The organism is Streptomyces sp. NPDC057617, assembly GCF_042800555.1.
Classification (GTDB): Bacteria; Actinomycetota; Actinomycetes; order Streptomycetales; family Streptomycetaceae; genus Streptomyces.
The window spans coordinates 999,519-1,056,949 of sequence record NZ_JBHVGV010000001.1 but is presented as its reverse complement, the minus strand read 5'-3'; the positions used below and the strand labels follow the sequence as shown (position 1 = coordinate 1,056,949).

The 57,431-nt window shown below is 70.0% G+C and carries 49 protein-coding genes (1 of these 49 only partly in view); 13 read left to right on the top strand and 36 right to left on the bottom strand.

From position 1 onward, the window contains the following. Positions 1–126 precede the first annotated feature (126 nt). Positions 127–1,866, top strand: coding sequence for an alpha-keto acid decarboxylase family protein (locus ACFU9P_RS04615; protein WP_384077758.1), 1,740 nt, complete (start codon positions 127–129; stop codon positions 1,864–1,866). A 62-nt stretch (positions 1,867–1,928) separates the two neighbouring features. On the opposite strand, the gene ACFU9P_RS04610 is transcribed toward ACFU9P_RS04615, so the two are convergent. From ACFU9P_RS04610 to ACFU9P_RS04590, 5 genes are all read right to left on the bottom strand, one after another. After that, positions 1,929–2,684: a methyltransferase domain-containing protein gene (locus ACFU9P_RS04610; RefSeq protein ID WP_376377081.1), complete on the bottom strand. Its 756-nt coding sequence runs from the start codon at positions 2,682–2,684 to the stop codon at positions 1,929–1,931. A 79-nt stretch (positions 2,685–2,763) separates the two neighbouring features. Further along, positions 2,764–3,987 (bottom strand): aminotransferase class V-fold PLP-dependent enzyme, encoded by a 1,224-nt coding sequence (locus ACFU9P_RS04605; RefSeq protein WP_384077757.1) that lies wholly within the window; start codon positions 3,985–3,987, stop codon positions 2,764–2,766. Between the two features lie 5 nt (positions 3,988–3,992). After that, positions 3,993–5,333, bottom strand: a complete 1,341-nt coding sequence (locus tag ACFU9P_RS04600; protein WP_384077756.1) for a pyridoxal-phosphate dependent enzyme — start codon at positions 5,331–5,333, stop codon at positions 3,993–3,995. Continuing rightward, positions 5,330–6,805: a Y4yA family PLP-dependent enzyme gene (locus ACFU9P_RS04595; protein ID WP_384077755.1), complete on the bottom strand. Its 1,476-nt coding sequence runs from the start codon at positions 6,803–6,805 to the stop codon at positions 5,330–5,332. Before ACFU9P_RS04595 ends, ACFU9P_RS04600 begins: the two co-directional genes overlap by 4 nt. Positions 6,806–6,950: 145 nt before the next feature. Then, positions 6,951–7,703 carry an SDR family NAD(P)-dependent oxidoreductase gene (locus ACFU9P_RS04590; RefSeq protein ID WP_376377072.1) on the bottom strand — a complete coding sequence of 251 codons (753 nt, stop codon included), beginning with the start codon at positions 7,701–7,703 and terminating at the stop codon, positions 6,951–6,953. A 113-nt stretch (positions 7,704–7,816) separates the two neighbouring features. On the opposite strand from ACFU9P_RS04590, the gene ACFU9P_RS04585 reads away from it, so the two are divergent. Further along, positions 7,817–9,286 (top strand): MFS transporter, encoded by a 1,470-nt coding sequence (locus ACFU9P_RS04585; RefSeq protein WP_384077754.1) that lies wholly within the window; start codon positions 7,817–7,819, stop codon positions 9,284–9,286. On the opposite strand, the gene ACFU9P_RS04580 is transcribed toward ACFU9P_RS04585, so the two are convergent. Further along, the gene (locus ACFU9P_RS04580; protein WP_384077753.1) at positions 9,283–10,752 is read right to left on the bottom strand and encodes an ATP-binding protein; all 1,470 of its coding nucleotides are present in this window, start codon (positions 10,750–10,752) and stop codon (positions 9,283–9,285) included. The genes ACFU9P_RS04585 and ACFU9P_RS04580 overlap by 4 nt on opposite strands. Then, positions 10,752–11,486 carry a response regulator transcription factor gene (locus ACFU9P_RS04575; RefSeq protein WP_376377065.1) on the bottom strand — a complete coding sequence of 245 codons (735 nt, stop codon included), beginning with the start codon at positions 11,484–11,486 and terminating at the stop codon, positions 10,752–10,754. Before ACFU9P_RS04575 ends, ACFU9P_RS04580 begins: the two co-directional genes overlap by 1 nt. Positions 11,487–11,672: 186 nt before the next feature. Here ACFU9P_RS04575 and ACFU9P_RS04570 point away from each other — a divergent pair, with 186 nt between their 5' ends. The 3 genes from ACFU9P_RS04570 (at position 11,673) to ACFU9P_RS04560 (ending at position 14,412) form a co-directional block, all read left to right on the top strand. Then, a complete protein-coding gene (locus ACFU9P_RS04570; RefSeq protein WP_384077752.1) occupies positions 11,673–13,046 on the top strand; it encodes a ferric reductase-like transmembrane domain-containing protein in 1,374 nt (457 codons plus the stop codon). 84 nt (positions 13,047–13,130) lie between these two features. Beyond that, a complete protein-coding gene (locus ACFU9P_RS04565) occupies positions 13,131–13,574 on the top strand; it encodes an FMN-binding protein (protein WP_384077926.1) in 444 nt (147 codons plus the stop codon). Between the two features lie 76 nt (positions 13,575–13,650). Continuing rightward, a complete protein-coding gene (locus tag ACFU9P_RS04560; protein ID WP_376377115.1) occupies positions 13,651–14,412 on the top strand; it encodes an FAD:protein FMN transferase in 762 nt (253 codons plus the stop codon). 4 nt (positions 14,413–14,416) lie between these two features. Here the strand turns inward: ACFU9P_RS04560 and ACFU9P_RS04555 are convergent, their stop codons facing one another. The 4 genes from ACFU9P_RS04555 to ACFU9P_RS04540 form a co-directional block, all read right to left on the bottom strand. Next, the gene (locus ACFU9P_RS04555) at positions 14,417–16,399 is read right to left on the bottom strand and encodes a heavy metal translocating P-type ATPase (protein WP_384077751.1); all 1,983 of its coding nucleotides are present in this window, start codon (positions 16,397–16,399) and stop codon (positions 14,417–14,419) included. A gap of 104 nt (positions 16,400–16,503) precedes the next feature. Continuing rightward, complete coding sequence (locus ACFU9P_RS04550; RefSeq protein WP_376377056.1) at positions 16,504–17,718, bottom strand: cytochrome P450; 1,215 nt, start codon at positions 17,716–17,718, stop codon at positions 16,504–16,506. A gap of 78 nt (positions 17,719–17,796) precedes the next feature. Continuing rightward, positions 17,797–19,161 (bottom strand): NAD(P)/FAD-dependent oxidoreductase, encoded by a 1,365-nt coding sequence (locus ACFU9P_RS04545; protein WP_384077750.1) that lies wholly within the window; start codon positions 19,159–19,161, stop codon positions 17,797–17,799. Continuing rightward, positions 19,151–19,378 (bottom strand): ferredoxin, encoded by a 228-nt coding sequence (locus ACFU9P_RS04540; RefSeq protein ID WP_376377052.1) that lies wholly within the window; start codon positions 19,376–19,378, stop codon positions 19,151–19,153. The genes ACFU9P_RS04545 and ACFU9P_RS04540 overlap by 11 nt, the downstream gene beginning before the upstream one ends. A gap of 144 nt (positions 19,379–19,522) precedes the next feature. On the opposite strand from ACFU9P_RS04540, the gene ACFU9P_RS04535 reads away from it, so the two are divergent. Then, positions 19,523–19,714 (top strand): hypothetical protein, encoded by a 192-nt coding sequence (locus ACFU9P_RS04535; protein ID WP_376377050.1) that lies wholly within the window; start codon positions 19,523–19,525, stop codon positions 19,712–19,714. A 19-nt stretch (positions 19,715–19,733) separates the two neighbouring features. Here the strand turns inward: ACFU9P_RS04535 and ACFU9P_RS04530 are convergent, their stop codons facing one another. The 6 genes from ACFU9P_RS04530 to ACFU9P_RS04505 form a co-directional block, all read right to left on the bottom strand. Further along, positions 19,734–20,867: a hypothetical protein gene (locus ACFU9P_RS04530; protein WP_384077749.1), complete on the bottom strand. Its 1,134-nt coding sequence runs from the start codon at positions 20,865–20,867 to the stop codon at positions 19,734–19,736. A gap of 19 nt (positions 20,868–20,886) precedes the next feature. Then, complete coding sequence (locus tag ACFU9P_RS04525) at positions 20,887–21,948, bottom strand: cupin domain-containing protein (protein ID WP_384077748.1); 1,062 nt, start codon at positions 21,946–21,948, stop codon at positions 20,887–20,889. Between the two features lie 56 nt (positions 21,949–22,004). Beyond that, positions 22,005–23,162 (bottom strand): ABC transporter substrate-binding protein, encoded by a 1,158-nt coding sequence (locus ACFU9P_RS04520; protein WP_384077747.1) that lies wholly within the window; start codon positions 23,160–23,162, stop codon positions 22,005–22,007. Between the two features lie 172 nt (positions 23,163–23,334). Further along, positions 23,335–24,207, bottom strand: coding sequence for a fumarylacetoacetate hydrolase family protein (locus ACFU9P_RS04515; RefSeq protein ID WP_384077746.1), 873 nt, complete (start codon positions 24,205–24,207; stop codon positions 23,335–23,337). Next, positions 24,204–25,307 (bottom strand): cupin domain-containing protein, encoded by a 1,104-nt coding sequence (locus ACFU9P_RS04510; protein WP_384077745.1) that lies wholly within the window; start codon positions 25,305–25,307, stop codon positions 24,204–24,206. The genes ACFU9P_RS04515 and ACFU9P_RS04510 overlap by 4 nt, the downstream gene beginning before the upstream one ends. A gap of 75 nt (positions 25,308–25,382) precedes the next feature. After that, positions 25,383–26,651, bottom strand: a complete 1,269-nt coding sequence (locus ACFU9P_RS04505) for an FAD-dependent oxidoreductase (RefSeq protein ID WP_376377038.1) — start codon at positions 26,649–26,651, stop codon at positions 25,383–25,385. Between the two features lie 57 nt (positions 26,652–26,708). Here ACFU9P_RS04505 and ACFU9P_RS04500 point away from each other — a divergent pair, with 57 nt between their 5' ends. Then, positions 26,709–27,518, top strand: coding sequence for an IclR family transcriptional regulator (locus tag ACFU9P_RS04500; RefSeq protein ID WP_376377036.1), 810 nt, complete (start codon positions 26,709–26,711; stop codon positions 27,516–27,518). Between the two features lie 14 nt (positions 27,519–27,532). Here the strand turns inward: ACFU9P_RS04500 and ACFU9P_RS04495 are convergent, their stop codons facing one another. From ACFU9P_RS04495 to ACFU9P_RS04470, 6 genes are read right to left on the bottom strand one after another with little or no spacing between them, the layout of a single operon-like run. Then, positions 27,533–29,125, bottom strand: coding sequence for an ethanolamine ammonia-lyase reactivating factor EutA (locus tag ACFU9P_RS04495; RefSeq protein ID WP_384077744.1), 1,593 nt, complete (start codon positions 29,123–29,125; stop codon positions 27,533–27,535). Positions 29,126–29,129: 4 nt separating this feature from the next. Further along, on the bottom strand, positions 29,130–29,846 hold the full coding sequence (locus tag ACFU9P_RS04490; protein WP_384077743.1) for a class II aldolase/adducin family protein: 717 nt from the start codon (positions 29,844–29,846) through the stop codon (positions 29,130–29,132). Between the two features lie 38 nt (positions 29,847–29,884). Further along, positions 29,885–31,042 (bottom strand): Rieske 2Fe-2S domain-containing protein, encoded by a 1,158-nt coding sequence (locus tag ACFU9P_RS04485; RefSeq protein WP_384077742.1) that lies wholly within the window; start codon positions 31,040–31,042, stop codon positions 29,885–29,887. Beyond that, on the bottom strand, positions 31,032–31,370 hold the full coding sequence (locus ACFU9P_RS04480) for a hypothetical protein (RefSeq protein WP_384077741.1): 339 nt from the start codon (positions 31,368–31,370) through the stop codon (positions 31,032–31,034). Before ACFU9P_RS04480 ends, ACFU9P_RS04485 begins: the two co-directional genes overlap by 11 nt. Positions 31,371–31,372: 2 nt before the next feature. After that, positions 31,373–32,461 carry an ethanolamine ammonia lyase-activating protein gene (locus ACFU9P_RS04475; RefSeq protein ID WP_384077740.1) on the bottom strand — a complete coding sequence of 363 codons (1,089 nt, stop codon included), beginning with the start codon at positions 32,459–32,461 and terminating at the stop codon, positions 31,373–31,375. 60 nt (positions 32,462–32,521) lie between these two features. Beyond that, positions 32,522–33,481 carry an ABC transporter substrate-binding protein gene (locus ACFU9P_RS04470; RefSeq protein WP_376377022.1) on the bottom strand — a complete coding sequence of 320 codons (960 nt, stop codon included), beginning with the start codon at positions 33,479–33,481 and terminating at the stop codon, positions 32,522–32,524. Here ACFU9P_RS04470 and ACFU9P_RS04465 point away from each other — a divergent pair. Then, positions 33,480–33,656, top strand: coding sequence for a hypothetical protein (locus ACFU9P_RS04465; protein WP_157877339.1), 177 nt, complete (start codon positions 33,480–33,482; stop codon positions 33,654–33,656). The two genes, ACFU9P_RS04470 and ACFU9P_RS04465, sit on opposite strands and share 2 nt — an antisense overlap. On the opposite strand, the gene ACFU9P_RS04460 is transcribed toward ACFU9P_RS04465, so the two are convergent. From ACFU9P_RS04460 to ACFU9P_RS04400, 13 genes are all read right to left on the bottom strand, one after another. Beyond that, the gene (locus ACFU9P_RS04460; protein WP_384077739.1) at positions 33,637–35,520 is read right to left on the bottom strand and encodes an ABC transporter permease; all 1,884 of its coding nucleotides are present in this window, start codon (positions 35,518–35,520) and stop codon (positions 33,637–33,639) included. The two genes, ACFU9P_RS04465 and ACFU9P_RS04460, sit on opposite strands and share 20 nt — an antisense overlap. Next, on the bottom strand, positions 35,517–36,692 hold the full coding sequence (locus ACFU9P_RS04455) for an ABC transporter ATP-binding protein (RefSeq protein WP_384077738.1): 1,176 nt from the start codon (positions 36,690–36,692) through the stop codon (positions 35,517–35,519). The genes ACFU9P_RS04460 and ACFU9P_RS04455 overlap by 4 nt, the downstream gene beginning before the upstream one ends. A 136-nt stretch (positions 36,693–36,828) precedes the next feature. Beyond that, positions 36,829–37,800, bottom strand: coding sequence for a PDR/VanB family oxidoreductase (locus ACFU9P_RS04450; protein ID WP_384077737.1), 972 nt, complete (start codon positions 37,798–37,800; stop codon positions 36,829–36,831). A gap of 6 nt (positions 37,801–37,806) precedes the next feature. Continuing rightward, a complete protein-coding gene (locus ACFU9P_RS04445; protein ID WP_384077736.1) occupies positions 37,807–38,481 on the bottom strand; it encodes a 4-carboxy-4-hydroxy-2-oxoadipate aldolase/oxaloacetate decarboxylase in 675 nt (224 codons plus the stop codon). Next, the gene (locus ACFU9P_RS04440; RefSeq protein ID WP_384077735.1) at positions 38,478–39,158 is read right to left on the bottom strand and encodes an RraA family protein; all 681 of its coding nucleotides are present in this window, start codon (positions 39,156–39,158) and stop codon (positions 38,478–38,480) included. Before ACFU9P_RS04440 ends, ACFU9P_RS04445 begins: the two co-directional genes overlap by 4 nt. Next, complete coding sequence (locus ACFU9P_RS04435) at positions 39,155–39,850, bottom strand: RraA family protein (RefSeq protein ID WP_384077734.1); 696 nt, start codon at positions 39,848–39,850, stop codon at positions 39,155–39,157. The genes ACFU9P_RS04440 and ACFU9P_RS04435 overlap by 4 nt, the downstream gene beginning before the upstream one ends. Next, positions 39,847–40,899 (bottom strand): hypothetical protein, encoded by a 1,053-nt coding sequence (locus tag ACFU9P_RS04430; RefSeq protein WP_384077733.1) that lies wholly within the window; start codon positions 40,897–40,899, stop codon positions 39,847–39,849. The genes ACFU9P_RS04435 and ACFU9P_RS04430 overlap by 4 nt, the downstream gene beginning before the upstream one ends. A 6-nt stretch (positions 40,900–40,905) precedes the next feature. After that, positions 40,906–41,904: an amidohydrolase family protein gene (locus tag ACFU9P_RS04425; RefSeq protein ID WP_384077925.1), complete on the bottom strand. Its 999-nt coding sequence runs from the start codon at positions 41,902–41,904 to the stop codon at positions 40,906–40,908. 389 nt (positions 41,905–42,293) lie between these two features. Next, a complete protein-coding gene (locus ACFU9P_RS04420; RefSeq protein ID WP_384077732.1) occupies positions 42,294–45,131 on the bottom strand; it encodes a discoidin domain-containing protein in 2,838 nt (945 codons plus the stop codon). A gap of 159 nt (positions 45,132–45,290) precedes the next feature. Then, positions 45,291–47,969 carry a LamG domain-containing protein gene (locus tag ACFU9P_RS04415; protein ID WP_384077731.1) on the bottom strand — a complete coding sequence of 893 codons (2,679 nt, stop codon included), beginning with the start codon at positions 47,967–47,969 and terminating at the stop codon, positions 45,291–45,293. Next, positions 47,966–48,910: a carbohydrate ABC transporter permease gene (locus ACFU9P_RS04410; protein WP_384077730.1), complete on the bottom strand. Its 945-nt coding sequence runs from the start codon at positions 48,908–48,910 to the stop codon at positions 47,966–47,968. Before ACFU9P_RS04410 ends, ACFU9P_RS04415 begins: the two co-directional genes overlap by 4 nt. Next, complete coding sequence (locus ACFU9P_RS04405) at positions 48,907–49,797, bottom strand: carbohydrate ABC transporter permease (RefSeq protein WP_376376999.1); 891 nt, start codon at positions 49,795–49,797, stop codon at positions 48,907–48,909. The genes ACFU9P_RS04410 and ACFU9P_RS04405 overlap by 4 nt, the downstream gene beginning before the upstream one ends. Positions 49,798–49,952: 155 nt before the next feature. Beyond that, entirely contained in the window at positions 49,953–51,230 is a 1,278-nt protein-coding gene (locus ACFU9P_RS04400) for an ABC transporter substrate-binding protein (protein ID WP_384077729.1), read from the bottom strand. Positions 51,231–51,826: 596 nt separating this feature from the next. Between ACFU9P_RS04400 and ACFU9P_RS04395 the strand changes: the two genes are divergently transcribed. From ACFU9P_RS04395 to ACFU9P_RS04375, 5 genes are all read left to right on the top strand, one after another. Beyond that, the gene (locus tag ACFU9P_RS04395) at positions 51,827–52,492 is read left to right on the top strand and encodes a GntR family transcriptional regulator (protein ID WP_376376996.1); all 666 of its coding nucleotides are present in this window, start codon (positions 51,827–51,829) and stop codon (positions 52,490–52,492) included. A 144-nt stretch (positions 52,493–52,636) separates the two neighbouring features. Continuing rightward, positions 52,637–53,575, top strand: a complete 939-nt coding sequence (locus ACFU9P_RS04390; RefSeq protein WP_384077728.1) for a hypothetical protein — start codon at positions 52,637–52,639, stop codon at positions 53,573–53,575. Positions 53,576–53,713: 138 nt separating this feature from the next. Beyond that, positions 53,714–54,922: an esterase-like activity of phytase family protein gene (locus tag ACFU9P_RS04385; RefSeq protein ID WP_384077727.1), complete on the top strand. Its 1,209-nt coding sequence runs from the start codon at positions 53,714–53,716 to the stop codon at positions 54,920–54,922. 398 nt (positions 54,923–55,320) lie between these two features. Then, complete coding sequence (locus tag ACFU9P_RS04380; RefSeq protein ID WP_384077726.1) at positions 55,321–56,742, top strand: M14 family zinc carboxypeptidase; 1,422 nt, start codon at positions 55,321–55,323, stop codon at positions 56,740–56,742. Positions 56,743–56,789: 47 nt separating this feature from the next. Beyond that, positions 56,790–57,431, top strand: the 5' portion of a protein-coding gene (locus tag ACFU9P_RS04375; RefSeq protein WP_384077725.1) for a HesA/MoeB/ThiF family protein. It continues 459 nt past the right edge of the window; only the first 642 of its 1,101 coding nucleotides appear in the window; its start codon is at positions 56,790–56,792; the stop codon falls past the right edge of the window.

Below are 57,431 nucleotides of genomic sequence, written 5' to 3'. Positions count from 1 at the left end.
CTCACCTTGGGGAATCCCCAGGAAACCGGCGGGCGAATTCTCACTTCCGCTCTTACCCGGGGAGGCCGGATTCCCGGACGGTGGATGGGGAGCAGTACTCGTGCCGTATTCGGGAGTGAAACCCCCATGACACCTCGTGACATCACGATCACCGAATACCTTCTCGACCGCCTCGTGTCTCTCGGAGTGGACCGGCTTTTCGGTGTTCCCGGTGATTACAATCTCGCCGCTCTCGACAAGGTGATGGAGCACCCGCGTATCGAGTGGGTGGGAAACGCCAATGAACTCGGAGCCGCCTACGCCGCCGACGGCTATGCCCGCGTCCGGGGAGTCGGTGCGCTGCTGACGACCTTCGGGGTGGGGGAGCTGAGCGCCATCAACGGGGTGGCGGGCAGCTATGCCGAGTACGTGCCCGTGGTCCACCTCGTCATCGGTCCCTCCACGGCCACGGAGCGCGCCGGGGCGCTCGTCCATCACACCGCGGGGGACGGCGACTTCGGACGCTTCGCGCGCGCCCAGCGCAGTGTCAGCGCCACCATGGCGACCATCACCCCCGACAACGCCGCCGAGGAGATCGACCGCGTTCTGCTGACGGCCCTTCGCGAACGGCGGCCGGTCTGTCTGCGCATGGCCTCTGACGTGGCGCTTCTCCCCGTACCCGCGCCGCCAGGACCGCTGCCCGCGGAGGGGCGTTCCTTCCCGGTCGACGTCCGGTCCCTGGAGCGTTTCACCGAGGACGCGCGGCGGAAGCTGGCCGGCGCGCACAGCGCCGCCGTGCTGGCCGATTTCCTGGTCGACCGGTTCGGCGCGCGGGACGAGCTGGCGGCGCTTCTGGACTCCAGCGGCGTGCCGTTCGCCACGCTCGCCATGGGCAAGACCGTCGCCGACGAGACCCGCCCGGCCTGGCTCGGGGTGTACGCGGGTGCCTTCGGCGATCCCCGTACCCGCCATGTGATCGAGGACGCGGATGTGCTGATCCGCGCGGGCGTGCGGCTCACGGACACGACCAGCGGCGGCTTCAGCCACGGCTTCGATCCCGGCCGGGGCATCGACCTCCAGCCGGAGTCCGCCTTCGTCGACGGTACGGAGTACCCGGGGGTGCCCCTCGCCGCCGCGCTCACCGCGCTGAGCGGGCTGCCGGCCGAGAAGCTCCGTACCGATGCCTTCACCGGCACGTTCGGAGGCGCACCGGGAGACACTTCCGCGGATACGGTCACCGCCGCCGCTACCGCCACCGCCGGGCCTGAAGGCACCCGGCGGGGTCCCCGTCCGGACGAGCCGCTGACCCAGGAGTACCTCTGGCCGCGGGTGGCGCGGTCCCTCCGGGAGGGGCAGACCGTGGTCGCCGAGCAGGGCACCTCGTACTTCGGCCTCTGCACCCAGCGCTTCCCCGCCGGCGCGCGGTTCATCGGGCAGCCGCTGTGGGGGTCCATCGGATACAGCCTGCCCGCGTTGCTGGGCGCGCAGCTCGCGGCCCGCGACGACCGCTGCCTGCTGGTCATCGGTGACGGCTCCGCGCAGATGACGGCGCAGGAACTCGGCACCCTGGGCCGCTACGGCCTCACCCCGGTCATCATCCTTGTCAACAACGACGGTTATACGGTCGAGCGCGCCATCCACGGCCGCGAGGCGGCGTACAACGACATCGCCCGCTGGGACTGGCAGCGGCTCCCCGGCGCACTCGGTGTCGGCGACGCGCTCTGCCTGAGCGCCGATACGCCGGACGAACTGGACCGGGCGCTGGTGGCGGCGGACGCGATCCCCGACCGGATGGTCCTGATCGAGGTCCGCACCGCTCCGTACGACATACCTGACCTGCTGCGCGACATCACCGCGGGAATGAGCGAACGGAACGGCACCGGCTGACCGCCTCGCGCGCCCGGCACGGCTCAGCGCGCGCGGCGGAGGCCGTACCGTACGAGCCGGCCTCAGCGGATCGCCACCAGCACATAGCTGTTGCCGAACTGCCAGACCGGCGCGGCGTGTTGAAAGCCCGCCGCGTGCAGCAGTTCGGTGTGGCGGGACGGGGGCAGCTCCTCGCCCGCCTCCGTGATGGGGCCCCGGCGGGCGCGCTCCGCGAGCAGGTCCGTCAGCTCCGGGTCCTGTGCCGCCGCGGCCCACCACGAATCCCAGTCCTCATGGACGAAGACCCGCTGCCGCTCGGCCCGGCACCGCCCGACATGCGCGGTGATCCGGGCATGCCCGGAGGCCCGCTGCGGAAAGTGGTCGGCGTTGATGAGGACGCCTCCCGGGCGCAGCAGCTCCGCCAGCTTCTCGTACGTCCGCCGCAGGGTGCGTTCGGAGAGATAGTGCAGCGCGGTGGTGGAGACCGCCGCGTCCAGGTGCCGTTCGAGCGCGAGCGCCTCGGTCCAGCCCTCCGCGCCGATCTCCGCGTCCACATAACGGGCGGCGTCCGCGTGGTGGGTACGGGCCAGCTCCAGCAGCAGCGGATCCATGTCGACGGCCACGATCTCCGCCCGGGGCAGCCGGGCGGACAGCCGCGCGGCGAGCGACCCGGGGCCGCAGCCGAGGTCCAGGATCTGCGGCCGCGGCCGGTCCCGCGCCACCTCCTCGACCACATCCGCGATCACCGTGAACCGTTCCTCGCGGTCGACCGCGTACCGCTGCTGCTGCCGCTCCCACCGCCGTACCCACGATTCAGCCGCCGCCATGCTCAGCCCCATCTGGCCGTGCCACCTTCGCCCTGCTCGTACCGGACTCATCGAACTCTTCCACGGTACAGGTGGAAACGGTTTCCATTCCTTATTCGAGTCCGCCGAGGACAGCGAGCAGCCGGTCGATCTCCTCGGGGGTGTTGTAGACATGCGTGCTGACGCGGACCGACGAGGTCTTCTCGCCGGCGGCTCCCTGGCAGTGGCCGTCGGTGCGGACCATGAAGCCATGGCTGAAGAGGATGAACCCCAGATCGCTCGCGCCGATGGACCGGTGGCGGAAGGTCACGATGCCGGCCCGGTGCTGGACGGGGGAGTCCTGCGCGAGACTGGTCTGACAGCCGAGGATCCGGTACGCGGGCAGGTGGCGCAGTCCGTCGGTCAGCCGCAGGGCGAGGGCGGTGGTCCAGCGGGCGATACGGTCCGTTCCCGCCTCCCGTAACCAGTCGAGGGCGGCGGCCAGGGAGGCGACTCCGGCGGTGTTGGGGGTGCCGCTCCAGCCGCCCGGGGTGAAGCGGGGGCCGCGCGTCTGGCGGGCCCAGACGGCGCCGGTGCCGGGCAGCGCGAGCGCCTTGTGCCCGGAGAAGACGGCGAAGTCGACATCGAGAGCGGCGACGGAGACGGGCTGGTGGCCGATGCTCTGCGCGGCGTCCAGACAGATCGGTATGTCCGGGCCGACGGCGGCGCGGATGCGGTGGACGTTCATGTCCGCGCCGTACACATGGTGGACATGGGTGGTGGCGACGAAGCGGGTGCGGGGACCGACCAGGCGCGCGAGGGCGGCGGCGTCGTAGTCGCCGGAGGAGGTCTGGTACGGCATCTCGCGCACCCCGATCCGTATGCCCCGCGCCGCGAGCAAGTCCCGAGCCTCCAGCCAGGGCAGCACATTGGCCTGGTGGTCGGCGTACGGGACGACGATCTCGTCGCCGTCGGAGAGGAGATCAGGCAGCCAGTCGCGGGCGACGGCGCGCAGGCCCTCGCTGGTGCCGCTGGTGAAGTGGACGGTGGAGCGGTCGGGTTCGGGGTCGGAGAGGAAGGACTTGACCTGCGCGCGGGTGCGTTCCACCAGCTCGGTCGAGGCGTTCGCCCAGGGGTAGGTGCCCCGCCCGGCATTGGCGTTGGCGGTCGTCAGATAGGTGTGGACGGCGTGCAGCACGGCCTCGGGCTTCTGGGCCGTCGCGGCGCTGTCGAGATACGTCAGCCCGGGGTGGGCGGTGATGATCGGGAACTGGGCGCGCAGCGCCTGCTGCCAGGGGCTCAGATCGTACGGGAAGGTCCCGCCGTCGCCGCGGTCGCGGAGGCCTGTCGTGGTCATCCGCGTCAGTCCCGTACCAGCGGAGCGCCCGCGTCGCGCCAGGCGATGATGCCGCCGTCCAGACTGCGGGCGTCTCTGTGTCCCATCCGGGTCAGCAGCGCGGCGTACCGCGCGGACTTGTCGCCGACCGGGCAGGTCAGCAGCACCGGCTTGCGCGCGCTGAACGGCAGCCCGCCCCGGACGAGTTCGGCGAACAGTTCGTCCACGATGTTGACCGCGTGCTCGATGTGCAGGGCCGCGTAGGCGGACGGGCTGCGCAGATCGATCACCAGGGGCTGCTCCCGCGCGATCCACTCCTGCGCCTCCCGGACCCGGACCGAGGAGACCGCCGCGATCTCGGCCTCGGAGACATCGAGCAGTGAGTTCTTGCGGGGTGCCAGACCGAGCAGTTCGGGACGGCGCCGCCGCACATAGCTGAGATAGCTCTCGATGCGGTCGCAGACGATGAAGACGGCGGTCCTGCGTTCGCCAGAGCCGGCCGGTTCGGCGTCGAGTCCGGCGTCGAGCGCGCGCAGATGCCGTACGGTCCCGAAGTACGCGGCGCCGCCGGTCGGTCCGGCGAGGATGCCGCAGCGGCGGGCCAGGGTCAGCATCCCGTCGATGGCCTCGTCGGCGGTCACCGACTCCATGGTGTCGTAGGTGGCCGGGTCGAACAGGCCCACCTCGTGCACCTCGTCGACGGTGCGGATCCCCGGAATGAAGTCCGACTTGTCCGCGACGAGCCCCACCACCCGGACCCGTGGATCGTGCTCCCGCAGCACCCTGGCCACACCGGTCGAGGACCCGGCGGTACCCACACAGGCGACGAACCAGTCGGGCACCCGCCCGTCCAGGTCCTTCACGATCTCAGGACCGGTGCCCAGGGTATGGGCCTCGGTGTTGCGGTCGTTGAAGTACTGGTCCGTGTGCAGATACGCGCTGTCCGGGTCCGAGAGCGCGCGGTGGAAGAGTGTCAGCGGATCGTCGGTGTCGGTCGGGTCGAGGCATTCGCTCTGCCCCGGAAGCTCCTCGATCTCCGCGCCCAGCAGCAGAAGCAGATCCTTGATCTCCGGGATCCGCATCCGGTTCGTCACACTCTTGAACGACAGTCCGTGCATGCCCGCGATCACGGACAGCGCCTTCGCGGTGTTGCCGCTGGACAGTTCGACGACCTGGCTGCCGCGCTCCACCGCGGTGTCCAGGCCGGGCCTTACCATGTTCCACGCCGCGCGGTCCTTGACCGAGCCGAAGGGGTTGAGCATCTCCAGCTTGGCGTACAGATCGATATGGCGCAGACCGTGCACCCGCGGGTCGATCCGTACCAGCGGAGTGTTGCCGATGGCCTGGGTGATGCTGTCGTATCTCACGCCTGTCCTTCCTGACGGAGCGTCGGCCAGTACTGTTCGTCGAGGCTCCACTGCCATGGGCCGCCGTCCTCGCCGTCCTGCCACACGGCCACCCCGCGCGCCACGGGCAGCCGTTGTGCGCCGGTGGCCTGGAAATCCATGACGTATCCGGCGGTGTTCACAAAAGCCAGCAGGTCCCCGGGGCGCGGCAGGCGCGGCAGGAAGACCGTTCTGCGGGAGATGAGACCGGCCTCCAGACAGAGGCCGCCCGCGAGATAGACCCCCACGGCTTCGTCGCCCCCGGCCTCCTCATGCCCCTCGTGCCCGATGAGGACGGGGTCCATGAAGACCCCGTGGTCCTCCAGACCGATGTCGTCGGCCTTGGCCTCCAGCCGTACGAGATGCTCCCCGGCTTCGGTACGGCGCAGTTCCAGGACCCGGGCCAGCACCATCCCGCACTGGTCGGCCAGCGCCCGGCCGGGCTCGACGCACAGGTCGTACAGATTCTCCAGCAGCAGGGTGGAGAGCGGGCGTTGGCCCAGCGAGGGGGCGGGGGCCGACAGCAGTTCGTCCAGGTAGTGTTCGCCCGCGAGCGGGCGGTAGGCCGGGTAGAGGGCCAGCGAACCGCGCAGTGTTCCGGCCTCGTCACGCAGGCCGTAGCCATGGCCGCGCCAGGTCAAGGAGGGCCGTTGGCCCAGGACGGCTCTGGTGAGTTCGGTGGTGTAGCGCTCCCACTGCTCGTGGTGCGCAAGGTAGTTGACGCCGAAGCCGCCGCCGATGTCCACCACCCGTGGGCTCAGGCCTCGTTCGCGGAGTTCGTCCATGGCCCGGATGCTTCCTTCGAGGGCGAGGGCCTTCTCGCCGACACTGGTCGTGTCCAGATGGAAGCCGACCCCGATCAGCTCCACCGCCCCGCTGTGCTCGTCAACCGCGCTGAGAGCGCTCCCGAGTTCACGCACGGGCGTGCCGAACCGGCTGGTCCGGCTGAGCACTTTGACCCCGGGCGTCTCGAACGCCGAGAGCCGCAGCAGGATCCGTACCCGTGGGAGCGCGTACGAGCGTACGAGCGCGGCCAGTTGGTCCAGCTCCGCGCGGCTGTCGACATGGACGGTGACTCCGGTACGGGCCGCGAGCCACAGGAACTCCGGGGTCTTGGGGCCGGTCGCCATGATCCGGTCCGGGGTGAACCCGGCACCGAGGGCATGCTGTAACTCGCCCAGGGACGCGACGTCCGCCGAGGCATCGGTCGCGGCGAGGCGGCGCATCAGCGCGCTGGAACGATTCGCCTTGTGGGCGAAGCAGATCGGACCGCTGAGCCGGTGTTTGCGGTACATGGCCCGGAACCGCGCCACATTGTCGGCCAACTGGTCGGGCAGCACCACATTCAGCGGCGAACCGAGCGCGCCGACGAGCCCGCGCAGAAAGCGTTCTTCTCGCAGCAGCGCCGCCGGGCGCGGCTCCACGCGTGGCTCCAGGTACAGAGGCAGGGCCACTCAACCGTCCTCTCGAACGTCATGCTGATCGATGATCCTCTTCCAAGTGATATTCATTTCCCTTAACAGAGCGGCTTACGCCCGCTCCGGGGGCCGGGACGGTGGATCCGGTGGCGGTGCCGGACGTATGCGTACGGTGGGCGGTTCAGCGGCCGCCGGATACGGTGATGTCGCTGCCCGTGACGAACGACGCGCCCGGAGAGAGCAGCCAGGACACCGTGTCCGCGACCTCCTCCGGGCGGCCGAAGCGGCCGATCGGGCTGCCGGCCGCGCCCTCCTCGAACCCCGCGCCCTCCGTCATCTCGGTGGCGACGATGCCGGGCGAGACGCTGTTGACCCGGATGCCCTCGGAGGCGACCTCGTTGGACAGGGCCCGGCTGAAGGAGACCATGGCGCCCTTGGTGGCCGCGTAGGGGGAGTGGCCCGGCAGACCGCCGGTACGGGCGGCCACCGAAGCCATGTTGACGATGGATCCGCCCCGGCCGCCGTGCCGGGTGGACATCACCCGTACCGCGTGCTGGGCGCACACCATCGGACCGAGGACATTGATCTCCAGCAGCCGGGAGAGCGCGTCCGGGTCCTGCGCGTCGAGAGGGGCGTCGGCGCCCAGGCTGCCCGCGTTGTTGACCAGCGCGGTCACCGGTCCCAGTTCCCGCTCCGCCTGTGCGAACAGCTCCGCCACCTCCTTCGGTGACGACACGTCGGCGTGGATGGCCTTCGCACGGCCGCCCTTGGCGCGGATCCCGGCGGCCACTTCCTCGGCGGGCTCCGCGTGGGCGGCGTAGTCGACGGCCACGCCGTACCCCTGGGCTCCCAGCTCCGTGGCGATGGCGGCGCCGATACCCCGGCTCGCCCCTGTCACGATGACCGTTCCGTGCTCGTCCTCGGTTCGCGGCATCACTCTCGCCTCCTCGTCGGCCTTCCTCTCCAACGTACTCGCGGGGGCGTATTTGTCCTCCGGACGGGTGACAGCGTGCGGGATGCCACCGGCAGGTGTCGCAGACTGAGGCGATGACGACGTCTGCCGGACCGGTGCCGCCCACCGTCACCACCGCCGTACCGGCGCGGCTCGACCGGCTTCCGTGGTCGCGGTGGCACTGGATGATCGTCGTCGGGCTCGGCACGGTGTGGATCCTGGACGGCCTCGAAGTCACCATCGTCGGCAATATCGCGGGCCGGCTCTCCGAGGAGGGCAGCGGGCTGCCGATCACCTCAGCGCAGGTCACCGGGGTCGCCGCCGCCTTGTATGTGGCAGGCGCGTGCGTGGGCGCGCTGGTCTTCGGGCGGCTCACCGACCGCTACGGGCGCAAGAAGCTGTTCATGGTGACCCTCGCCGTCTATCTCGGGGCGACCGCGATGACCGCGCTCTCCTTCGACGTCGCGTGGTTCTTCGTCTTCCGTTTTCTCACCGGGTTCGGCATCGGCGGTGAGTACGCGGCCATCAACTCGGCCATCGACGAGCTGATCCCGTCGGCGTACCGGGGCCGGGTCGACCTGATCATCAACGGCAGTTACTGGCTGGGCGCGGTGGGCGGTTCGCTGCTGTCCATCGTGATGCTGAACACCGCGCTCCTGCCGGAGAACGTGGGCTGGCGCCTCTCCTTCGCGCTCGGCGTCGTCCTCGGCCTGGCCATTCTGCTCGTACGGCGGCAGGTGCCGGAAAGCCCGCGCTGGCAGCTCATCCACGGGTACGGCGAGGAGGCGGAGCAGCTCGTCGACTCCGTCGAGCGGCAGATCGAGAAGGAGAAGCAACGGAAACTCCCGCCGCCGGCCCGGGTGATCACCATCCATCAGCACAAGAGCGTCGGCTTCGGCCTCATCGCCAGGACGATCTTCCGCCGGTATCCCCGGCGGGCGGTGCTCGGCCTGTCGCTCTTCATCGGGCAGGCCTTCCTCTACAACGCGATCACCTTCGGTTTCGGCACGATCCTGACCACCTTCTTCGGTGTGCCGACCGGACACACCGGCTACTACTTCGCGGTCATCGCCGCGGGCAACTTCGTCGGCCCGCTGCTGCTCGGCAAGCTCTTCGACACCGTCGGCCGCCGGATCATGATCTCCTCCACCTATCTGCTGTCGGGCATCCTGCTCTTCGTCACGGCCTGGCTCTTCGACTCCGGTGTGCTGACCGCCACCACACTCACCGCCTGCTGGTGCGTGGTGCTGTTCTTCGCGTCGGCGGGCGCGAGCAGCGCGTATCTCACGGTCTCCGAGATCTTCCCGATGGAGACCCGCGCGATGGCGATCGCGTTCTTCTACGCGCTGGGCACGGCGGCGGGCGGAATCAGCGGGCCGCTCGTCTTCGCTGAACTCACGGCGTCCGGGGTGGTCGGTGACACGGCGCTCGCCTTCCGGATCGGCGCTGGCCTGATGTGCGCGGCCGGGCTGGTGGCGGTGTTCCTGGCGGTACCGGCGGAGCGCCGGGCGCTGGAGGACATCGCGGAACCGCTGTCCGCGGTACCGCCCGGATCGGGGCGCTAATACGAGCCGTCGTGTGGTGGCGCCGGGAGTACGACGGTGAACACCGTCCGCCCGTCCCCGCTCGCCGCCTCCACCCTTCCGCCGTGCGCCGCCACCACCGCCCGCACGATCGCCAGGCCCAGCCCGGTGCCGCCGTCCTTGCGCGAGCGGCCCCGGTCGGCCCGTACGAAACGGCCGAAGACCTCGGGCAGCAGCCGCGCCGGAATACCGGGCCCGTTGTCCGCCACCGTCAGCCGGATCCCGTCGGGACCGGCCGCCAGCCGTACGGAGATCTCGGTGCCGGCGGGCGTGTGGGAGCGGGCGTTGGCGAGGAGGTTGCCGACCGCCTGGTGCAGCCGGTGGTCGTCGCCCGTCACGGCGACCGCCCGCGCCGGCAGGTCGAGCAGCCAGCGGTGCCCGGGACCCGCCGCCCGCGCGTCGTCCGTGGCGTCCAGGACCAGCCGGGTCAGATCCACCGGACCGAGGTCCAGGGCATGGCCCGCGTCGATCCGGGCGAGCAGGAGCAGATCGTCCACGAGGCGGCTCATCCGTACCGACTCGGACTGGATACGGTCGAGGGAGCGCAGGACCTGGGCCGGGACGGGGCTCTTCTGGCGGAGCGCGAGTTCGGTGTGACCGCGGATATTGGCCACGGGGGTGCGGAGTTCATGGCTGGCGTCCGCGGCGAAGCGGCGCAGCCGCTCCTCACTGGCCTGGCGCCGCTCCAGTGCGTCGCCGACATGCCCGAGCATCCGGTTCACGGCGGTGCCGACCTGGCCGACCTCGGTGTCCGGGGCCGTGACCGGGACGGGCTCGGGCATGGCCACCTCGCCGCTCGCCAGGGGAAGCTCGGCGACGCTCGCCGCCGTCGCCGTGACCAGCCGCAGCGGGCGCAGGGATATTCGTACCCACAGCGCCCCCGCGGTGCCGGTGGCGGCGAGGGCCACACCGAAGACCGCCGCCTCCACGGCCTCCAGCCGGTGGACCGTGGCCTCGACGGGGCGCAGCGGCAGGCCGGTGACCAGGACGTCGTGGTCGTCGCCCCGTACGGCGGTGAGCCGGTAGGGACCCAGACCCGACAGCCGCACACTGTGGCCGTGCCCGTCGACGGGCACGGCGGCCAGAGCCCGGCGGTCGGCCGGGCTGAGCGGTACGGAGGCGTCCGAGTCCTCCTGGACGACCGCGGCCCGCGTGGCCGTTCCCGGCAGCAGCCGGGCACCGAACGTACCCTCCGACTGCCCGCGCGTATCGGGCGTGTTGTCGGCGTCCGGAGTGTTCTCGTGCTCCAGGCTGGCCGCGAACCGTCCGTCGGACGCCGAAAGCTGCTGGTCGAGTCGGCCCACCAGAAAGCCGCTGAGCCCGAGCACGGTCGTGATGCCCACCGCCGCGCAGGCCAGGGCGAGGAGCGCCACCAGACCGGTGGTGAGCTGACCACGGAGGGTACGGGGGACCAGGGCGCGCGCCACAGCACTGGGGGACGGTCGCATCAGGCCCCCGGCTTCAGCACATAGCCCACACCCCGCACGGTGTGGATCATCGTGGACCGGCCCGTGTCGACCTTCTTGCGCAGATAACTGATGTACAGCTCGACGACATGCGCGCGGCCGCCGAAGTCGTACGACCAGACCCGGTCGAGGATCTGCGCCTTGGACAGCACCCGGCGCGGGTTGCGCATCAGGAACCGCAGCAGTTCGAATTCCGTACGCGTCAGCTCCACGAGTTCACCGCCCCGGGTCACCTCCCGGGCGTCCTCGTCCATCACCAGATCACCGACGGCCAGCCGGTCCACACCCCCGGGCCCGCGCGCCATGCCGGCCCGGCGCAGCAGCCCGCGCAGCCGCGCCAGCACCTCCTCCAGACTGAAGGGCTTGGTCACATAGTCGTCGCCGCCCGCGGTGATCCCGGCGATCCGGTCCTCGACGGCGTCGCGCGCGGTCAGGAACAGCACACAGACGTGCTCCAGCTCCGCGCGCAGCCGGCGCAGCACCAGCAGGCCGTCCATGTCGGGCAGCATCCAGTCCAGGACGACGGCGTGCGGACGGAACGTACGGGCCGCGTCGACCGCGGACACGCCGTCGGCCGCCGTGACCACATGCCACCCCTCGCCCGAGAGCACCCCGGCGAGGATCTCGGTGACATCGGGTTCGTCGTCGACGACCAGGATCCGTACGGGACCGCCGTCGGCGGCGCGCGGGCGTGGGCGGTGGCTCGGTGTGTTCATCGTCCGTCCAGCATCCCCCGGGAAGGGGGAGCGCCGACGGGGCTTCCGCTCTGAGTTTCCTCTGAATCGGGCGGGGCCGACGGCGTTGAGAGCGCGGTCACAGGTTCCGCTGCGAGGCTCGCGATTCAGCGATGCGGCAATGCAGCGATGCGCCGCTTCAGAGGCGAAGCGGCGAAGGGAGACTCGATGACCACCGCGACCGACGCCCGGCACGGTACGGGCGGCACGGGCCGTGCGGTAGGGACGACGCGGCGTGCGGATCCCGTCGTACCGGCGCTGGCGCAGGCCGTGATCTGGGCGGGAGCCGCCGGTGTGCTCGCCCTGTGGTGGAGCGACACGGAGTCGGTGGTGGGCGCGGCGGGGTGGCTGACCGGCGCGGGCCGGATCACCGGGCTGCTGGCCGGGTACGGGTGTGCGGTCCTGGTGCTGCTCATGGCGCGGATACCGGTACTGGACCACACCATCGGCACCGACCGGATGGCCCGCTGGCACGCGACGGGCGGCCGCTGCACGATCTCCCTGGTCCTGGCCCATGTCCTGCTGATCATCTGGGGCTACTCCCTCACCTCGCACTCCGGCGCGGTGGACCAGACGAAGACACTCGTCCTCGACTACCCGGAGATGCTGAAGGCCACCGCCGCCTTTCTCCTGCTGACCGGCACCGCGCTGGTCTCGGCCCGTGCCGCGCGCCGCAGGATGCGCTACGAGACCTGGCACTATCTGCACTTCGCCACCTATCTCGCGGTCTTCCTCGCCTTCGGCCACCAGCTCGCCAACGGCGCCGAGTTCATCGCCGACCGCCCGGCCAGGACCGCCTGGTACGCGCTGTATCTGACGGTCGCCGCGCTTCTCCTCTGGTACCGCTTCCTGGTTCCGGTACGGCGGGCCCTGCGCCACCGGATCCGGGTCGCGGGCCTGCGCCACGAGTCGCCGGGCGTCGTCTCCGTCCATCTCACGGGGGAGCGGCTGGACGAACTGGGCGCGCGGCCGGGGCAGTTCTTCCGCTGGCGCTTCCTGGCGCCCGGGCTGTGGTGGACCGCCAACCCGTACTCCCTGTCCGCGCCCCCGCTCCCCGGCCATCTGCGCATCACCGTCAAGGCGGCGGGCGGACACAGCGCGGCGCTGGCCCGGCTGCGGCCCGGGACGCGGGTCTGGGCCGAGGGACCGTACGGCGCGTTCACCGCGGACCGTAGCCGGGCGCCGAAGACACTGCTGCTGGCGGGCGGCGCCGGGATCACACCGCTGCGGGCCCTGTTCGAGACCCTGCCCGGCGAGGTCACCCTGGTCTACCGGGCCCGCCGCGCCGAGGACCTCGCGCTGCGCGGCGAACTCGACGCCATCGCCGCAGCCCGTGGCGGTGTCGTCCACTACGTCGTCGGCGGACCCGGCGGCTACTCCTCGCCCCTGACCGCCCGCGCCCTGGCCCGTCTCGTACCGGACCTGGCCGCACACGAGGTGTATCTGTGCGGGCCGCCCGGGATGGCGGAGGCCGCGAAGCGGGCCCTGCGGGTGGCGGGGGTGCGGCGGCGCCGTATCCACCACGAGTCGTTCACGTTCTGAGCCGGAATATGCAGCCTGAGCCCGATTGTGCCGATTCCGACCCGGATCGTGCCGAGAGTTCCGAGGAGATCCACAGTGCCCACAGTGCGCAGAGCCGTCCTCGCCACCGCTTCGACCAGCACGCTCGTCGTCCTGCTGCTCGCCCTCAAGCCGCACCACAGCACCGCACTCGCCGACCGGGCACCCGTATCCGTACCCGTACCGGCGCCGAGCGGGACCGTAGCGTCACCGCCCGCGGGGTCTGCGGCGGGCACCCGCACCTACACCGGCGATCCCGTGGACACCCGGTACGGCACGGTGCAGGTCTCCGTCACGGTCGGGGCCGGGCATCTGACCGGTGTGAAGGTCCTTCAGGCACCGTCCGGCGACGGCCACAGCGAGCGCATCACCTCCGACGCCGTACCCCGTCTGACGCAGGAGGCGCTCAGCGCGGGCAGCGCGCACATCGACGCGGTCTCCGGCGCCAGTTACACCAGCCAGGGCTATATCCGGTCCCTGCAGAGCGCATTGGACAGAGCCGGTGGCTGACCGGCCGGTGGCCGACCCCGGCTCTCCGCGCGGACCGGGCCGTGCGGAGAGCGCGACGAGCCATGTGGAGCATGTGATGGGCACCGTCTTCTCCTTCGACATCCGCGACGTGTGCACCCCCGCCATCGAAGCGGCGCTGGCCGAGGCGGTGGCGTGGCTGCGCCATGTCGACGAGGTGTTCTCCACCTACCGCCCCGACAGCATGATCAGCCGGCTCGCGCGCGGCGAACTCCTCCTCGCGGAGTGCTGCGAGGAGGTACGGGAGGTCCTCGCCCTCTGCAAGAGCGCGGTACGGGCGAGCGGCGGCTGGTTCAGTCATCTGGCGGGCGGCACCCTCGACCCGTCAGGGCTGGTCAAGGGCTGGTCCGTCGAGTGCGCCTCGCGGATCCTGTACGAGGCGGGCGCCCGCAACACCTGTGTCAACGGCGGCGGCGACCTCCAACTGCGCGGCGAGGCGGCGCCGGGCGTCCCCTGGCGCGTCGGTATCGCACACCCGCTGCGCGCCGGTGAGCTGTGCACGGTGGTCACGGGCCGCGATCTGGCCATCGCCACCTCGGGCTGCGCCGAGCGTGGCGCCCATATCCTCAACCCCCACCGGGGCGTTCCCGTGCGGGGCCACGCGTCCCTCACCGTGGTCGGCACCGGGCTCACCACGACCGACGCCTACGCGACCGCGGCCTACGCGATGGGGGACATGGCCCGGGACTGGCTCCAGTCCATGGACGGTTACGAGGGGTTCGCGGTGACACCGGAGGGCGGGTCCTGGTGTACGGACGGATTCCCGGGCGTACTTCCCGGCGTACTCCCCGAAGCGCGTTCCGGCGCACCGGATTCCTGAAGGCTCATCCGCCGCCGTCGCCCGCCGTCGCCGCGCGGTGCCAGGCCGCGTCGCGCAGCAGCCGCAGCCCGTTGAGGCCGACGACGACCGTGGAGCCCTCGTGCCCGAGGACGCCCAGCGGCAGCGGCAGATGCCCGGCGAGGTCCCACACGACCAGCCCGGAGATGAACACACCCGCGATCACCAGGTTCTGCACGACGAGCCGGCGGGCCGCGCGGGAGAGCGCGATCACGGCGGGCACGGTGGCGAGTTCGTCCCGTACGACCACCGCGTCCGCGGTCTCCAGGGCGAGGTCGGAGCCCGCGCGGCCCATGGCGACACCGGTATGGGCGGCGGCCAGCGCGGGCGCGTCGTTGACCCCGTCGCCGACCACCAGCACCTTGCGGCCGGCCGTTTCCTGCTCCCGTACCGCCCCGACCTTGTCCTGGGGCAGCAGCCCGGCCCGTGCGTCGGTGATGCCCACCTCCCGCGCGAGAAGGGCGGCGGCGCGCGGGTTGTCGCCGGTCAGCAGCGCAGGCTTTGTACCGGTCAGGGCGGTGAGGGAGGCGACGGTGGCGGCGGCGTCCGGGCGCAGACGGTCCGCGATCCCGAGGACGCCGACCGGGACACCGCCGTACTGGACGAGGACCGCGGTACGGCCGCCCTCCTCGACTTCTCGTACGGTCGCCGCCACCGCCGTACCGTCGCCGTCCAGGAGCCGCGCGGGCGCGCCGACCGCGACCGTACGCCCGTCGACGACGGCCGTCACTCCGGTGCCGGGGGCGGACGTGAAGTCCTGCGCGTCCGGAATCGTGAGGCCGCGTTCGCGTGCGGCGCCGACGACGGCGCGGGCCAGCGGGTGTTCGCTGGGGTGCTCGGCGGCGGCCGCCAGACTCAGCAGCCCGTCCTCGGTGAGCCCGGTGCCGGCGAAGGGGTGGATATCGGTCACCCGGGGCGTGCCCTCGGTGAGCGTGCCGGTCTTGTCCAGGGCCACCGCGTCGACTTGGCCCAGCCGCTCCATCACCACCGCCGACTTGACCAGCACACCATGGCGTCCGGCCGTGGCGATGGCGGACAGCAGCGGCGGCATCGTGGCCAGCACCACCGCGCACGGAGAGGCGACGATCATGAAGGTCATCGCCCGCAGCAGCGCGTCGGTCAGGTCCGCGCCGAAGCCCAGCGGGACCGCGAAGACCGCCAGCGTGGCGACGACGATGCCGACCGAGTAGCGCTGCTCGACCTTCTCGATGAACAGCTGGGTGGGCGCCTTGGTCGCGGACGCCTCCTCGACCATCGCCACGATCCGAGCGATCACCGAGTCCGAGGCGTCGCGTTCGACCCGTACCCGCAGCGCGCCGGTGCCGTTGAGAGTGCCCGCGAAGACCTCGTCACCGGTTTGCTTCGGTACGGGCAGCGGCTCGCCGGTGATGGTCGCCTGGTCCACCTCGCTCGCCCCGCCGAGCACGCGCCCGTCGGCGCCGACCCGTTCGCCGGGCCTGATCAGGATCGTGTCGCCGACCGCCAGGTCCCCGGTTGCGACGGTCTCCTCCGGGCCGCCGGCGGGCAGCCGGGTCGCGGTCGCGGGGGCGAGATCGAGCAGTCCGCGCACCGAGTCCGCGGTACGGGCGGTGGCCAGGGCCTCCAGCGCGCCGGAGGTGGCGAAGATGACGATCAGCAGCGCGCCGTCCATCACCTGCCCGATCGAGGCCGCGCCCACCGCCGCGACGATCATCAGCAGATCGACATCCAGGGTCTTCTCCCGCAGCGCCCGGAGACCCGCCAAGGCGGGCTCCCAGCCCCCGGCCGCGTACGCGAGCGCGTACGGCGGCCCCCACAACCAGGCCGGTGCGCCGCCGAGTTGGAGCGGCAGAGCGATCAGGAACAGCGCCAGCGCGGCGGTGGCCCAGCGGGCCTCGGGCAGGGCGAACACCCGCGTACGCCGCCGGGCGGCGGCCGGTCCTGGACCGGTGGCGGCCGGTGCCGTACGGGCGGTGACGGTGGAGGACATACGGCTGGTTCCTTCGCGCGGACGGCACGGAGCGACCAGCCCACCGTACAGGAAAGAATGAACACTTCTTCATTCGTTGACTTCGGGACCCGACTCCCGGGGCCTCACCCGCGTTCGATCAGCAGATGCCGGGGTCCGCGCAGCAGCGGGCTGCGCCGGTACGGGGGCGGGTCCACCACCAGCCGGAAGTCCTCCAGATACGGCAGGAGCGAGCTGAGCGCGATCTGTGCCTCGACCCGGGCCAGCGGGGCGCCGAAACAGGTGTGCACACCGCCGCCGAAGCCGAAGTGCTGGTTGTCCTCCCGCGTCGGGTCGAAGCGGTCCGGGTCGTCGAAGCGCAGCGGGTCACGGTTGCCGGACGCGAGCATCAGGATCAGCGGCGCACCCTTCGGGATGGTGACGTCCGTGACCTCGATATCGGTCAGCGGGGTGCGCTGCGGCACCATCTGGACGGGCGGTTCGTAGCGCAGCAGCTCCTCCACGGCCTTCGGCATCAGCTCGGGCTTGCCGCGCAGCAGCCGCAGCGCGTCCGGCTTGCGCAGGAAGGTCAGCACACCGTTGGTGATCAGATTGACGGTCGTCTCGTGCCCGGCGATCAGCAGCAGTGTCGCCGTCGTCATCAACTCGGGCCTGGTCAGGCGTCCTTCGGGACCCGCGTCATTGACCAGGGCGGAGAGGATGTCGTCCGAGGGACGGCCGCGCCGGGTGTCGGACAGCTCGCCCAGATACTCCGACATCGCGGCCCGCGCCTCCATGCCCTCGTGGAGGCGTTCCTTGTGCTCCTGGTCGTTCTCGGTGCCGAAGTCGAAACTGGCGATCACCGCGTTCGTCCACTCGCGGAGCTGGGGCATGTCCTCCTGGGGCACGCCCAGCATCCGGCAGATCACGGTGACCGGAAGCGGATAGGAGAAGTCCTCGACGACATCGACCCGGTCCTTGTCCCGGAACGTGCCGATCAGATCCTCGGTGATCCGGGTGATGTCCGCGCGCAGGTCGTCGATACGGCGCGGGGAGTGGGGCGGGCCGAAGGGCCGCATCGTGATCCGGCGCAGCCGGTCGTGCTCGGGGTCGTCGAGACCGATGAAGGCCGGCGGATCGCCCCTCCTGAGCAGCTCCTCCTCGGGGTTGGCGCGGTTGTGCGGATCCGAGCTGATCCGAGGGTCGTGCAGCAGGGCGGCGATCTCGTGGTACGTGCCCACCAGATAGCTGCCGTCGTCCTGCCGCGCCACACCGCTCTCGCGCAGCTCGGCGTAGAGCGGATAGGGGTTGGCGCGGTTCGCGTAGTCGGTGATCCGCCGGAACAGGGTTTCCGGTTGCATGGGTGGGGCCTCCTCGATCGAGGGCGGACGGCGGGGAAGTCGGCGGACAGCGGGGGAGCCGGCGGGCGGTGGGGTACGTCAGTCGTGCCGCACCAGCGTCAGCCGGCAGTCCGGAAGATGGCCGGTGAGCGCCACGGTCGGACCGTGCGACAGCAACTGCGGGGGCGGTACGTCGGACGGTACGGGCTCGGACGGTACGGGCCGGTCGGCGGCGCCCGGCTCGGGGGGAAACGGCGCCGCGGTCTCGATGAGCCGCTGGTAGTGCTCCAGCCACTTGGCCCGGTTCACACTGACCGCGGCGGTGATCCGGCCCCGGTAGCCGTAGACGGCGACCAGCCTGCGCTCGCGCAACGAGCCCTGGGCGATGAGCACTTGGTCCGAGAAGGTCGGCACACCGACGGACTTGATGTTGAGGCCGAACTGACTCGACCAGAAGACCGGCACCGTCAGATGCGGACGTCTGCGCGGCCCCGGGCTGACCATGTTGTGGGCGGCCACCTCGGCCTGGGCGACCGCGTTGCCCCAGTGTTCGAGGGACAGCATCTGGTACTCGAAGAGCGGATGCGGGAAGCGGGCCACATCGCCCGCCACGAAGACGTCGTCGGTGACGATCCCGTACATGTTGAACGCGCGGCACCCGGCGTCGCAGGCCACCCCGCGGGGGCCCGCGGCCAGCCCGGACTCCGCCAGCCACTCGGTGTTGCGGATGGCCCCCAGGGCGACGACGGCGACATCGGCCTCGATCCGGCTGCCGTCGGAGAACTCGGCGCCGGTGAGCCGGCCCCCGTTCCCCTTGAGCGCGGTGACCGTCACCCCGCAGCGCAGATCGACTCCGTGTGCGCGCTGGAGGTTCGCGGCGAGCGAGCCGAGCGCCCCGCCGAGCGCGCCGACCAGCGGGGAAGGGCCGCGCTCGGCGACCGTCACCTCAAGTCCGCGCTCCCGGCAGACCGACGCGATCTCGGAGCCGGTGAATCCGGCGCCGATCACCAGGACCCGGCGAGGACCGGCGTCGAGCCGCTCGACGAGACGGCTCGCGTCGTCGGTGGTACGGAGGGTCAGTACGCCGTCGAGGGCGGCCTCGGCGGGGTGCGGCCAGGGGCGGGCCCGCGTTCCGGTCGCGATCAGCAGCCGGTCGTACGGCAGCGGCTCCCCGTCGGCGAGCAGCACCCGCCTCCCGATCCCGTCCACACCGACGGCACGCACCCCGAGCCGCCAGTCCGCGTCCACCTCGCGGCGGGACGGCAGCCCGACGTCCCGCGCGCCCACCCGCCCGAGCAGCACCTGCTTGGACAGCGGCGGCCGGTCGTACGGGGGGTCGGGCTCCTCCCCGACCAGGGTCAGCGAGCCGGTGAAGCCTTCCGCGCGCAGCGCTTCGGCGGCGCGCAGCCCGGCAAGGGAGGCACCGACAATGACGATCCGGCCGTCGAGCCGCTCACCGGACACCGGCGCCCGCTCGTTCTCCGGTGCCGGCGCGCTCCCCGACGAGGATGGCCTGCACCGGACAGGCCGCCGCCGCGCGCAGGACCCGTTCACGCTGGTCGTCGGGGACGGTCGGGGTGTACATGAGGGCCTCCTCGCCATGCAGTTCGAACACCTGCGGGGCGAGAAACGCGCACTGTGCGTAACTCTGACAGCGATTGAGATCGACGACGATCTGCATTCCGGACCACTCCTCCGTGCCGCCCGCCGTCTCCGTCCTACTCCTTGCGGGGGAGTGGCGCGAGTGGAGCGGACCCAGTCGTGCATATACCCCTGCGGGGTATATGCTCAGGAGGGTCCCGCCGGACGACCAGAGGAGAGGCACATGAACACCGCGCTGAGGATCACCGCCTTCGCCGCCATGCTCGCGGCGGCCTTCGGTGTCGCGTACGGGGTCGGGAACGCCGTCGATCCCATCACGGCGGACCCGCGGCCCGCGAAGCACGCGCCCGCGCCCACCGCGCCGCCCACCGGCACCCCGGCGCCCCATGAGGGGTCCGGCGGCCATACGGGCTGACCCGGCACGCCGCCCCGGATCAGGGTGCGCCCGTGTAGAGGTCCTCCGGCATGTCCGGTGAAATCCCCTGCCTGGTCAGGGCGTTGGCGTAGTCGCGGCGGATCCGGGGGTCCTCGTCCTCGTACGGCAGCAGGCTGCCGCCCTCCCGTACGCTCACGAGCACACCGGGACGGCCGCCGACGATCGGGTTGCCGGCCCGGCGGATACCCGTCGGGTGTTTCACACCGCCACGGAAGGCGAGCTGCCGCGCGGTCTCCGGGCCGGTGTTGAAGTGCTGGTGGAACCACTTGCTCGGCGGGCTGTAGACGGAGCCCTCGCCCCACTCCACCCGCACCACCCGGTCGCCGTTGCCCGCCTCGTACGGGCGGCTGCCCGCCTCCTGCGGCCAGATCAGGACATAGCCGCTGGACCGCAGACCGAAGAGCACGGCCCCGCCGAGATGGTGGTGTGCCTTGTGATAGCGGCCCACCGGCCAGGAAGTGATGTGCGCGGCGATCGTGTTGCCGGCCATCTCGAAGACGGTCGCGTCCACACCACTGCCCTTGACCCCGAGCGAGTCCAGCGCGATCTCATGGATATCGGCGATGAAGTTGGTCTCGGCGACACCGCCGAAGTAGTTCTCGTACCGCCTGGTGGCAGAGTAGTAGCCGGCCTCGCCGGGCGGGAACCGGTCGGTGAAGCGGTAGTCGTTGGCGAAGACGAAGTCCTCGTTGTGGAACAGGTCCAGCACCATCGGCGCGTCATTGACGGCCATATACACAACGGGCTCCGACCCGGTGTTGTGCAGGACATAGGCGCAGTTGAGCGGGATCGCGAAGAAACTGCCGCGCTGCCACTCGAAGCTGGTCCTGCGAGAGTCCCCGGGCAGCCAGACATCGGCCGCGCCGCGTCCCGACAGGACGGTGATGAACTGCTGGTGGAGGTGCTGCTGGATCTCCAGCGACCGGCGGGGGGCGATCTCGCCGATCTGCATACCGGTGAAGCCCTCCATGCCGTGGAGATGGACGAACGCGGCCCGGCCCCCGGTGCGTGCCCAGTCGGCGCGCTCCACCGTACGGACATCGGCGATGCCGTAGCCACGGTGGACCGGGATTCCCTCCTTGCGCATCCAGGTGTCGTAGAAGGTCTCCCGGGCCTGGCCGGACGGTGCCATCGGTCACTCCTTGTCGGTGTCAGTCGTAGAACTCGTCCATCCGGGAGGCGATGCCGTGCGCGGCGCACGCCTCGCGGTACATCCGCCGGACCGCCGGGTCCTCGTCCGCGTAGTCGATCTGGTCGCCGCCGAGCCGGGTGCTGATGGACGACATCGGCAGCCCGGTCGCCGGGTCCCGGCGCGCGTTGAGATGGCGCAGGGCGAGATAACGGGCGGGCGTGGCACCGGTGTTGAAGTGCTGGTGGAAGGTCTCGCCAGGCGGAATGACCAGTGAGCCCTCCGCCCAGTCGTACCGCCGGATCGGCTCGCCCTCCTTCCACATCAGGCTGTAACCGGTGCCACTGAGGATCACCACATGGGCGCCGGGCGAGTGCCGGTGTGCCTTCTTGTACGTACCGACCGGGAACTCCGACACATGCGCCATCATGGTGTTCCTGGCCAGCTTGAACTGGACGTTCGTGCCGCCCGCGCCGCGCTCGCGGTACGCGACGAGCTGGAAGTCCCGTACATCGGGGATGAAGTTGCTCTCCCACAGCCGGCCGGTCAGTGTGCCCTCGCCGCTGAAATAGCCGGTCTCTCCGGAGAAGCGGGACGGGAAGTCGTAGGGGCAGTCGAAGACGAACCCGGCCTCGTCGAAGAGGTTGATGACCACCGGGGCGTTGGTCACCGCGAGCAGGGTCGCGGGCTCCTCGCCGCTGCTGTTGAAGTGCTGATAGCGGACATTGAGCGGGATCGCGAACAGGGACCCGCGCTGCCACTCGAAGCTCTGCGGCTCCCCGCCGGGCCCCCACACCGTCGTACTTCCCCGCCCGGAGAGCACATAGACCATCACCTCGTGCAGATGGCGTACGGGGTGGAGGTGCTGCCCGGGCGGGATGCGGCACACATAGCAGTCGTTGCTCCGGTCGCTGGCGTCGTGGTGGATGAAGCAGCCGTAACCGCCCGTCCGCGCCCAGGGTTTGAGCGGAACCTCCCGGAGGTCGGGGATGTGGAAGCCGGGGACGATGTCGATGCCCTGGCCGCGGGACCACCGGGCGTACGCGGTGGGCGGAGCGGGTGCCCGCCGCGGCTGCGCTGTCATGACTGCCTCCGGGAAAGGGGTCTTCTACTGCGGACTGCTGCGGCGGGATGCCGCGGCTACTGCGGGCCGAGCAGCTCGGTCAGCATCTTCTGGAGCCGCTTCACATCCTTGGTGAGGACGTTCCAGCCGTAGCTGTCGTAGTACTCGCTGCCCGCCTGGGGGACGGTCGCGCCCAGATCGGCCGGCACCGGCACATCCGCGCGGTTGCTCGGCACCTGGAGCGCCTTCGTCCACACCGCGTTGCCGTCCTTGCACACCAGCCAGTTGACCAGCAGCTTGGCCGCCTCCGGGTGCGGAGCCTTGTTGTCGAGGGCCAGCAGGCTGGAGCCGCCGGTCGCCACCGGCGGCGCGCCGGTGAGCTTGAGCTGCTTCAGCGGCAGCCCCTCTGCCAGCGCCTCCTCGGTCTCCGCGGTCTGGAGCGACAGACCGAAGGCGAACTTGCCCCGGGCGATGTCGTCCAGCTCCTGGCGCTGGTCGGTCAGCAGGGTCGGCTTCTGGTCCACATAGAGGGACTTGACGAAGTCCTCGCCGTACGCCTGCTCGAAGGCGCCCACATCGTAGATGGCCCCGCCGTTGGAGCGCGGGTCGTCCACCACGATCTTGCCCTTCCACTTCGGGTCGAGCATGTCCTCGAAGGAGGTCAGCTCGCCGTCCTTGACCAGATTGGTGTTGACGACCACACCGGAGTCGACATAGTTCGAGAGCTGAAGGATCTTCTCCTTCTCGGGATCGACCCACTTGGGCGCCCCGTCACGCCAGTTGGCGGCGGTGAGCAGCGCCGGATCGAGCGCGTCCTTGAGGGAGGCGAGCCAGCCCTCGCCGTAGTAGGTGCTCGACATGGTGTTGCCACCGCCGCCGAACACATCGTGGGTGTAGATGCCGGCCTTGCGCTCGGCCTGGAGCTTGGCCGCGATGTCGCTGTTGCGCCCGCCGACATAGGTGACCTTGACGCCGTAGGTCTCCTCGAACGCCTTCGGTATGTCGGTACGCACACTGCCGTCCGGCGTACCCGTCATCACCACCTCCCCTTCCTTCTTGGCCGCCTGGGCCAGGGCGCCGTCGGGGTCGGGACAGCCCGCGGAGACACGCGTACCACCGGCGCGGCCCGTGTCCGCGCTCTCCGGGGAATCGTTGGACGTGCCTCCCGCGCAGCCCCCGAGGAGCAGCACCGCGGCGGCGGGGAGAATGAACCCGGCCTTCGTCGTCATCGACATGGCCCTCACCTGATTCTCTGTGCGAGTGAGCGATATGGCTGGGGGGTGTCAGGACCATAGCCATCACGTTCGCGCCACTGGAATACTCGCGTCGAATATTCCGTCAGCAGGAATGCCGGGCTGTTTCGCGGCCTTCCAAGGGCTGTCCGGCAGGGGCCTCTTCGGCGTGCGTCTATTCGGCGCGGACCGGCAGTGTCATGGCGCCGAGCCGGCTGATCGAGGTGTACAGCACATCGCCGGGCAGGATCGGCCCGACACCGGGCGGTGCGCCGGTGAAGAGCACATCGCCGGGGTTCAGTGTCATCATGCGCGACGCGTACGCGACGATCTCCGGCACCGGGGTGATCAGCGCGGCGGTGTTGACCGCCTGCCGCTGCTCGCCGTTGCAGGTCAGCAGGATGTTGAAGTCCGCCGGATCGCCCGCCTCGTCGCTGGTGGTGAGCCAGGGGCCCAGCGGGCTGAAGGTGTCATAGCTCTTGCGCCGCGACCGGTCGGCCGCGCTGCGTACGGTGATGTCGAGCCCGATGGTGTAACCGAGCACATGCTTGAGAGCGTTCTCGACCGGGATGTCCTTGCCGCCCGTGCCGATCACCACGACGAGTTCGGACTCGTGGTGGATCTCGCTGCCCTCCTCCAGCACATCGCGCGGCAGCACAATGCCGTCCGAGGGCCCGACGACCGACGACGGTGCCTTGAGGAACACATCGAAGTTCATCATCCAGGACTCGACCTGCCCCAGTGTGCGGCGCTGCACCGTGTGCATCTCGTCGACGTGTGCCTGGTAGTTGCTGGCCGAAGCGATGATCTTGGTCGGTCCAAGTACCGGCGCGGCCAGCCGTACCGACTCCAGCGGCACGCCCCGCCCGTTCGCCGCGGCCTCCTCCAGAGCGGGCGCGAGCACCGCGAAGTCCCGGCACAGGCCGCGCCACCAGCCCGCGAGCAGCGGATCGGACTCGTGCGGCCACGGCAGTACGGCGGTGACGTCCACCACCTGGTCCCCGGTCACCACACCGAGGCGCCGGTCGTCGAAGATCGCGAGTCTCATACGCCCACCGAGTCCTTCGGCCGGAGCGCCGCCGGGGTGAACACACCGGTCACCTGCTGATGGGTGTCGAGCGCCAGTTCACGGTGGATGCCCAGAGCCCGGAGTACGGGGCTGTCGCCGATGGAGAACAGGTCCGCCCCCTCCTCACTGGCGTGCTCGGCCGCGGCCCAGGACGGTACGACGAACATGTCGCCGGCCGACCAGTCGAAGCGCTGCCCCTCGATCACCGACGAGCCGGAACCGCGGTGCACCACGAACACACCGTTGCCGGTGCGCCGTACGGGCAGGGTCCGCGCGCCCGGTATCAGCCGGTGCATCCCGCAGCTCATGGTCGGCAGCACACTGGCACCGGTCTCGGGACTGACGAACTCGATGCTCACCAGCGGCTCCCCGCTCCCGGCGGCCAGCCGCGACAGCTCCCTGTCGGTGTCCTGCCACCGGTAGACCAGCAGCGGCGAGTGTTCGGTGGTGAGCACGTCCCGTACCGCTCCACTGACGAAGCGCGGCCCAGGACCGGCCTCCTGCTCCGACCGGTTGTGCGGGTCCGAGTCCGGCTGCCGCACATCGGGGTACGGTTCGAAGAACACCGCGTCCAGCGCCTCGATCATCGGCAGATCCAGCCCGTCGAACCACAGCATCGGGCCGTCGCTGGCGCTGCTGTGGTCGTGCCAGTTCCACGACGGTGTGAGAATCAGGTCGCCGGGGTGCATGTCGCACACATCGCCGTCCACGGTGGTCGCCACCCCGTCCCCGGACAGGATGAAGCGGATGGCGCCCGGGGTGTGGCGGTGGGCCGGTGCCGTCTCGCCGGGGCCGAGGCACTGAATCGCGCCCCACAAGGTCCCGGCGGCGTACGGCAGTCCGCCAAGACCCGGATTGCCGAGGCTCAGCACCCGCCGCTCCCCGCCGCGCTCCACGGGCACCAGCCGCAGGGCCCGCTCGGCGAGTTCGGTCAGCACCTCGGAACTCCACAGCCAGGGCACCGAGCGCGGGCGCGGCGTCGGCGGCAGCAGATCACGGGTGATCGTCCACAGCGGATGCAGGTCGACCGCGGCCAGATCCCCGTACAGGGCGGCCAGTTGGGTTTCTTCGTCTTTCACGGGTCCCTCTGTCATGGGTCCTCTTTCACCTGTGATGCCTGTCATGAGGTGGTGCTCGTCATGAGGTGGTGGCCGTTACGGGGTGGCGCCGGCCTCCGCGTCCAGCCGGCGGCGGACCTCGTCCGGAGGCAGGCCGATCCCGAAGCGCGCCACCGATTCGAGCAGTGAGGCGCGCCGACACCAGGCGCGGGCCCGCTCCGGATCGGCCGCGACGGCGCGCAGCTCCTCGTGGTTGGCGCGCCGCTTGGCCTCGTCGCGCTCACTGATCCGCTCGGTGTTGCGTTTGGTGTCGGCCTGGACGTACTCCACGGCCACCCGGCGCCGCACCTCGGCGAACGTGGCCAGTTCGGCGTCCTCGTCCGCGCCGTCCAGGAGTATGCGCGCGAGCCGGCGGGCAAGATCGACCGCGTCATGGATACCGCTGTTGAGGCCCACCCCGCCCAGCGGGCTGTTGATGTGCGCCGCGTCGCCGATCAGCGCGCAGGGCCCGGCCAGGAACGACTCCGCGACCCGCTGGTGCACGTGGTAGATCTGATGGTCGCCGATCTCGTAACCACCCGGCAGGGGCGCGATGCCCTGGAGCCGGCTCTGCATCTCCGCCGGGTCGGTGGCACTCTCGTACGTCTGGCCGGCCGGAACCGGATACACCGCGCGCCAGGACTCCGGCGTGCGCAGCAGGAACAGCCACTCCTCCGGGTCGGCCACATAGTTGACATCGGCGATGTCCGGGATGAGCGCGCGGAAGTCGGCCGAGGTGCTCGCGATCAGGAACCGCTCCGGGTAGGTGAAACCCCGGAACTCCACCCCCAGCAGCCCCCGGGCCGTACTGCTCGCGCCGTCGGCGGCCACCAGGAAGCAGCCGCGCAGGCTCACACCGCCCGACGCTCCCCGCCCCTCCACGATCACACCGTCACCGCTCGTCCGTATCGCGGTGGCCTCGATGCCGTAGTGCAGTGTGGCGTTGGGCTCGTCCGCGAGCCGCTCCACCAGCATCCGCACCAGGTGCTGCTGGTTGAGCTGGAGCCGGTGCGGGTACTTCGTCTCGTCCTTGAGCAGGGTGAAGTCGAACTCGGCCACCAGCCCGGCCCGGCGGTCCCGGTACTGGTAGCGCGGCACTGTCAGGCCCTCGGTGTGCATCTGCGCCGCCAGGCCCAGTCCGTCGAGGAGTTCGAGGGTCGGCGGATGGAACGTCGACGCACGCCAGTCGGTACGCGGCTCCGGCTCCCGCTCGATGAGGTGTACCCGTACACCCGCCCGGGCGAGGGCCCAAGCCGCGGTGACGCCGACGGGGCCGCCGCCCAGGATCAGCACCGGCAGCCCACGATGATTCGACACGAATGTCATAGCCCAAACCTTAGTGATTATTCCGTGCGTCGAAAGAGTTGACGCTACTATTCCGATATGAAGAACTCAGTCCGCGATGAACCCCACCCGGCCGGCCCGTACTCCCCGCAGTCCGGCCTCTCATCGGTCGACAACGCCCTCCAGTTGCTGCACCTGATCAGCGAGCGCCGTGCGCTGCGGGTCGCCGAGGCGGCCGACGATCTGGGCGTCGCCCGGTCCACCGCGCACCGGCTGCTGACCGCGCTGCGCCGCCAGGGCTTTGTCACCCAGGACAAGCCGAACGGTGTCTACCGGCCCGGCCGCGCACTGCTGGAAATCGGTCTCGCCGCCATCGGCCGCGTCGACATCCGGCACGCGGCCAGGCCCGTACTGGAAAAGCTCAGCGAGGACACCCGCGAGACGGTCAGTCTGCTTCTGCTGGAAGGGAATTCGGTCCGGTTCATCGACTGTGTCGAAGGCTCGCGGTCGGTGCGGGTCGCCACGCGTACGGGGATCGTCCTGCCGGCGCACTGCACGGCCGGCGGCAAGGCGATCCTGGCGGCGCTGCCCGCCACCGATCTCGGCCGGCGCTATCCCACCCGACAGTTGGACACCCGTACACCCAACTCCATCGCAACCTGGGGCCAGTTGGAGACCGAGCTGGACGAGATCCGGGAGGTCGGGTACGCGGTGAACTTCGGCGAGGGCGAGAGCAGCATCTGCGCGGTGGGCATGGCGATCTACGACCTGATCGGCTACCCGCTCGCGGCGATCGCCGTGGCCGTACCGCACTCCCGGCTGGAGACGGCCGGACAGGCCAGGGAACTCGCGCCGCTGCTGCTCGAAGCCCGGCTGTCGGTACGGGACGCGCTCAACGAGACGGCCTGAGCCGGAGAGCGTGTTCACAGCGAGAACACCATCGACTTGAGCGAGACCGGTACGGTCCCGGACTTGGGCAGCACCGCGCCGATGTCCACGAAGCCGAGCTTGTCGGTGGCCTCGACCGCGATGCCGTCGACGGAGATCACCGGCACCCGGACACCCTGGTCGTACAGGATGCCGCCGACGGTCCTGGCGATATCGCCCTCGAAGAGCAGACACAACGGCCCGCCCGCCTCGATCCGCTCGCTCAGACCGAGCCGTATGCCCTCCACAAAGGCGTCGAGCCGCGGGAAACTCGGCAGCCCGCGCCACCGGAACGCGAACACCAACGGGTCGCCCGGGACCGTGCCGGAATCCGCGAGAGCCCGCCCGACGGCGGTCGCGACCGACTGCGGATCGACCGTGTCGGGCAGTTCGACGTCGGGCCGTACCACCCGCAGATTGTGCAGCGGCAGCAGATTCCGATCGCCGATGTGAATGGTGTTCCCGCTCACCTGCACGGTGTACTGGGACGCCCCGAGCACCGTCGCCCTGATCGCCCGGCCGGTGTCCTCCACCGGGCCCGGCAGCCGGTTTGCCCGCTCGGCCAGCGCCCGGCCGAACAGCGGGCCCAGATCCCCGAACTCCCGGGACTCACGGCCGTAGAGATACTCGGCGACCCCGCCGGAGAACACCACGGCGTCATACGGACCCCGCTCGGCCAGTGGCTCGGTGAGCCGCGTCCAGCCGAGACCGTCGAGCGGCGGAGGCCCTCCATTGACCTCGGCGAGAACGGTGTCGGCCATCAGCGCCGCCATCTCGCGCAGCTCCGCCTCCCACACCCGGTCGCCCAACGCCCAGTCCAGGCCCAGCGATCCGGCCAGCCGCCGGCCCGCGGGTTCCAGCCGTACGATCCGTCCCGCGCCGTCGACGACGATCAGCCGCGCGCCGAGATGCAGCGCACCGGTCGCCAGGACCCTGCCGGACTCCGACACCGACAGCTTGGTGGTGCCGCCGCCGATGTCGATGTTGAGCACCCGCGAGTGATCGCGCGCGCTTCTGGCGACCGCGCCCGAACCGTGGGCGGCGAGTGTCGCCTCCATGCCGTGGCCGGCCGTGGCGCAGATGAAACGCCCCGTCCTGGCGGCGAACAGATCCGCGATGGCGCGGGCGTTGTGGCGCCGGGTGGCCTCACCGGTGAGGATGACCGCCCCGGTGTCGACCTCGTCGGCCCGCACACCGGCGTCCAGGAACGCCGCGTCGACCAGGGCGGTCAGGCGCTCCTCGTCGATACGGCGGCCCTCGGCGTACGGAGTGAGGGCGACGGCCGACTCATGGATGATCTCCTTGCCGACGACCCTGAAGGCGCTGGACAGTTCGCGTCCCATCCGCCGCAGGGTCAGCCGGGAGAAGAGGACCTGGCTGGTGGCCGAGCCGATGTCGATCCCGACACTGATGAGAACGATCTGATCGCGCTCCCACAGCGGGTGAGCCGGGTCGTCGGTACCGATGGTGACACCGTGGTCATGGTCATGGTCATGGTCATGGTCATGGCCGTGATCGTGATCGTGATCGTGGTGATGGTCGTCGGTGTGACTGTGGTGGTGTGTTCCGGTCAAGGTGCTGTCCGGCATGGTCTCATCCCTCCTCAGCCCCTTCTTCGGCGAGCCGCCGGTAGAACCGCCACGCCGAGTCGATCAGCTCCGGCCGGGTCCTGCCCGTACCGACGATCTCCTCGTACTCGGCCTGCTCGATCGGCCTGGGCTCCCCGAGCAGCCGCGCCCGGTAGTTCAGTTCGGCCAGCTCGCTCAGCTTGATGACATTCAGCGCCGCCTCCTCAGGACTCGCGCCCACCGCCGTCACCCCGTGCCCGCGCATCAGGCACACCGCGCCCGGCCCCAGCACGGCCGCCAGTTCGTCCCCGAGTTCCGGAGTCGTCACCAGCACACTGCGCTGGAAAGTGGGCACGCCCCGGGCCAGCAGCCGCAGCGCGTACGGGTCGTACGCACCGATCAACGGCAGCAGCGGCACATCGCAGACACCGAACAGCACCGGCATCAGCGGATGCACATGCGCCACACTGGTGACATCGCGGCGTGCCCGGTACACCGCGAGATGGATGGCGAGTTCGCGGGGCGGCTCAAGGCCCGGCGCGGTCGAGCGCGGTGTCCCGTCGGGATCCACCACCACGACATCCTCCGCGCCGGCGAACCGCAGACCGGACTCCGCGCGCCCGCGTGCCTTGACCGCGACACTCCCGTCGTCCAGCAGCACACTGACGTGCCCGGCCGGCTCGCGGGTGAGTCCCAGCCGGCCGAGCACACGGCAGGCCGCGGCGACACGTTCTGCCGCCACCAAGGGCTCAGCCGCGCCGGGCCCGGCCGCCGACGTCATCACACCCGGCCCTCGGCCACGGCCACCCTGGCCTGCCCCCGCGACACATCGAAGTTCACCACGGCCCGCTCGGGATCGCGGATCAGCGCCATCGGGTCCTGACCGGCCTGGACCAGCTCGATCTGCTGCCGCAGCAGCCTGCGGTACATGGCGATGCCCTTGTCCTCCGCGCCCAGCATCTCCTTGGTGCGGTCGTAGACGGCGCCCTGTGTCTCCCACGCCATCCGGTCCTGGCTGGTGAACGTGTTCATCGCGTGGTCGCCGTCCTCGGTCATCTCCGAGGGCACCCGCACCACACTGGGCTCCTCGTCGTGCACCTGCTCCTCGCCCGGCTTGTCCGGCAGCAGCCCGGCCCGGATGAGCATGGTGTGCTCGTCGTCGACCGGCACCCGCCAGTGCATCGCCTGCAACGGCCCCTCGGGCAGCCGCAGGATGTTGGGGAACACCAGCGGATGCCCGGTCTCCTCCTCGACCCCGCCGGAGGTGTCGCGGTAGACACGTCGCTTGATGATGCCCCACTCGAACTGCTCGAAGGAGTACTTCTCGATGGGCCGGTAGTAGTAGCTGCCGCGGTCGATGCCCTTGAGATGCATGGTGTGTCCGTGCAGCCAGAAGGTGTGCACGGTGTCGACGGCGTTCTCCATCGGCTGGAGCCAGTTGCACTGCAGGTCCTGCTCGACGAACAGCGTGAGATGCCCGTCGCGCCGGTCGAGCACGTCCCACCGCGGTAGTACGGGCGGCTCGCCGGGGCCGAGATAGGCGAAGAGGATGCCGCGGTAGGCGCGTACCGGATAGGCGGCGATCTTGGCGCGCTCGCGGGCGCGCCGGTTCTCCTGCTCGAAGGGCTGCTCCAGGCACTGGCCCGTACGGTCGTACTTCCAGCCGTGGTACGGACAGCGGATCTCGCAGCCTTCCACGAAGCCGTAGTAGAGCGAGACCCGCCGGTGCGCGCAGGACTCCGCGACCAGACCGTAGGTGTTCTCGTCGGTCAGATACAGCACCAGGTCCTCGCCCAGGATCCGGATCCGCTTGGTGCGCTTCTCGGGGGAGAGATCGGCGGTGAGGGCGACGGGCTGCCAGTACCGCCGCAGCAGTTCGCCCGCCGGGGTGCCGGGGCCGACACGCGTCAGAAACTCGTTCTCGGCTTCACTGATCATGGTCATGCTCCTCTTGATTCCGCAGTGCCTGCCGCAGCATGGCGGCGACCCGCCGCCTGAGGTCGTCGCGCTCCCCGGTGCCCCGCGAGGCCCAGGTGTCGATGAGCCGGTGGAGATACGGCGCGGCGTCCGCGTCCGGGAGGGTCTCGATGAGCGGCTCCAGGTCGCGTTCGAGTTCCTCCAGGTAGTCCCAGGTCCTGTCGTCGGCGGGGGACCAGCCGAGCCGTGCCTGGAGCGCGTTCAGATAGCTCCAGAAGTCGACCGACAGCGTCGGGACGTCCGCCGCGGGCGAGAAGTCCTCGTCGAACTGCCGTTCAAGGCTGATCATGGTCAGTCCGTCCGGCGCGCGGCCCGGTCGTAGACCTCCGCCATCCGGCTCTGTGCGCCGTGCCGGGCCAGCTCGGCCTCGAAGGTGGCGCGTACGGAGGGGTCCTCGTCCCGGTACTCGATCTGGTCGCCGCCCTCGGTGGTGGGCCGGTCGATCAGGAACTGCTTGAACAGCGGGTACTTCTTGCTGCCCCAGCGCAGCGCCAGATAACGGGCGGGCGTGGTACCGGTGTTGAAGTGCTGGTGGAACCAGCGCTCCGGCGGCACCACGATCGAGCCCTGCCGCCAGTCGACCTTGCGCACCGGCTCGCCCTCCCGCCACAGCAGAGAGAAGCCCGTACCGCCGAGGATGATCACATGGGCGCCCGCGTTGTGCCGGTGTGCCTTCTTGTACGTACCCACCGGGAACTCGGAGACATGGCCGCACAGGCTGTTGTCGGCGATCTCCAGCATCACATTGCTGCCGCCCGCGCCGCGCGCGGCCCAGGACTTCAGCTCGATCTGTGCCGCGTCGGGGATGAATCTGCTCTCCCAGACCCGGGACTGATAGGCGGTGCCGGCCCCGCTGAAGTCGTCCTTGTCCGAGCCGAACCGGTCGGTGAAGTCGAAGTCGCAGTCATAGATGAACGAGCGGTTGTGGAACATCCGCATCACCAGCGGGGCGCTGGTCACGGTGTAGAAGCGGGCCGGCTCTCCACCACTGCCGTTGAAGTGCTGCGCGTACGCGTTGAGCGGTACGGAGAACACACTGCCCGCGTTCCACTCGAAGGTCGTCCGCGCCCCGGCCGCGTTCCACACCGTGGTCGAGCCCCGGCCGGAGACCACATAGGTGATCTCCTCGTAGAGATGGCGCTCCGGCGCCACCTGGCCGCCGGGGGCGATCTCGATGATGTGGGCGTCATTGACGTCCTCGGTGCCCTCCAGCCGGGCGACCGCGGCCCGGCAGCCCCGCCGCGCCCAGTCGCCCAGCTCGACGGTGCGCAGGTCCTCGATGAACAGCCCCTCCACGACCTTCAGACCCTCGTCGGTCAGCCACTGTTCATAGGCCGTCGGGCGTTTGATCGTGGGCAGCTCGGTTTCGGCCACGGTCATCTCGTCTCTCCTTGTACGCGGTTTCGCGGTGCACCAGTGCTGATTCGTGGTCGGCCGGCGCTAGTTGCTGCCGATGAGGCTCTTGATCAGATCCGTGGCGTCCTTGACGCCCTTGGTGAGGAACTCCCAGGAGTTGGCGTCGAAGTAGTCCTTGCCGTCCTGCGGGACCTGCCAGTCGGGCAGATCCGACGGCGGCTTGACATCGGCGCGGGTGCTGATGCTGCCGTACGCGTCGTTCCACGCCTTGTTGCCGTCCGGGCAGGCCAGCCACTGCGCCAGCAGCTTGGCCGCGTTCGGGTGCGGCGGCTTGTCGGAGACGGCGAGGAAGCCGAAACCGCTGGTGGTCTGGAGCAGATCGGGCATGACCACCTGGATCGGCAGCCCGTCGTCGACCGCGGTGTCGACATCGAGCTGGCCGAGCCCCAGGGCGATCGGGTACTTGCCCTTGGCCAGATCGTCGGTGCCCTGGCGGGAGTCGGTGATCAGGACCGGGTTCTGGTCCTTGTAGAGCTGCTTGACGAACGCGTCGCCATAGCCGGGGGCGGCCTGGAACATACCGACGTTGTAGATCGCGCCGCCCGGGCTCCGGGGGTCGATCGTGGCGATCTTGCCCTTCCACTTCGGGTCGAGCAGGTCCTTCCAGGTGCTGATCTCCTTCGGGTCCACCTGGTCGGTGTTGACGACGATCGGCACGGTGACATAGCGACTGATGCTCAGGATCGACTTGTCGGCGTCGACGAACGGGACGGTCCCGCCGCGCCACGACTTCGTCTCCAGCTCCGCGGGGGTCAGGACGCCGGTCAGCGGGGCGATCCAGTTCTGCGCGTGGTAGGTGTTCGCCATGGTGTCGGCGCCGCCGACGAAGACATCCTGGGAGTAGATACCGGCCTGCCGCTCCGACTGGAGCCGGGCCGCGTTGTCCTTGCCACTGGTGCCGATGTAGTCGAGTTTCATTCCGTACGTCTGCTGGAACGCCTGCGGGAGCTTCTGGCGCACGGTGTCGGTGGGCGGCCCGGACATGACGGCCGTGCCCTCCTTCTTCGCCGCGGCGGCCAGCGAGCCCGAGGGATCCGGGCACTGGGCGCTGATGTCACCGGGCGCGCTGCCTCCGGCCGCGGTGTCCGAGCCGTCGCCGCACGCGGTCGCGGCGAGCGCCAGCGCGGCACCCGCGCAGATCAGCTTCCAGTTCTGGTGAGCGATGAATCTTCTGATGACGCACCTGCTTTCATAGCGGGGAGGGGTGACGGCGGGGTACCGCGGGTCACCCGGATACGGCGTCCCGGCTTCGACGCGCGCAGCCGGCGGCCGCTCAGCGCCCGGGACAGCAGCGCCACCCCGACGGTGAGCGCGCTGATGAGGACACCCAGCACAGAGGCCTGTTCGAGCACACCGCTGGTGCTGTATTCGAGGAGAAGGATCGACAGCGGCCGTGAGTCGTTGCTGCTGAGCAGGACGACCGTACTGACATCGCTGACGGCGGAGTGGAAGGTGAGTACCCCGGCCGCGGCCACGGAGGGGCCGAGCAGCGGGAAGAGGATGTAGGTGTACGCCCGTACCGGAGTGGCACCGCAGATCCGCGCGGCCCGGTCCAGATCGGGGCTCACCTGGAGGATCGCGGCCTTCAACTGCTGTGTACCGGTGGCCATATGGCTGATCACCAGCGCGATGATCAGGCCGAACAGATTGCCGTAGAGCACGGTGCGCAACGGAGTGCCGAGATATACCCAGAGCAGTCCCAGGCCCAGCAGCATGCCCGGCACGGCGGCCGGCAGCCAGGCCATCACATCGACACCGCCCCGGGTGGGCAGCTCGCTGCGGACGATGACGAAGGAGATGACGAAGTAGACCAGCACACCGACAAGGGTGGCGATCAGACCGATGACCAGTGTGTTGCGCACCGACGACGCGAACAGGTTGTCGTGGAACAGTGCGGACCAGTGCTCGGTGGTGAAGGGGTTGGTGAGCTGGAAGAACCCGAACCGGCGCATGAACGAGCCCAGGACGATCGCGCCCAGCGGCAGCACCACGGTGATGACGACATAGAGCCAGAGCACCCCGGCGATCACCCAGCGGCGTATCCGCCCCAGCCGGATCGGCTCGTCGTTGTAGGTGTGCCCGCCGACGGTGACATAACTGCCGCTGCGTACGGCGAACCGCTGCATGATCGCCAGCATGATGAGGATCGGGATGAACACCGAACCCAGCGCGGTCGCGGTGCCGAACTGCGGGGGCGACGACTGGAGCCAGTTGTAGATCTGCGTCGAGTAGACATTGAGCCCGATGGGCGTGCCGAGCAGCAGCTCGATCTCGAAGGTCTTCAGCGAGTAGACAAAGCTCAGCAGGGTCGCGGCGATGATGGCCGGACGCATCATCGGTACGGTGATGCTCACCAGGGTGCGCAGCCGGCTGGCGCCGCTGATCTGCGCCGCCTCCTCCATGGACCGGCTCATCCTGCGGAACGCGGGCACCAGCAGGATCACCATGATGGGCACGGTCGTCGCGGTGAGATGGGTCCAGATGATGCCCCAGTAGCTGTAGATGTTCAGCGGGCCCTGGGTGATGTCACCCAGCCCCGGCACCATCCTGATCACCTGGTTGACCACACCGTTGGCCGGGTCGAGCAGCAGGATCCAGCCCAGGGTCATCGACAGCGACGGAATGAAGAACGAGAACCACAGGAACACCTCGATGACCTTGCCGCCCGGCATGTCGGTGCGCGCGATCAGCCAGGAGATCACCGTGGCGATCACCATGCCCAGCAGCACCCTCGGCACACCGAGCCGCAGTGTGTTCCAGGCGGACTCCCACATCGCGCCATTGGCGAAGGCCTGCCGCCAGTTGTCCAGGCCGTACGTGGCCGGGTCGCCCGGATCGGCGACATTGAGGCTGTTCAGCAGGAGCAGGGTGATGGGGACGACGGTGACCGCGGCCACCAGCAGCAGTACGACCGTACCGGTCACCCGGGAGCCGCTGGAGCGGCGGGCCTTGACCAGTCTCCGTACCGGACCCGGCAGCGGTTCGACGGCGTCCGGCGCCACCGGCGGAAGGACCCCGCTCACAGCGGCCACACCATGGCGCGCTGCGGGTCGACCTCGACGACCACCGGGTCACCGGGCTGGTGCACCACCCGGCGCGGCGCGCTGAGCAGGACGTTCGACCCGGCGATGTCCAGTACGTACTCGAAGCTGTCGCCGAGGTAGACCGAGGACAGCACCCGCGCGGCCACCTGGTTCGGCGCCGGCTCACCCGGTCCCGCCGGTTTGATGTCGACGTCCTCGGGCCGGAGATACACCCCGACCGCGTCGCCGTCGGCCAGCTCCGCGGGTATGTCCGGGCCGAGGATCTCCCCGGCCCGCTCGCCGCCGCCGCCCAGCAGGACCCTGCGGTGGGCCGGGTCCCCGGCCAGGACGCCCTCGACGACGATGAGCCGGCCGAGGAAGTCCCGTACGAACGCGGTCTTCGGGTGCTCGTACAGGTCCATCGGCCGCCCGACCTGCTCGACCTTGCCCTTGTTCATCACCGCGAGGCGGTCGGCCAGGGACAGTGCCTCGTCCTGGTCGTGCGTCACGAAGAGCATCGTGATACCGAGTTCGCGGTTCAGCCTGCGGATCTCGCGCCGCATCTGGATCCGCAGCTTGGCGTCCAGATTCGACAGCGGCTCGTCGAGCAGCAGCAGATCCGGGGTGTAGACCAGCGCCCTCGCGAGCGCGACCCGCTGCTGCTGGCCGCCGGAGAGCAGGGTGGCCGGCCGGTCGGCCAGCGCTTCGAGACCGGTGACCGCGAGGATCTCCTCGACCCTGCGCCGCCGTTCGGCCCGCTTCACCCGGCGCATACGCAGTGGGAAGCCCACGTTCTGTGCGACGGTCATATGCGGCCACACCGCGTAGGACTGGAAGACCATCGCGATATTGCGCTTCTCCGAGGGCAGGAAGGTGCCCTGCCCGGCATCGGCGAGCGCCCGGTCCCGCATGAAGATCGAGCCCTGGTCGATCTTCTCCAGGCCCGCGATCATCCGCAGCGAGGTGCTCTTCCCGCAGCCGCTCGGCCCGAGGAGGGCGAATATCTCGCCGCGCTTCACGTCGAGGTCGATCTGGTCGACAGCGACGACATCGTTGAACTTCCGGGTCACACCGGACAGCCGGAGCTGTACGGCGGGCTCACCGGAAGCCTCGTCCACCGGGCCCGTGAGCCGGCCCGCGAGGCGGTCCGGTGTGGTCGCCCTCATCGACATCCTGCACTCCTCGGATCAGTCCTGGTTGACGCGACCTTAACCAGGAATACCTCATAGAGAAATATGTGTTCTCTAAGTTCTTTGATGTGGAATATGGGTCGTGGGGGGACTGGTAGGGGCACGGTGAGAAGTGCCGTCAGAGGTCCAGTGCCAGCAGCTCGGAGGCCGCCCGGCCGACGCAGATCATCATGGTGTCGCCGCGCTCGCGCTCCTCGTCCGAGAGCACGGTGTCGTGGTGTTCGGGCACACCGGCGAGCACCTTCGTCTCGCACGAACCGCAGTAGCCCTCCTCGCAGGAGAACGCCACATCGGGCGCGGCCTCGCGGACCACATCGAGCAGGGTGCGCTCCGGCGGTACGTCGAGCGTCACACCGCTGCGGCGCAGCTCCACCCGGAAGGGGCGCGCGTCCGTTGTGCTGCGCACGTCGCCGCCCGGTGGCGCGGTGAAGCGCTCCACATGCAGCGCCCCCGGCCTGGTGTCCGTACACGCCTCGGTGACCGCACGGACCATGCCCTCAGGACCGCAGCAGTAGACGGCACTTCCCGGAGGCGCCGCGCCGATGAGTTCCGCGACCGGCAGCAGGCCCGCCTCGTCCTGCGGTACGAGATGGACGCGCTCGGCGCCGATGGCCGACAGCACCCCGGTGAACGCCATTGCCGGCCGCGAGCGCCCGCCGTAGTACAGCTCCCACGAAGCACCGGACGCGGCGGCCCTGCGGACCATCGCCAGTATCGGTGTGACACCGATACCACCGGCGAGAAAGAGATAGTGGGGCGCCTCGACCAGCGCGAAGTGGTTGCGCGGGCCCCGGACTTGGAGCACCCGCCCGACCAGACCGGTGTCATGCACCTCCGCCGACCCGCCGCGCCCGTGCTCCTCGCGCAGTACGGCGACGGTGTACGAGCGGGAGTCGTCGAGCGGACCGCACAACGAGTACTGGCGGACCGTGCCGCTGGGCAGCCGCAGATCGATATGCGCGCCCGGTGCCCACGGCGGCAGTTCACCGCCGTCCGGATCGACCAGCCTCAGCGAGACGACACCGGCGGCCTCCAGACGAACCTGCTCGACCAGCAGCTCCCTGGCGGCGAGAGGGTCCAGATCGTTCATGGCGGCTCAGTCCGTGCCGGCCGGTCGGAAACCGTAGATGTCCAGGGTGAGTTCGCCCCCGGCGATCCGGTCCAGATAGCCCGCCTCGGCCGCCTCGCGCGCCCGGCCGCGCTCCAGCACCGCCGCCACCGACGCCCGCGGGATCACCACCACACCGTCGGTGTCGGCCACCACCAGATCGCCCCGGCTGACGGTGGCACCGCCCAGTGTGATGGGGGCGCCGACCGTACCCGTGTCGTCCTTGACCGTCGTACGCACGGCGATCGCCGAGCTGAAGACCGGGAAGCCGCGCTCGCGCAGCCGGTCGGCGTCCCGTACACCGCCGTCGATCACCAGCCCCGCCACCCCGCGCGCCTGCGCCGCGGCGGTGAGCACCTCGCCCCAGTAGCCGCAGGCCTCCTGGCGGCCGTCGACCACCAGCACATCGCCGGGCTCCGCCTGTTCCAGCGCGAGGTGCAGGGGCAGATTGTCGGCGGGCGCGGTGGACACCGGCAGCGCCCGGCCGGCCACGGCGGCCCCGGGCCACACCGGCCGGATGCGCGGCGGAAGGAAACAGTCCAGCTTGGCCGCCTCGTACAGCGTCGCGGTCCCGAGCCGCAGGAGTACGGCGGTGTCCGGTGGAGCGGTGTCCGGTACGGGGATGTCGGCCGGGCTGGACGTGTTGGCGGAAGCGGTCGTCATACCTGGTTCCTCTGCAGCAGGTGGTAGCCGTGCGAGGCGCGCGCCTCGGCCAGCGAACGGCCCGCGAGCACGTCGTCGACGATGCGCGCTTCGCGCTCCTGGATGGTGTGGCAGATCTCCGCCACCTCGTCCTCCACATCGGGCGGTACGGTCACCGCGCCGTCGGCGTCCGCGATGACGAGCTGGCGCGGCGCGATGCGTACCCCGCCGACACTCACCGGGCACTGCACGTCGCGTACCTCGACCCGGTCCTTGCCGGTGCGCATATAACGCCCGCGGGTGAAGAGCGGATAGCTCACATCGAGCGCGCGCCGCACATCGCGGCACACACCGTCGATCACCGTGCCCGCGATCCCGCGGTCGCTGGCCATCGCGGTGAGGATGTCGCCCCACACCGTGCAGTCCGTACGACCGCCGTTGTCGAGCACCGCCACATCGCCGGGCCGCATGTCGTCCAGATAGTCGCCGACCGTACCGGCGGGATGTCCGGCCGCGACGTACGAGACGGTGTAGGCGCGGCCGAAGATCCGGGCGTCGTCGAAGAGCGGGGCGATACCGGACAGACAGCCGTCCCGGCCGAGGCGGTCCAGGGCGTCGGAGATGGTGGCGGTCGAGTAGCCGTACAGGGGGTGTGCCGGGCCGTTCGCCGGCTCGGGGACGGCGGATTCATGGGTCACGAGCCGGACTCCTCGGGCGTGTCAGTGCTGTCGGTCGTGGGAAATCGGCTGTCGTGCATGACCTCGGAGACGGGCCGTCCCGCGGCGACTGCGTCGGCCATGGCCGCCTCCCGGGCGACCACACGCTCGGCGAAGGCGATCACACGCTCGGCCTCGGCACCGGGTACGAAGGCGACACCGTTGCCGTCGGCGACGACATAGTCGCCGGGGCTCACGGTGATGTCACCGAACGCGACCGGCTCGTCCATCGCGTACTGGACCACCCGGCCGCGCGCGCTGACGGGCACCACGGCCCGCGCGAAGACCGGCAGTCCGAGTTCGGCGCTCTCGCTCGCGTCCCGGCAGGCGCCGTCGACCACCACACCGGCGATGCCCCGGGCGAGCGCGGCGCGGCTGAGTATCCCGCCCCAGCAGGAGACGTCAGGGCGCCCGCCATTGGCGATGACCAGCACATCGTCCGGGCCCGAGATGTCCACAGCGGCGGCGGCGACATGGTCGGAGGGCCGGTCGGACCTGCGTGGGCCGACCGTGACCGTACGGACCAGCCCGGCGACGGCATGGGGCACCGGCCAGACCGGCGCGGGCCCGAGCACCACCGTGGACAGGCCGTACGTGTCGAGCGCGTCCGACACGGCACAGGAGTCCAGCGCCCGCAGCCGCTTCACCAGAGCCGCTTCGTCCGGCGCCGTCATGACCGGTCCTTCCGAGCGCCTGCCGAAGCGGTGTTCTCGTCCTGCCAGGTCATGAACGCCATCGCGCACCCGGTGCCCGCCTCCGAGCGGTAGCACGGTTCGTACCCCACCAGTTCGGCGGTGAGCGAGGACGCCTCCAGCGCGCCCGCCACCACGATCCAGTTGCGCATCTCGGACGTACCGGACCGCAGCACCGCGTCCGGCAGCGACCGCAGATGGTCACTGTCGCGGGCGGTCAGCGCGGCGAGAAAGGCCCGGTCGAGTTCCTCGTCCACAACGAAGTGACTCAGCCCGCCGGACGCCACGATCCCCACCCGCAGCGGCGCCGGGAAGTCCCGGATCGCCTCGCCCAGGGCCACTCCGAAGTCGTAACAGCGCGCGGCCGACGGCGGGTTGGGCTCCCAGAAGGTGTTCACGAAGACCGGTACCGTCGGCGGGGTCCCACCACCACCGAGCACCTGCTCGAAGACAAAGCCCCAGCCGTGCGGGATGCCCGAGTTGCCCCACTCCCCGGGCGGCAGGGCCCGGGACGCGGCCGGGTCGAACCCCGCCGCCGAGGTCCGCTCGATGAGATGCCGGGCCAGCGCCGGGTGCCCGGGCCGTACGGTGCTCGTGGCCGGCACATTGGCGACCTCGGCGATGGCCAGACCCGGCTTCATCCCGTCCAACTGCTCCTGGGTGAACGGCTCGTGGCGCATGGTGTCGCCCCAGTAGAAGGCGAACTGCGGCAGCAGCTCATCGCCGAACACCTCCTTGTGGTCGCTGCTCACCACCACCAGCACATCGACCCCGGCCGCCTTGATCCGCCGGCCCAGCTCCTCGATGTCCTCGCGGCAGGCCGTATGGCGGCGACGGCGTACGTCGAGCTCGCACTCGGCCGCGAACCCCGGCGCGCGCAGCGCCAGCAGCTCGTCGTACGGATACTCCGCACCGCGGTAGACCAGCGCCCGGTTGGCCCGGTCGGCCGCGGCCCGCAGCCCCCAGTCCTCCGGCGGTGTGTTCAGCAGCGGGCCGTGGGAGGTGCCCACGCCCAGCACGAGATCGCTCACGCCGCCTCACACCTCCAGCCGGAACAGCTCGACGGCGTTCGTCTCGAACAGCGCCTTCCTGTCCTCGCCGGTCAGCCAGTCGATGTCCTCGATGAGCAGATGGATGTCATCGACCCAGCGGCCGGTCTCCGGGTCCTTCACCGAGCCGGTGCCCGGCTTCTCCGTACCGAACAGACAGCGGTCGACCCCGACGGTCCGCAGCAGGAACTCGATCGAGTCGCGGGTGTAGAGGCAGGTGTCGTAGTGGAGACGGCGCAGGCGCTCCTCGAAGGTCGTGCCCGCCCGCAGGGCCGCGGGGTAGAACCGGCCCTTCTGGTACGGGACGGCCCCGCCGCCGTGCGACACGACGATCTTGAGCTCGGGGAAGTCGTCCAGAACGGAGGACTGGAGCAGCCCGGCCACCGCCAGGGTCTCCTCCTGGACGAAGTGCAGCGAGTAGCTCTCCCGGGCCGGGGGCCGGCAGGCCGCCGAGTGGATGATGGCCGGCACGTCCAGCTCGCAGAGCGCCTCCCACACCGGGTACCAGAAGCGGTCGCCGATGGGCGGCGGCTGCCGCAGCCCCTCGTACGGGTCGGTGTTCAGGGTCGCGCCGACGAAACCCAGGTCCGTGACGCAGCGGCGCAGTTCGCGGGTCCAGACGGCCGGGTCGAGATCCATCGACTGCGGCATGCCCGCGACCCCGCGGAACCGGCTGTCCACCTCGCAGCAGAGCGCGATGACGTCATTGGTCTCCGCGGTGAACCACTCGACCAGCTTGGCCGGGGTCTCGCTGTGCATCATCTGGAACGGCCGGGGCGAGATGAACTGGATGTCCACCCCGGCCTCGTCGAGGTGCTGGAGATGCGAGATCTTGCCGAAACTCGGGTGCGGCGCGTTGAGCGCCTCCACCACATGCTCCTTCGTCACCCCGGAACGCCCGCGCCCATGGGCGCCGCGATGGGAGAGGAGCCCTGCCTTGTACGCGTACAGCTTGTCGGGGGCGGTGACATGCCCGTGGACGTCGATATAGATGGCGCTGCCCTCCTCGTGACCGGAACGGGCGATGCCCGCCGTGCCCGGAGGAGCCGCTGAGCACTCCTGTCCGGGTGTCCAGAACGATAAGGACGCTGCGCCCTATACGGAATAGGTCGCACGAGAATTCCGCATAGAGGTATATGGGTCTGTTGTTGAGGGAGCCTTGATGGAGGGCCGGGCTCGGCGGTGCGGACAAAAGGTGCACTGAAGCGGGGACTCCGGCCGGTTGAGCGTCACATTAGGCGACATTTCCGTCCGTGCGCCTCCCGCGTACGGACTTCGCCATCACAAAACGGCCACGGCCGACCCGGCATGGATACACGGAAGCGCCGGACGGGCCGCGTCAGCCCGTCCGGCGCCTGAGGTGGTTCAGCCGTGCGTCAGACCGGCACGATCCGGTACGTACGGCCCGCCGCCGTCTGTACCGATATCACCCCGTTCGCCGTGGTGAACGGAACCGCCGCGCCGCTCGTGTCCGTCACGGTGAAGGAGCCCGTCGGCCACGGGTTCTTCAGCCGCAGCGTGCCACCGGCCTCGCTGGTGACCTCGGCATAGCTGACACGGTCGCCCTCCTTCGCGCTGGACACCACGAACGCCCCCTTCTGGCGCAACTGCCAGAAGCTCGCGTTCTTGCCCGCGGGCCAGACCGGGAAGAGCGTGATGATCCCCTGGTCGCTCTGGACCAGCATGCTGTTGACCGCCTCGGTGGCACCGGACTTCTCGATGCCGTGGAACGAGTCGGCGATCCGCAGGTTCGCGGCGAGATGCGAGTTGATCACCTGCTTGAACCTGTCGATGAGCGACTGTGCCGGATAGCCGACCCGGGCCGCCTGGTTGAACACCTTCGGGAAGCTGTTGTCCTGTCCCCACGAGTTCATGGCGTCGAGGGTGTCCACACCGATCCGCAGCTTCGCCGGGTCCGAATTGACACCGAGCTGGTCTGCGGGCTGGACGAATTCGAGGTTGATGGTGTTGTCACCGGGACGGATGTCCCGGGTGTCGGAGCCCTGCATGGTGCCGGGGGTCACCAGCGAGTACACCGTCTTGCCGTTGAACACCGTGGTCGGCTGCGTCGGCAGGTTGTTGAGGATGTTCTGCCAGGTGACACGGCGGTCGGCGTCCACACCGAGCTTCTGGCTGCCCGCGATCAGGGTGGACAGGACCTGCTTCAGCAGCCCGATGTCGGCGGACGAGTTCTGGCCCCACGTCCCCTCGTGCGGACCGCTCCACAGCGAGTAGCGTCCGGCGGAGTCGCGTTCGAGATAGCTCTCGAAGAACTGGGCGACCTGGCTGAGGAAGGGATACGCCTTGGTCCTCAGGAACGTGGTGTCCTGCGTGTACTCGTAGTAGGACACGAACTGGGAGGCGGAGAAGAGGGAGTTGGAGACCTGCTGGTGGTACTGGTCGTCGGTGGTCGTGCCGTACGGGCCGATCCCCACGGGGAACAGCACACCGGCCGGCACACCGCCGCTCGGGAAGCGCCCGCCGATGTAGTCGGGCTTCACCCGGTTCAGATCCTGCTTGGCCCGGCGCTGTGCCTCGGGCACATACGCGAGGATCGTCTCGTGGAACGGCAGGGACAGGTCCGGGCGGTTGCTGGAGTAGACCCCGTAGAACGGCGCCTGGGCGTTGTAGTTGAGGTGGTAGTCACCGCTGAACTGGGGGTTGTCCGTGGTGGTCCAGATCCCGTAGAGGGCGGGGGCGAGCTTGCCGGCCCGGCTGGAGGCGCCGATGAAGTACTGCGCGGCGTAGTAGTACTTCTCCAGTACGGCGTCGCCGAGTTCGACACCGGACCGCATCCAGTAGTTCTTCCACCAGTCGGCGCGCTGGGTGTCCAGTGTCGCCAGCGAGGCGGTGGTCTGGCTCCGTACCTGTGTCACCGCGTCGTTGTGCGGGGACGCCGGGTTCTGTCCGCCGCCGCCGATCTGGGTGACGACCCGGACGGTCGCGCCCGCCGGCAGTGTGAAGACGGTCCTGGCGGTGGCGCCCGAGACGGTCGGTGCCTGGACCGCGGACGCGCCGAGGACCGTGGTCGCCAGCGCCGCCCGGGACACCCACCGGCTGCCGGGAGCGGTGGCGCGCTCGGCCCACATCACCTGGCCGTCGGCGCCCGCGGTGTTGCTGTAGGCGGAGTTGGGCGTGGTGGCTCCCGCGTACGCCGACGCCTGGAGCTGCACCGGCTGGCTTCCGGTCGAGGTGATGGCGGTGACCAGGACATTCCTGTCGGCGGCCAGCCAGGTCTTCATCGAGACGGGTACGTTGGACAGTGACATCGTTGTCGCGATCGTGCCGTCGACGATGTTCTGTTCCTCGCGGAAGGGCTGCGCCGGCGGGGGAGTGCCGCCGCCGCTCTGCGCGTACAGCTCGATCTGGCCGATCCTGGCCCGGGGGTTCTGCGTCGAGTCGGGTGTGGTGCTCTGGGTCGGCTCGGTGACGTTGAGCCGGATGTAGCGGGTCTGTACGGCCGTGACGGACCGGTCGATGACATCGGCGGTGTTGTTCTGCACCGTGTCGACGCTGTTCCAGTTGGTGCCGTCCGCGCTGGTCTGGAACACCATGTTCTTGGTGTTGAAGGCCGCGTTCCCGGGGCGCGCCGCGTTGTCGTTGCGTACGACATAGCGGGCGACGGTCTTGACCGAGCCCAGGTCGAGGGTGATCCACTGCGGCTTGCCGACCTGGGAGACCCAGCCCTCGTAACCGCTGCCCCACTGGCCGTTGACGGCGCGGTCGGGGGTGAAGGACCCCTCCGTGCTGCTCGCGGTCGCCCGTGCGCCGATCGCGAGGTTGTCACCGGTCTGGACGGTGGTGCCGGTGATGGTCACACCGCCGACAGGAGCCGGCTTCGGGCTGGGATTGGCGTTCCAGAAGTCCCCCTTGGAGACATAGAACGTCTTGACCCCCGTGCTGCCGCCGGACGTCACTCCGACATCACCGTTGCCGAGCAGGGCGGTGTTGGGCATGCTGTTCGACACCGAGCCCGAGTAGGCCTGGTCGGTCCAGACTCCCTTGATACCGGTCAGCTTGGCCTTCAGGGTGTCCCACTGCTGGGCGGGCGTCGGCGGTCCCGCCGCCAGGGCCCGTACGGACTCGCTCCCGGCGCTGCCGGCCGGTGCGCTCCCGGCCATTGCGCTGCCGGGGATCGCGAGCGGTACGGCGACGGCCAGGGCCACCACCGCCGCGTACCCGCGTGCTCGTGCGCGTCCGGATCCGCGGATCACTCTCCGCGTCGTACTCTCCTGCCCCATTGCGGCTCTCCTTCGAGTCGGGGTCTGTGAGTCGGGGTCGTGCGAGAGGGCGGTACATGTGCGTGTGCTTCTGTGCGGTACGGCCGTACGGGGATGCCCGCACGGCCGCACGTTCGATGCCGGGCACCGGCCTCAGGGCGCGTCCGCACGTTGCGGCCTGGGCAGGCCGAAGCCGACGGCCCGGACGTTCTCCAGGTGCCCGTACGGTGTACGGGTCGTCCCGATGTCCTTGGCCAGGGACTCGATTCCGGCCTCGATACCGAAGAGCCCGGCGAGGACGGCCTCCGTCACCGCGACGGCGGCATTGCTGTCCCGGTTCGCCACCCCCCGGCCCGCGACGCGGTAGCCGCCGTCCTCGGCCACCTCCATGGCCTGGCCCCACAGCCCGCCGGAAGTGGCGCGGTGCGCGCGGCGCAGCACCCCGGCCGCGACATCGGGGCGGCCGAGCCGGCACAGACCGAAGGAGGTGGCCCCCGGCCAGGCCGCGAAGGCGCCCGCGGCACCGTGGTCCGGCCGGTCCGAGAGCGGCGCGACCGGGTCCTCGGGGTCGAGGGCGCGCATCCAGTCACCGTCCAGCAGGTGTCCGGTCACGAAACGGACCATCTGCTCGCGCTGGTCCGCCGACAGATCCTCGGCCATGTCGGCGGCGACGAGTTCGAAGTCGAGGCAGTGGCCGATGACTTCGTCGCCCTCCGGATGGGAGATCATCCAGCGGCCGTCCCCGGCGTACTGGCCGAGGACGGCGGCGGACAGCTCGGCCGCCTCGGCCTCCGCGAGCGAAGCCTCGGCCTCGGCCCCGATCGCGATCCCGGAACCGGCGTCACCCAGGACACGCAGGAGCGCGGCCAGGGACCGCAGCATGCCGACGTAGCCGGCGTTCAGCGAGACCACCGCGTCCCGGTAGTTCGGCACACACTCCAGCAACTCCCAGGCGTCCCGGCCGAAGTCGGCCAGCACACCGCCGCCGAAGGTGGCACGCAGGGTGCTGGGGCGGAACGCCATCTCCCGCAGATGCTGGAGCACACTGCGCCCGCCCGCGCTCTCGCCGAGCAGCGCGAGATCACCGGTCACCCCCACATACGCCTTGACGGTCCGGAAGAGCGCGTGGTCGTTGGCCGCGTAGTGGTTGCCGACCGGCAGCAGATTGCGGGTGTCGAAGGAGTGACAGCGGTGGTACGGCTGCGCCAGCGCGGCCAGGATCCAGCGGCGCAGCCCGTCCGGTTCCAGCAGGGCCGCGGTCCTGGCCCATTCGGAGATGTCCCAGAAGAAGGTGGTGGTCGGCCCGAGGCGCGGCCCGCCGGTCAGGAACACCGGGCCGAGCGGACTGACAGCGGTGTTGCGCAGATAGACGGCCAGCAGCGCGCCCAGATAGTACGTACGGGCGAGGTCCGCGTCCTCCGTGCGCAGCGTGGGCAGATGGCCGGAGAACTCGGTGTTGCCCGGTTCGAACGCGCTGTTCCAGGTCCCGCGCCAGCGCTCGGCCACCGCGTCGAACTCCGCCGGGAAGGCCGCCGCGACCGCCGCCGCGTCGTGTGCCACCGTCTCGGCCGAGTCACCGATCTCCAGCACCACACCGAGGACGGTCTCCTCCCCGGGCCGGAGTGTGATGTCCCAGCGGGCGTGTCCGCGTGCCCCGGCCGTGCCGAGGGAGTCCGGCGTGTGCGAGAAGGCGTAGGCGCTGCGCGCGGCGGACCGTGAGTCGGCGACCGAGACCGTCGCGCCGTCCGTCGTGGCGGTCCAGCGCTGCCCCTCCCACCAGGCCGCCGGCGTGAGCAACGGCGAGTCGTCCAGCAGCAGTTCGGCGCCCGCGCCGCCGACGAGGACCGCCACCGTGTGCCAGGTGCCGAGGGTGAGGGGCTCCGGCGCGACGAGGTGCTCGCCCGCCACACGCAGAGCGAGCCGGCCGTCCTCCAGGGCGACCTGGAGCGAATCGGGGTGGTTGCCGTGCGTGATGATCACCCCGGTCTGCTCCGCCGTGTCCGTACGGACGGAGAACCGGAGGACATCCCCGTCGCCGAGCCGAACCGTACCGATCCGCAGATCGGTGCCGGGCCCTACGGTGTGCTCACCGGCGTCCCCGACCGGCCGGGTCTCGCCGGTCGCGGCGCTGCGTACGGCGATCCCGCGGACCCGGCAGGCGGCCCCCGGCGCCCGTACCCGCCCGGAGTCCGGCGTCGAGTGGTCGGGCAGTTCCGACTCCAGCAGCATCGGCTCGGAGTCCTCGTCGCGCTGGATCCCGGGAACGCGCGGGCTGCCGAGCCGTACCCACCGCTCCCCGACGGGCAGGAACTGCACCTGGAGCGGCCGGTCCGCCACGGCCTCCTCGCGGATCCGCTCGGTGGTGAAGTAGTCATGGTGGTGGCCGTCGTTCCACGGAGTGCCGTACAGCCAGCCCCAGTCCACCTCGGAGTGTGCGAAGGGCGCGAGCAGCTCCTGCTCCACCACCGTCGTCACGGGCTCCGTTGTGGTGTTGCGCAGCGCGAGCCGCCAGAGCAGCCGGCTGCGCTCGTACCCCATCCTGACCTCGGTGGTGACCGCCACTCCACCGGCCGCCGCCGCCCGCTGGACCCCCCACGGTGCCCAGCGCAGCCGCTCGGCGGCCGGTACGGAACCGTCGATGCGCAGCGCGCCGGTGTGATAGCCGCCGCTGTACGGGGGAAAGGCCAGCCAGGACAGCGAGGTGAGGTCGCCGTTGACATGGCCCTGGCCCCACTGGTTGCGCAGCGACGGGAGGTGGTTCAGCTCGGCGCGGCCGGTCCACTCACCGGCCAGATCGTCCAGGGCCGGGACGCCGTCGGTCGGACGGTTCACTTGGACGCTCCTGACATGAGTCCGTGGATGAACTCGCGCTGGCTGACGAGATATCCCACGACGGGGATGACAGCGGCGAGGAACATGATTCCGAAGAGCTGGCTGTAGTCGGTCGAATAGGCACCGAGCGAGACATAGATGCCGGTGGTGATCGTCTGGCCCTGGAGCGGGCCGAGGATGAACTGCGGGTTCAGGAAGTCGTTCCACACCCACAGGCCCAGGAAGATCCCCACGGTCGCGGTGGCCGGCCGGACGACCGGGAAGACGATGCGCCACCACAGCCGCAGATCACCCGCGCCGTCCATGCGCGCGGCCTCGATGACCTCGCGGGGGATCGTCCGCAGGAAACCGACATAGACGAACACGGCGAACGACAGATAGCCGCCGCCGACGTTGGACAGGATGAGGCCCGCGTACGAGTTGGCCAGACCGATCGAGCGCAGCAGGGTCACGATGGGCAGCAGCACCACTTGCGGCGGGACCATCAGACCCAGCGCGAACACGGCGAGCAGTGCGCCCTTGACCCGGGGTGTGCGCTCGGAGATGTAGAAGGCCAGCATGGAACTGAGCGGGACGAGTATGACGAGCGTCGCCGTCGTGACCATGATCGAGTTGAGCAGACCGGCCTGGACGAGATGGTCCGGCCGGCTCAGCGCGTCGGCGATGTTGTCGAAGGTGAACGGAATCGGCGGGGCGGCCGGGTTCGAGACGATCTGGTCCTGCTTCTTGAACGCGCTCACGAACGCGACGTACACGGGCAGGATGAACGCCAGTGTGATCAGCCAGGCGCCGATGAGATGGGACCTGCCGCGGACGTTGCCCCGTACGGAACCGCCGGACCGGGCGGAGCGGGCGGGGCCCGTCGACGGCGAGGGGCCGGTGGACTTCGCGGTCCCGGCGGACTTGGTGATTCCGGCGGGCCGGGTGGTGGGAGCGCTCACAGGTTGGTCTCCCTACGGCGGAGCAGCGCGGTGACGCCGTACGACACCACGGCGGTCAGTGCCAGCAGGAACATGGCGATGGACGAGGCATAGCCGAACCGGTTGTCGGTGAAGGCCACGGAGATCAGATAGAAGGCGGTCGACTGGGTCGACTCGGCGGGGCCGCCGCCGGTGAGGACCGCGATCACGTCGTACAGCTTCAGTGTGGTGATCAGGCACAGGACGACACTGATCGTGGTGCCGGGCGCGATCATCGGCAGTGTGACATGCCGGAACCGGCCCAGGACACCGGCGCCGTCCACCCGGGCCGCCTCGTACAGCTCCTGCGGTACGGACTGGAGCGAGGCGGTGTAGACGACGGTGGCGAACGCGATGGTGATCCAGCTCACGACCGCGCAGACCGAGAACACCGCCAGTTGTGAATCGCCCAGCCAGGAGACGGGTTCGTCGATCAGGCCCAGTCTGGCGAGCGCGCTGTTGAGCAGACCGTTCTGGGTGAGGATGCTGCGCCAGATGAAGCCGACGATGACACCGGACAGCACCTGCGGGATGAAGATCAGGGTCCGCATCACCCGGTAGTTGGCCGAGGAGCGGTTGAGGACGATCGCGAGCAGCAGGCCCACCGCGTTGGCGACGACCGTGACGGCCACGACCACGGTCATCGTGAACAGGAGGCTCGACAACAGCCGGTCGTCCGAGAGGAGTTCACGGTAGTTGGCGAGTCCGACGAAGGAACTCCCCGCCTGGAGGGGGTTCTTGTCCGTGAGGCTGAGGAAAAGGCTCTGCAGCAGTGGGTACAGCAGGAACATCCCGTAGAGGACGATCGCGATCCATGCGGCAGGTGCCAGTCCAAGGCTTCTGCCCGCTCGTAGGGTTCGTGTGGGCACAGCGTGATCCTTTCTGCCCCGAAGGAGGGGCGGGCCGCGGACTCCGGTGCCGCGCGGTGTCAGGTCCGTACGGCACCGGAGCCGGCCGGGAAGTGATGACAACGATGTCATCGAAGACCGGACCGCGACTCCGCCCGTCTTCCGACGGGCACCGGCTACTTGGCGGCCTTGTCCCAGTCGGCGTCGAACGAGGCGAGCTGACCCTTGACGTCGGAGCTGGTGAACAGCTTCTGCGCCAGGGAGTTGAACTGTTCGACCACCCCGGGCGGGAGCGCGTCGTCATTGTTGACCTGGCCGAACGCGCTGACCTTGGTGTTGTCCTCGGTCACGAGCCTGAACCCCTCGGTGTAGACCGGGGTCACCTTCGCCCCGAACTCCTCGAACGGGACGTTCTTCAGCATGGGGAAGGCGCCGTCGGTCTCGATGAGCGTCTTGAGGTTGGGCTTGGACAGCGACCACGCCTGGGCGAACTTGGTCGCTCCGGCGACATCCGAGGACTTGGCGCTGACGGCGGTCGTACCGCCGGTGTTGAACGGGACGATGGTCTTCCCGGTCCCGCTGGGCAGCAGGAACGTACCGAAGTCCTTCGCGGCCGTGGCGGGGATCTGGCCGATGAACCAGCTTCCCATCGGATACATGGCGCTCTCGCCGTCCAGGAACTGCTTGTTGGCGTCCGCGTAGCTCACGCTCAGGGCGCCCTTGTCGAAGGCTCCCGCGTCGATCAGCTGCCGGTACTTGCCGGCCGCCGCGGTCATCCCGGGGTCGGTGAACTTGACCTCGCCCTTGTAGCGCTTCTGGATCCACTGCGGGTCCGCGCCCAGCACATCGGCGGTGATGATGCCCGACAGCGGGATCGCCGCCGACCACGGCTCGCCGCCCGCCATCTCGACCGGGGTGACACCGGCCTTCTTGAGCGCGGTGACCACATCGACGAACTCGTCCCAGGTCTTCGGGACCTGGAGGTCGTGCTCGGCGAAGATCTTCTTGTTGTAGAAGACCATCGGGATGATCTGCGAATTGGTGGGCGGGATATAGGACTTGCCGTCGATGGCATTGCCGTCGGGGTCGGTGAAGTTGTCGTCCAGCCACTTCTGGTCGAACGGCTTCAGCAGCCCGGCCGCGGTGAAGTCCTTCGGGTTGACGGAGGAGAGGATGTCGGGGAACTGCCCGGACGCCTGGAGCTGCTTGGCATAGGCGGTACGGTCCGCGTCCGGCGAGACGATCTTCTTGATGTCGGTGTCCGGCACCTCCTTCCGCGCCTCCGCGATGGAGGTGTCCCAGAACTTCGCGGTCAGCGCCGGGGTCTCGAACGTCATGAACGTCAGGGCGCCGCCACTACCGCCCGCCGAAGTGGCGCTGGTGGAGCAGGCGGTCAGCGCCAGGGCACTCACCAGACCTGTGGCCGCGGCCATGAGAGCAGGTCCGCGCTTCATGTCATCCTCCTTGATGCTTCACACGAGGCGGCCGGAGACCGGACGCGACGCGAGCCGTCGAGCGAAATACCTGGTCCTGAAAGCCCGCCCACAGCGTGGGGAGCGGGGTGAGACATTCCATGAGACCGGGCGTCCGGGCGGCGATACGGCCCCCGGGCACCCCGGCCGTGCCGCCCGACATGGGCGTGTGTCGCTCCGCAGGCCCCGGTCCGGCCTGGTGAACACCCTTGTTTCGTATACTTTTCAGAAGAGTAGCCAGCATCACACCACAGTCAAGACTCGTACCGCCCGTTACCGGATCGAGACCGGACGTTCCCCGAGCCCGAGCTGATTTCTTCGGTAAAGGGCCAGTTCGCAAGGGGTCTTGACGATCGGGCCGCGGTGGGTTCGACTCTCCCGGTACGAGGAAGGGCGGGGGCGCGGGCGATACGTACCGCACCGCGAGCGAGCCGGAAAAAATAGAATCGATGGACGAGAAGGCGGAAGGGTGCCGGGGGTGGAGACGGGCGCGGGGCCGGCGGACGGACCGCCCGGCGGGGCCGACACGGCCGGCCTGATACACGTACGGGGACGGACAAGGGAACGGGAGCGGCACGATGGCAGGCACACCTCGGCGGCAGGCGCTCGCCGACACCGCCTATGACACGATCCGCCGGCGGCTTGTCGACCATGACATCGAGCCCGGGTCGAAGCTGAACATCAATACGCTCGCGCAGGAACTGACGATCTCTCCGACCCCGCTGCGTGAGGCGCTCGCGCGGCTTGAGGCGGAGGGGCTGGTGGTGAAACGTTCGCTTGCCGGCTACACCGCCGCGACCCTGCTCAGCAGCCGCAGTCTGCGTGAACTGTTCGAGGTACGGCTGCTGCTCGAACCGGCCGCCGCTTCGGCGGCCGCGCTCCAGGTGACCGAGGCCGATCTGCGCCAGCTCGCCGACCAGTTGGCGGAGATGCGCGAGGCCGCGCGGGACTTCCGGAGCCGCGCGACGCTGCTGCTGTATCTGCACCACGACTCCGTCTTCCACGACCGGATCGCCCGGCTGAGCGGCAACGCCTTTCTGCGTCTCACCCTGGAGCGGCTGCACGCGCACGCGCATCAGTACCGGCTCTCGTTCCGCGAGGGGTGGGCGGAGGAGACCTGCCGGGAGCACGAGCGGATCCTGGAGGCGCTGAGCGAGAACGACGACGAGACGGCCGCGGCCCGTATGCGCACCCATCTGCGCAGGGCGCAGACCCGGCTGATCGAGGCGGCGACGGAGCTCTAGGACACGGGCCGGGCGGTAAGTCCCATGTATGACGGCGGTTTTGAAATCTTCATGTCCACGTCATCACTGGGCAGGTGCAGGTGTCATCCGCCGACCGGAGAGTGACGGCCGTTTGCCCAACCGGCCCCAGCCTCTGGAGAAACCGTGAAGCTCCGGCGATCAGCCCGTGCCGTATTCGTCTCCGTCCTGCTCTCCGCGGGACTCCTCGCCGTGCCCGGCCAGGCCCAGGCCGCGCCCAGCGACGCCGACCTCGCCTACCGCTGGGCCCCGGTCCACTACCAGGACAGCGCGTCGGGTCACTACACCGCCGACTATCTCTCGCGCGTGGACTACGACGGCGACTGGAACACGCTCAACAACTGGGAGAACCTCGACGTCAATCCGGCCCGGCTCACCGGCACCGCGTACTACTCCGTGGTCGAGACCTCGACCCACTGGTACATCACCTACGCCTTCTACCACCCGCGCGACTGGAAGCTGTCCTCGCACGAGAACGACATGGAAGGCGTCGTCGAGGTCGTCCTCAAGGACGGCAGTACGTACGGCACTCTTCAGGCGGCCGTCACCCAGGCGCACAACAACTACTACTCGTACATCCCGGCGGGCAGCCCGTTCCAGGGCAACCGCGAGAACATCGACGGCACCCTGCTCATGGAGACCCACGACGGTGCCCAGCACCCGACCGTCTTCCAGGAGGCCAAGGGTCACGGGATGTACAACTGGAGCGGTGGCAACTTCCCCGGAGGCGACGGCATCGTCTACCGTCCCAGCCGCACCGCCGGTACGGTGCCCACGGGCGGCAACGACCGTGCCGCGTCCTACACGCTGGTGGACATCTTCTCCTCCGGCGGTCTGTGGGAGCGCCGCAACTCGAATCCTCCGTACGCCTCCTGGGGCACCTTCGCCGGTGACAACGGTACGGACAACGCCGCTCACACCCCCTGGGCCTGGGACGACTTCAACGACGGCAGCGACCTCCAGGCCGGCTCCATCGCGGGCGACCCGGCGTACCTGATCAGCCAGTACTTCAAGAACACCGGCTCGCTGAGCCTCGCGTACACCCGTAACACCTACCGCTCCTGACGCCCCGCACAGCGAGCGAGCCGGCGGACGGCGGCCGGGGCCCCGGTGGGGTCCGGGCCGGTGGGGGCCGTTCGCCGCTCGCGCGCGGGTCGCCTGCTGTTGGGGCGTACGTCATGCGCCGTCTCTACCGTCCCTGCCATGAACAAGCTCCTGATCATGCTGAGCGCCGCCGCGCTGACCGTCGGTCTGGCCGCGCCCGCCGCGGCCCACCGCGGCCACGACCACGACGCGCCCGCCGGATTCGGCCGGGCCACCCTGACCGGCTTCGCCTCGCTCCCGGCCGAGACCTACGTACCCGGCAGCCCGGTCTCCGGCGCGGCCCTCGGCACGGAGCCCGTCAACGGCATCGCCGCGCCGTTCCCGGGCCAGCCCGTCCAGGGATTCAGCGGCATCCTCAACCGGCACGACGGCACGTACGACGTGCTGTCCGACAACGGGTTCGGCAACAAGGCCAACAGCGCCGACTTCCTGCTCCGGGTCCACCACGTCAAGCCGGACACCCGCACCGGCAAGGTCAAGGTGCTCGGCGGCTTCAATCTGAGCGACCCCTACCGCCATGTGCCGTTCGCGCTCACCCGCGCCGACCGGGTGCTGACGGGCGCCGACTTCGACGTCGAGTCCATCGTCCGCGCCTCGGACGGGACGTACTGGCTGGGCGACGAGTTCGGCCCGTTCCTGCTGCACTTCTCCTCGAAGGGCCGTCTCCTCCAGGCGCCCATCCCGCTCAAGGGCGTCCAGGCCCCGGAGAACCCGTATCTGAACGGCGCGGCCCCCAACCTGCCCAGCAGCAAGGGCTTCGAGGGCATGGCCCGCGGCGTCGACGGCCGTCACCTCTACCCGCTGCTCGAAGGCTGGGTGGCCGGCAGCACGCCCGGCGACCTGCGCATGAGCGAGTTCGACCTGCGTACGAACCGCTACACCGGCAAGAGCTGGATCTACCGCCTGGAGTCGGCCGACAACGCCATCGGTGACGCGATCGCCCTGGACGACCACCGCTTCCTGGTGATCGAGCGCGACGGCGGCCAGGGCGACTCCGCCAAGTTCAAGCGCATCTACCTGGCGGACAACCGCGACCGGAACCACGACGGCGTCATGGACAAGACGCTCGTCGCCGACCTGCTCGACATCGCCAACCCCAAGGGCCTCGGCGGCTTCGGGACGACCTTCCGCTTCCCGTTCACCACGATCGAGGACGTCGTGCTGATCGACGACCGCACCCTGGCCGTCATGAACGACAACAACTTCCCGGGCTCCTCGGGCCGTACGCCCGGCAAGGCGGACAACAACGAGTTCATCACCATCCGGCTCACCCAGCCGCTGGACGCCGACCGCCGCGCGTTCCGCTGACAACGCGACCGGCACCGGCACCGACGTACTGATGTTTACGCGCGATTGACGTACCACTGACGTGCGTACAAGCGGGGCTCCGGGCCACCGCGCGATCCAGGTGGGGGCATATGTCTCCGCCAAAGTCGCGCGGTGGCCTTTGCGTTCTGCACGGGCCGCGGGATCGTAGCCAGAGTGTGTCTTCCAGAGTGTTGACTCACTTCCAATCCGTGACGGACCATCACATCCAGGTGCACAACGCGGAGTTGGGCACCGCGTAGAAAAGGAGCGGCTCATGAGCGGAACAGTCAAGAGCGACAGCACCTCACGCCGCAAGCAGACGACCATCCAGATCCGTCGCCTGGACAGGAAAGAGACGACGGGCGACAGCAATTCGACCGGCTCCTGAACGGATCGCCGTGCCGGGGCGATATCCCACGGTCGACGAACTGACCTCCGGCGCCGCGGCCCTGGCCGCGGCGCACCCCGATCTCATGGGCCTGCGCCGTGTCGGCACCTCACGGGCGGGGGAGCCGATCCGGTTGCTGTCCGTGGGGCGGGGGAGCAGGCATGTGCTGGTGGTCGCGGGGCCGCACGCCAATGAACCGGTCGGGGGGCTGACCGTACTGCGGCTGGCGCGATATCTGGCGCGGACCGCCCGGCCGGGGGCCCCGGCCGGGCACCGGGCCCGGGCCCGCTTCACCGACACCACCTGGCACTTCGTCCTCTGTCTCGATCCCGACGGAGCCCGCCGCAACGAGCGGTGGCTCAAGGGCCCGATGACTTTCTCCCAGCACTACCGCCATTTCTTCCGCCCCGGGTTCGCCGGCCAGCCCGAGTGGCTGCCCACCGAACCCGGCGCGGAACCCATGCCGGAGACCCGGGCGCTGCTCGATCTCCAGGACGAGCTGCGGCCGTATCTCCAGTGCTCGCTGCACGGAGTGGACGTGGGCGGCAGTTTCGTCCAGCTCACCAGGGAACTGCCGGGACTCTCCGACGAGTTGGTGCGCTCGGCCGCGGATCTCAGGATCCCGGTCGAACTCGGGCCGTACGACGCGTTCTTCTGGCCGAGCCCGGGTCCTGGCGTCTATGACATGCCCCGGCCGCAGGAGACCGACCAGTTCGTCTCACTCCCCGCGGCCACCGCCACCTCCACCTGGTTCCATCCGCACCGTCACGGAACAGTCACCGCGGTCGTGGAGGCACCGATGTGGGGTGTAGAAGGAGTGGGTGACACCTCACCGCACCCCGATCCGTACGGCGCGCTGGAGATCATCAGCCATGCGCTCCGGCAGGACGCGCGAACGCTCGCCGGACTGCTGGAGCGGGTACGGCCGGACCTCCTCGCCACCGCCGGGCCGCTGCTCGCGCCGGTCGACGAATATCTCGCGGTCTGCCCCGGGCTCGCGGACGAATGGGCTCCGGAAGCTGCCCTCGGCGGGGCGGGGGGCAGGGTGATCACGACCGGCAGGCGGCGTGCCCGGGCCCGCGCGGGCGGCGACATCGACAGCGGTGCCGGGACCGGCTCCGGAGGTCTGCCGCCCATGAACCGGGCGCGGATCATGGCCCTCCGGATCGCCTCGCGGCGCCTCGTCATCCGTACGGCAGGGCTTCTGCACCAGATGCTCATGGCCGCGCCCCACCCGGCGGACGGCTCTCCGGGGACCGAGGTACGCGCCACGCTGGACCGGTTCCTCACCGAGCGCTGCGCCGCCTTCGAGGACGACTGCGGCGCCCGCTGGATCCCGGTCCGCGACCAGGCGGAACATCAGTTCAGGATCGTGCTGGCCGCCGCCGGGCTGGCCGCCGGATCCAGGGAGCCGAGGGCGGTACGGGCATGACACCGGACCGGCACCAGGAACCGGTGTCCGGCTTACGGCGGCCACGGGTGAAGCCCGAGCACCGGGCGTACCGCACGGTGGACGGCAATGTGCGGATCGGCAGTGTCGTGTACGGAATCGGCGCCGAGGTCACCGACCCCGAGGGCTGGATCTGGACCCTGACCGAGGCCCTCGACGGCACCCGCGCGCCCGCCGAGGCGGTCACCCAGGTGCTCGCCCGCCACCCCGGTCTCGAACCGCGCTCGGTCACCGAGGCGATGGACGATCTGTACGAGGCCGGATTCCTGGAGGACGCGGGGGCCGAGCCGTCCGCCGCGCTCACCGCCGAGGACCGCGAACGCTACAGCCGCGGGGTGACCCTGCTGCGCTGGATGGATCTCTCGCCGCGCGCGACCGCCTGGGAACTCCAGGCACGATTACGCTCGGCCCGGGTCCTGCTGCTCGGCCTCGGCGGCACCGGAGGGTTCGCCGCCCAGGGCCTCGCCGCCTCGGGAGTGGGCCGGATGCACTGTGTGGACGGCGATGTCGTCGAGCTGTCCAACCTCAACCGGCAGCCCCTCTACCACGAGAGCGACATCGGCCGGCCCAAGGCGACCGCGGCCGTGGCGGCCCTGCGGGCGGTCAACTCGCGGGTGGCGCTGACCGCGGAGCGGCGCGAGGTGCACGGCCCCGACGACCTCGCCGCACTG

Excerpts from the sequence above, each read along its gene's own strand:
- ACFU9P_RS04495 (WP_384077744.1), bottom strand. The coding sequence starts at position 29,125 with ATGCCGGACAGCACCTTGACCGGAACACACCACCACAGTCACACCGAC.
- ACFU9P_RS04605 (WP_384077757.1), bottom strand. The coding sequence starts at position 3,987 with ATGACCACGACAGGCCTCCGCGACCGCGGCGACGGCGGGACCTTCCCG.
- ACFU9P_RS04520 (WP_384077747.1), bottom strand. The coding sequence starts at position 23,162 with ATGTCGATGACGACGAAGGCCGGGTTCATTCTCCCCGCCGCCGCGGTG.
- ACFU9P_RS04395 (WP_376376996.1), top strand. The coding sequence starts at position 51,827 with ATGGCAGGCACACCTCGGCGGCAGGCGCTCGCCGACACCGCCTATGAC.
- ACFU9P_RS04505 (WP_376377038.1), bottom strand. The coding sequence starts at position 26,651 with ATGACATTCGTGTCGAATCATCGTGGGCTGCCGGTGCTGATCCTGGGC.
- ACFU9P_RS04385 (WP_384077727.1), top strand. The coding sequence starts at position 53,714 with ATGAACAAGCTCCTGATCATGCTGAGCGCCGCCGCGCTGACCGTCGGT.
- ACFU9P_RS04400 (WP_384077729.1), bottom strand. The coding sequence starts at position 51,230 with ATGAAGCGCGGACCTGCTCTCATGGCCGCGGCCACAGGTCTGGTGAGT.
- ACFU9P_RS04515 (WP_384077746.1), bottom strand. The coding sequence starts at position 24,207 with ATGAGACTCGCGATCTTCGACGACCGGCGCCTCGGTGTGGTGACCGGG.
- ACFU9P_RS04610 (WP_376377081.1), bottom strand. The coding sequence starts at position 2,684 with ATGGGGCTGAGCATGGCGGCGGCTGAATCGTGGGTACGGCGGTGGGAG.
- ACFU9P_RS04585 (WP_384077754.1), top strand. The coding sequence starts at position 7,817 with ATGACGACGTCTGCCGGACCGGTGCCGCCCACCGTCACCACCGCCGTA.
- ACFU9P_RS04590 (WP_376377072.1), bottom strand. The coding sequence starts at position 7,703 with ATGCCGCGAACCGAGGACGAGCACGGAACGGTCATCGTGACAGGGGCG.
- ACFU9P_RS04540 (WP_376377052.1), bottom strand. The coding sequence starts at position 19,378 with ATGCAGATCGTCGTCGATCTCAATCGCTGTCAGAGTTACGCACAGTGC.
- ACFU9P_RS04555 (WP_384077751.1), bottom strand. The coding sequence starts at position 16,399 with ATGTCCTCCACCGTCACCGCCCGTACGGCACCGGCCGCCACCGGTCCA.
- ACFU9P_RS04535 (WP_376377050.1), top strand. The coding sequence starts at position 19,523 with ATGAACACCGCGCTGAGGATCACCGCCTTCGCCGCCATGCTCGCGGCG.
- ACFU9P_RS04475 (WP_384077740.1), bottom strand. The coding sequence starts at position 32,461 with ATGACCGTGGCCGAAACCGAGCTGCCCACGATCAAACGCCCGACGGCC.
- ACFU9P_RS04465 (WP_157877339.1), top strand. The coding sequence starts at position 33,480 with ATGACGGCCGTGCCCTCCTTCTTCGCCGCGGCGGCCAGCGAGCCCGAG.
- ACFU9P_RS04470 (WP_376377022.1), bottom strand. The coding sequence starts at position 33,481 with ATGTCCGGGCCGCCCACCGACACCGTGCGCCAGAAGCTCCCGCAGGCG.
- ACFU9P_RS04550 (WP_376377056.1), bottom strand. The coding sequence starts at position 17,718 with ATGCAACCGGAAACCCTGTTCCGGCGGATCACCGACTACGCGAACCGC.
- ACFU9P_RS04615 (WP_384077758.1), top strand. The coding sequence starts at position 127 with ATGACACCTCGTGACATCACGATCACCGAATACCTTCTCGACCGCCTC.
- ACFU9P_RS04480 (WP_384077741.1), bottom strand. The coding sequence starts at position 31,370 with ATGATCAGCCTTGAACGGCAGTTCGACGAGGACTTCTCGCCCGCGGCG.
- ACFU9P_RS04580 (WP_384077753.1), bottom strand. The coding sequence starts at position 10,752 with ATGCGACCGTCCCCCAGTGCTGTGGCGCGCGCCCTGGTCCCCCGTACC.
- ACFU9P_RS04500 (WP_376377036.1), top strand. The coding sequence starts at position 26,709 with ATGAAGAACTCAGTCCGCGATGAACCCCACCCGGCCGGCCCGTACTCC.
- ACFU9P_RS04570 (WP_384077752.1), top strand. The coding sequence starts at position 11,673 with ATGACCACCGCGACCGACGCCCGGCACGGTACGGGCGGCACGGGCCGT.
- ACFU9P_RS04575 (WP_376377065.1), bottom strand. The coding sequence starts at position 11,486 with ATGAACACACCGAGCCACCGCCCACGCCCGCGCGCCGCCGACGGCGGT.
- ACFU9P_RS04530 (WP_384077749.1), bottom strand. The coding sequence starts at position 20,867 with ATGGCACCGTCCGGCCAGGCCCGGGAGACCTTCTACGACACCTGGATG.
- ACFU9P_RS04445 (WP_384077736.1), bottom strand. The coding sequence starts at position 38,481 with ATGACGACCGCTTCCGCCAACACGTCCAGCCCGGCCGACATCCCCGTA.
- ACFU9P_RS04525 (WP_384077748.1), bottom strand. The coding sequence starts at position 21,948 with ATGACAGCGCAGCCGCGGCGGGCACCCGCTCCGCCCACCGCGTACGCC.
- ACFU9P_RS04435 (WP_384077734.1), bottom strand. The coding sequence starts at position 39,850 with ATGACGGCGCCGGACGAAGCGGCTCTGGTGAAGCGGCTGCGGGCGCTG.
- ACFU9P_RS04485 (WP_384077742.1), bottom strand. The coding sequence starts at position 31,042 with ATGATCAGTGAAGCCGAGAACGAGTTTCTGACGCGTGTCGGCCCCGGC.
- ACFU9P_RS04455 (WP_384077738.1), bottom strand. The coding sequence starts at position 36,692 with ATGTCGATGAGGGCGACCACACCGGACCGCCTCGCGGGCCGGCTCACG.
- ACFU9P_RS04560 (WP_376377115.1), top strand. The coding sequence starts at position 13,651 with ATGGGCACCGTCTTCTCCTTCGACATCCGCGACGTGTGCACCCCCGCC.
- ACFU9P_RS04450 (WP_384077737.1), bottom strand. The coding sequence starts at position 37,800 with ATGAACGATCTGGACCCTCTCGCCGCCAGGGAGCTGCTGGTCGAGCAG.